A 57671-nucleotide genomic window follows, 5' to 3' on the forward strand; every position below is an offset into this window, starting at 1 on the left:
CTGGCCAATTGGCGATGGCGCAACCGTCGCCTTCGTCGATTTTTTATTCAGTTAATTAGAAAAACCACTTCTGGACAGTTTTCAGAAATGGTTTTTCTACAGTCTGGGGGAACAGATACGGCTCTGTTCCCGTCCTGTTATTTTTGCAATTTTATATTTCATCATTCCTATTGAAAAAAGCGTTGATTCATATGAAAAAATGGTTGGCGGCCCTCGTTTCCCCATGTTGTTTCCCTAGCACACATATGCTCACACCAATAACAGCAGCTGGTATTCAACGATCAAAGTGGTAAGGTTTTAGAGTGAGTTGATATGTTAAGGTTCATATTAGTCTGATCCACACAAGAGTATTCCTACGTAAAAAATAACAGTTGATGGGGAGCAAAATTTTTGGGGTATATAGGCTCTGCTTACAAGAGTTATTCAGGGGGGAAACTTATGTTATTTAAGAAAAAACTTCTAAACAAAAAGGACTTTAACGCACTCGAAGCTATCCTATTTGAGGACTGTGTAAAAGTACTGAGAGAGTTTTCTAATACAGATGATAATAAAAACGTATACGCTTTTGTTCTTGGCGATCCAGATCATGGCTCGTTAAGTAATCGTCTTTACACGTTAGATAGTTTTCAAAGAAGGGTCAAACAGAGTTATAGTGATTATCCAGAAGAAGAGCTTTATGGGATAGCAGGATTAAAGTATAGCGTTGGCGATTTTTGTTTTATGTACACACCTGACCAATCGTCAAAGCAACTTAATGCCATCTTTGATAATATTATGATGTGATGGTAAATCAGTTGGTTTTAGAGGGTGATGAAGAATATAATCAAAACCATGAAATGTTTACTGCTGCTTTAATCAAAGTTTGTAAAAAGTTGAAAAACAATTTTAGCCTCTTACATAAAACAAATGACTTTATAGGATTTGTTACCTCAATGATATAAGCCTTGAAACGTTTATGGCATTATTAAAGCATACTGTTTTGTCCATCATCTTGCTGTCGTCCATTTTTTGTTCAGCTGGTTGATCATTGGGGCCTGCGTCCAGCAAGCCCGTCACGACAAATGCAGACAACATAATCGGTTTCTTCCATTTTTTCATTTTCAATTTTGTTTCCTCCCTCAGTTTTTTGGCGATTCCGATCTTACTCTCTTACACGCAACTTACTTCGGTAACTTTAACCTCTCAAGCAAAAACTTTAGCAACTTATCGCGTAAATCGTCACCCTTTAAAGCGAATGACAAAGTAGCTTTTATATATCCCCATCTATCTCCGATATCATGGCGATCTCCCTCCAAATGACGTGCATGCATTCCCTGCTTGTGACAGAGTACTCTAAGGGCATCCGTAAGCTGGATTTCACCGCCGCGTCCGGGCTCTGTATACTCCAGGATATCAAAGATTTCAGGACTAATGATGTAACGTCCCACAATCGCCAAATTTGACGGCGCGTTGTCTAAATCGGGCTTTTCAACTAAATCCTCTAATTCATAAATATGGTTTCCGATCTTTTTGCCTGCTATCACTCCATATTTGGACACTTCTTCTGGCAATACAGGTTGGACTCCGACGATAGTCTTTCCAAACTCATGGAACTGCTCAATCATCTGTTGAAGAGCCGGTTTAGACGGATTATCGATAATATCATCGCCGAGAAGCACGGCGAAGGGCTCATTTCCAACAAAAGAGCGGGCACATAAAACAGCATGACCAAGTCCGCGCTGCTGTTTTTGTCGGATGAAGTGGACATCCGCCATTTTTGCAATTTCCAAAACTTCCTCATATTGAGGCCATTTCCCTTGCTGTTTAAGAAAATGCTCCAATTCGATATTGTGATCGAAGTGATCTTCAATGGCTCGTTTGTTTCGTCCTGTCACAATGAGGATATCTTCGATTCCGGAAGCAATCGACTCTTCGACGATGTGTTGAATCGTCGGCTTGTTGATCAATGGCAACATTTCTTTAGGTTGAGCTTTGGTAGCAGGTAAAAATCGGGTTCCGAATCCGGCTGCCGGGATAATGGCCTTACGTATTTTTCTCACCACGAAAACTTCCCTTCTATCCTATATTCCTCGAATAGACTTTAGAAAGCACACACCCGTTTGCAATACAGTATTTACCTTTTTCTACTTAATTCAAGATTAGTCATAAATCGCTGAAAAATGACTTATTATTTTTTACCGGTAAATTGATCTGCACCAGACAATTTTCCACCTACAATCGGTTTGCCTGGTGCAGACAGAGATTTAATGAGACACTCTTAAGTTTTTAACTTTCCGAGATAGTCGCGGCGCGATCCTACTGTTACCGTTGTTCCTTCGCTGGGAACCGCCAGACATTACCGCTTGCTCCGCTAAACATGTACCTACATGATCAGAACAACCCGGTGGACCTGCCCGTCGTCGTACAATTCAACACAGGGACCGCCCTCTGTGAGTACAACTTCCTGACCGTCGATGATTAGCGCGGCCCTTCCGCTGGACTTGCCTGCGGGATTTTTGACGGTGATGAGATAACGTGTATTCCTAAAACGATAGTTGACGGAAAACTCCTGCCATTCGCACGGAATGCATGGCCGGATGTACAGCTTCTCCCCGTGTCGGCGCAAGCCAAGAATCCACTCGATGCCCGCCTGATACATCCATCCCGCAGCACCCGTGTACCACGTCCAGCCGGCACGTCCTTTGTGCGGATCTCCCGTGTAAACGTCTGCCGCCATAACATACGGCTCACCAGCATACTGTCGCACTTCACTTAGTGTCTGGGTGTGAGTTAAAGGATTTAACAAATGAAACAACTCAAACGCCCTGTCTCCCTCCCCGAGAAGGCACCAAGCGACGATTCCCCATATGACTCCGTGCGTATACTGGGCTCCGTTCTCTCGAATTCCAGGCGGGTAGCCCTGAATATACCCGGGACTCGGTTCGGTACGGTCAAAAGGTGGAGTCAAGAGACGCGTGACGAACAGATCACGGTCCACGAGTTCACGGTCGAACGCCTGCATCGCCTGCATCGCTTTGTCCTTTGGCGCCGCTGCGGAGATGACTGACCAAGACTGGGTGATGGCATCGATGCGACACTCCTCGTTCTGGATGGAGCCCAGCCATTGTCCATCGTCGGTGAAGGCACGCCGGTACCACTGACCGTCCCAGGCATGTTCGTCAAGAGAGGTGGTGAGTTCTTCCCGCACATTCCGGTAACGGCTGGCCCGCACTACATCGCCTTGCTGCTCGCATATATCCGTAAATCGAGTCAGAATTTCGCACAAAAACCAGCCAAGCCACACGCTCTCTCCGCGACCCTCATCGCCGACACGGTTCATCCCATCATTCCAGTCTCCGATTCCGATCAAAGGCAGCCCGTGTTCTCCAAAGAAGCGCAAGGCCCTGTCGATCGCGCGTAAGCAGTGATCGAAAACGGTCCCGTCCTGTGTAGAGATTTGTGTTGGCTCGTACCGTTCATGCTCCCCTTCCCGCAAAGGTTCACTATGAAGAAACGGTACCACCTCGTCAAGCAAACTGTCGTCGCCCGTGTGTTCAATGTATCGTGACACGGCATACGGCAACCACAGCAAATCATCCGAGAAACGGGTGCGAATGCCGCGCTCTGTCTCTTCATGCCACCAGTGCTGAACATCACCCTCTTCATATTGATGTCCGGCGTGGAGCAAAATTTGTGACCGCGTGAGATCAGGACGGGTATGGAGCAACGCTATTGAATCCTGCAACTGATCGCGAAAGCCGTAGGCCCCTCCCGCCTGGTAAAAAGCGGTGCGTGCCCACATTCGACAGACAAGCGTCTGGTAAATCAACCAGCCGTTCAACAGTACATTCATTTCCGGACAGGGGGTCGAAACCGAGATCTGATCTAAGACGCCGTCCCAGAATTCCCGCACGAGTTCAAATGACTGCTCGCAGACACTCTTTTGCCTGTATTTTTGGGCCAGCTTTACAGCGGCGTCGTGTGAATCCTCACAACCTAACAGGATATAGATGATCCGTTCGCCATTTGGCTCAATCGTAAACTTGGTCTGGACCGCACCGCAAGCATCATACAGAGATCCCGTTTTGCCGGACAAACACTCCCTGCTCATGGCAGCCGGATTTTCCAGTGTGCCATTGCGGCCGAGAAATTCCTCGCGGTCCGCCGTCCAAGACTGATCTTGGTACCATTCTCCGGAAGCAGACGTTGCGTCAGAAGTATTCGGTTGCAGAGACATGCCTAAAAAAACAGTTGCGTCGCGAAACGCCTCCTGATAAGTGTTGCGCGCCAGCAAGATTTCGGCTGATTCCTCCCACTCGGTGACGATGAAAGAGGCGTTTGCTTCGCGCCGCACTCCGAGCACCCATTCCGTGTAATACGTGGCGGACAGGCGCCGTTGCTCGGCAGTCTTGTTTTGCAGCCGCAATTTGATAACCTTAACAGGGTCATCAAACGGCACAAAAACGGTTCCTTCCTGCATGAGACCGTGACTCTCATGGCTAAAACGGGTATACCCCCTACCGTGTGAAACGATGTAAGGCTGATCTCCGCGTGCGGGAGATGCTGTGACGGACCATATTTCGCCGCTTTCTTCGTCCCGCAGATAGCATACTTCGCCGGGGGGATCGAGTACCGGATCGTTAGACCAGGGAGTAAGTTTGCACTCCCGGCTGTTGCGCCACCATGTGTAACCCGTACCGAGTTCGGAGACAAGACAGCCGAAGTAGGGATTGGCGATCACATTGATCCATGGTGCCGGCAAATACTTGGTGTTTTTGAGTACGATTCGGTACTCCCTGCCATCAGGTGAAAACCCTCCCCAACCATTGAAGAATAGCAAATCACGTGTGTCTTCCAGAGTTGGGTTCCCGTACTTGATTAAAGGTGCAGTCGGCGCAAGCGGCTCCGGCAAGACAGTCTCTCGCCCCGGCAATCTGATTTGTGCTTTGAGACTTGGGCCATCTGCACGTAGCACGACACGGGATACAGCGAGTAAGAGTTTCTTATCTTCGTCCGGCAATTGATTGGCTGAAATGACGTAAACACCCCCGGGCTCTGAGCCATGGTGTCCAATGCTATGTTCCACGGCCCGTCGCAGTGCTTCCTGCAAATCCTGCTGGTAGCCGCCCAACGATTCGTTCAGAATGACCAGGTCAATAAGCAATCCTTTGCGCCGCAAATATTCATGCCCTAGCAACAACTTGACGATAAACTGCATATGGACGACATCCGCGATCCGCACAAGTACAATGGGCCGATCACCGGAGACTCCATATGCCCAGAGACCAGACTGCCCTTTTACATTGGCCTCGATACTTTTCTCTCGTTCTCCCCGCAGTGGGATCGTGTATAACGCCTGGCCTGCCAATTTTTGGAAAACCATAGCCTCGGGCGCAGTCAAATGCAAATGACGAAGCTCGATTTGGCTGCGAGTCCAGGCGAGTTGAAACGACCGTTCCACCTGAAGGTTCCCGGCGAACCGGTTAACGATGCTGATGGCCTCATCTTTTGTATCCGCGACACCTGTGATAGCCGACAGTTGCACGCGTTCACCCGGTTCGATGGTCAACCGCCGCCTCATGATAAATGCCGGGTCTGCCACAGCTCCCACTGTTCCGTGAAGGCGGGAGCGGATCCCCTGCGGCCGGGAGAGCGTATGGCCCCGGCCAATAAAACTGGCTCGATCTGTCTCGTATTCCACCGGTCCGAGAGGGTGACCCTCGACCATCAGCGAGTGAACTGCCCACTTCGCTTTTTCTTTTGGTTCGCGGGGCCGTCGACGGGCGAGCAGGCACTCGGCATCCGCGGCATATTCGGTTTCGACGAATAATTTGCTGAAGGCTGGGTGCGCATCGTCGTCGTTGGGAGGAGCCAAAGCTAGCTCAATAAACGTCGTGACTTCGATGATCTTCGCTTCACTCCCTCCGTTGGTGAGCGTCAATCGGCGAACTTCCGCATTCCATTCCGGCGAGACACAGATTTCAAGGCTCGTCTTCACGTCTCCGTCCACGCGCATGAAGCTAGCACGCTCGGGCGAGAATTGCACACGTTGTTCTGGGGAGGGGACACGGCACGGCTGAAACGTCGGGGACCATATCACGTCGTGGGAGACGTCGTGAATGTACATGTAACTCCCCCAATCGTCCGCAACAGGATCTTCGCGCCACCGGGAGACGGCCAGACCTTCCCACCGGCTGAACCCACTGCCGCTGTTCGTCACCATGGTCATGAATGTCCCGTTTGAAAGGAGACATACCTCGGGTGTTGGCGTGTCAGCAGAGGGATATTCGCGCAGCGCGATAGTTTGTACTGGTTTTGTATCTGGCAGATCCACACCAGTCATCATGGGGTGCTTAATAATGACAGGCCGCGCGGGAATTCGTTCTTGCAACAGCAATTCGGCCGCTTTCACGCGCTTGTCGCGATGAAAACGCTCATACATTTTCTGCGGTAACAGCATGTTGCCAAGGGTAAGCAGGCTCATCCCCTGATGATGTGCCATAAAACTGCGGATAACCATACACTTCTTATCTTTCGGCATTCGCTGGGGTGTGAAGTCGATGGCTTCGTAGTAGCCGTATTTTCCATGTGCTCCAATCTCCTCCATTTTACGCAAATCCTCAAGTCCTTGACGCTTCGCAAACGGCAAGGCGAGGATTGTCGCATACGGTGCCACGACCAAATCTTGTTCGAGTCCACGTTTGAATCCGAGACCGGGAACGCCAAACGCCCGATATTGATAGTTCATCTGATAATCAAAGGCGTAATAGGCCGATTCAGAGATACCAAACGGCACTCCCCGTTGATGAGCGTACTCGATCTGCCTCTTTACGATCCCCCGATAGGTACTGTCCCAAACGGTGTTCCTATATGTACGCATAGTGATCCATGGCATCAAATACTCAAACATTGTCCCGGACCAAGAGAGCAGGGTGAACTTCTGCCCAATCTTTGTCATCGTCCGCCCGAGTGCAGACCAGTGTGACACAGGAACATGCCCCAGGGCGATAGCAACGAAGCTCGCCTGCCTCGCCTCGGATGCCAACAAATCATATAAGATCTTATCGCGCTCATCCAGCGCCGCATTGTACCCCAAGGTGAACAATTTCATCTTGGAGTCGTAAAGGGGGCGAAAGTCTGTCTCATTAATTAACTCTTCTATTTGGGCAATCAGTTTTTGCCCGCGTGAGAGCCAATCCTTGACTGGACCTTCCTGCTGTGACAAGTCTGTCTTCAGCCACTCCGCCAATCCCTCTTTGACCACCAGGAGATAGGCCACAAAATTACCGGAATCCACCGTTGACACATAGAGCGGCGGCAGCGGCTCGAGGGTGACCGTGTCATACCAGTTGTAAAGATGGCCTTTCCACTTGTCCAAACGCTCAACCGTATGGATTGTGCGTTCCAGACGATCAATCAACCCGGGCGTATCGATAAACCCGAAATCCCGGGCAGCCAGGGCAGAGGCGATATAAAGTCCGATGTTAGTGGGCGACGTGCGATGCGCGATTCCGTTAAACGGATCGATTTGGACGTTGTCAGGTGGCAGCCAATTGTCTTTTTCAGTGATGAAGTCATCGAAAAATGCCCAAATCTGTTCCGCCAGCACCCGCAGCTTTTCCTTCTCAGCTTCCGAAAGCGGTTCGTCGGGTCGTGCAGCGGGCTGATCCAACCAGCGGACGCCAAGGGGAGCAAGGGCCCATAGAATACTAAGCACCACGCCTGTCCACTGCAATGCAAAGGTATTCCGCGTCACCGCCGCCATCATAAAGAGGAGCACCAGTGCATAGCCTCCGCGCATCCCCATCAGAACAGGATAGCGTCCCCGACGGTTTCGGCGTTCAATTTCCGCAAAGCTAACCCATTCAAGCAAATTACGTTTTGAAATGAATAAGCGGTATAAACTTTTGCCGATGGCATCCAGCAACAAGGCACTTTGAAACGGAAGTGTCAAGATGATTACCAAAACTTGTCCAAATGTAACCAGCAATCCACGGAGACGCCACCCTGGCCGTCGAATCGTCGCGCACCGGCGGATCACTGGCACAAACAAAGTAAGGAACACAATCGCAAGCCAGCGCCAGGGGGAACCGGGAAAAACAGTCAGACCAAGAAGCAGCAGCGCAAACAGTACGGGCAGGAGAAGACTGCGCCGAAGATTATCGATCATCTGCCAGCGAGTGAGGGCAGACAAATCGACCGGCAGCAACGCTCCCCGTCGGTCGCAAACGCGGGGAAACAGCCAGCAGAGTAATTGCCAATCGCCGCGCACCCAGCGATGTAATCTCTTCTGATAGGTGCTGAACGTAGTTGGGTGGTCGTCGATCAATTCAATGTCTGACAGCAGTCCGGCACGCAAAAAGCCGCCTTCCAACAAATCGTGACTAAGGACCCGGTTTTCGGGAATGCGTTCGCACAGTACTTTCGCAAACATATCAACATCGAATATACCCTTGCCCGTAAAAATGCCCTGCCCCAATCCGTCCTGGTATGGATCGGAGACGGAAAAGGCGTACGGATCTATTCCAGTATCCCCTGACCACAAATAAGCGAACCGGGAGCGTACAGCTGCTTCATGGCTCATGCCGATGCGCGGCTGCAACACGCCATACCCCTCTACGACCCTTGTCCGAGTACCGTTTAACCGGGGTCGATTGTAAGGAAGATGCAGGGTACCGATCATCCGCTGGGCACTTCCCATCGGAAGCTTCGTATCCGCATCGAGCGTGATAATGTAACGAATCTGAGAAAGTACTGTCGAGTCCCCGACTATGAAGTCATAAGTCGTGTCTTTGCGTCCTTTAAGCAATTCGACAAATTCCACCAATTTCCCGCGCTTGCGTTCCCAACCCATCCACACTCTCTCGCACGGGTTCCATAACCTGCGGCGCTGAAAAAGATGGAAGGTCGTCCCATCCGGACGGGAATACTTTCTGTTTAACGCCTCAATGCTTTCACGCGCAACGGCGAGAAGATCGACATCCTCTGGTAGACTCTCCGCACGGGCATCGGCAAAATCCCCCAAAAGGGCAAAATGGATATTGGGGTCACGGTTCGCCAAGTAATACAGTTCAAGCCGATCCGTTAATTCTCGAACTTCTTCAGTTGTTGACCAGATTACCGGAATTACGACCATAGTGGCCGCTTCTTCCGGAATTCCACGCGAGAAATCGTATCGCAACAGCGTCTGGGGAGATATTACAGCTTCTATAAGCCAGTGTAGCGCTGTGATGGCCCACTCGCTCGCAGGAAAAACTAGTGCAAGCAAAATCACCACCCACTGGGTAGCCGTGTAACTGACACTCCCACCGATCCATGCGGCGAATGCGAGAAGGGTGAACACAAACAATCCTGCAAGCAGGGTGAAATACACGTGAGTGGAACGTTGTAATATACCTGTTTCAGGCAAAATCCGAGGGCTGCTGCACATTTGCAACGAACGCCTCAACTTCCTGATTCCAGCCGGCTCGAGTAAGTAGTAAGCTGCAAATGTCTGGCGCGGTAGTTCAGCCGGATTTGAAACGGCCGCATCCTCTGCTCCATCCTCCGCAGCACCTGTGTTGGTCTGTCCACTCTCCGCTGATGCTTGTTCGAATTCCTCCGCCGCGAGTTCCACGGCATGTTTCGCAACTAAATTTTCTGGTACATGCAAACGGCGGGCCAATTTCTCCACCCGTTTTCGCAGCGAATCACGACTGGAAAAGTCGAGGAACGGATACACGCCGGTGCTTTCCTGCCGCAAAGTACGCTCAACTAAGCAAATTTGCTCAAATGGATCACGCCAGTCCCAGCGCGAAATTTCCCGCAGACTGCTGATGAGGTTTTCTGCTGCCACTTGATAGACGGCCTGAAGCTGATACTCGTATGAAACGATTCGATCGAGGCTGTCAGGACCATTTTCCAACTTGCACAGCAGCCAATCCCGTACCACTTTGGAATCGTCCGCCCATTCACGCAGGTGACTCACTAAATGGGCGATCAACGGACCCGAGAGCGGAATATCTTGTCCCGCCTCTTCCAGGGCAGACCCAAGTGAATCCGCATTTAACTTCGACGGCTCTATTCGAGCCAGCAACCGTTCGACTAGCGTACACACCTCTCGTCGTTCGCGAACGAGCTCCATCACTTCGGACAGACGCCGGATCAATCCAACGCGCAAGATCAGCGGGATCGACCACGCCTCAGCAATGGTCAAAACAGATACTTCCTGATAAAAATTAATATAAGAAACGAATGAGTCCTCCTTCAGGGTGCCATCCGTATGCTCCAGATAATCGGCACAAAGAGACAGGACGCGTGGCTCGCCGCTCTTGCGCAGACGTGGCAAACGCCGTAGAAACGCATCGGAAAGATGATGTCGGATGACCAACGCCTGTTCTTCGATGAACTCAGCGTGGTCGAGCAGCCATTCTTCCGCAGGCTGGGAACAACTTGCACGACCGTCTCGCAGAGAGTGTACAAAATCCTGTAAACCCTCGATATCCTCATTAAACTGCCGCCATAGGTTCTTCGTCCGTTTCCGTCCAACATACGAATCATGTTTGAGCGCTAGTTCGTGTGCTTTTTGCCGGAGTTGTTCAGTATTGATCATAGGTCCTCCCTGAGAAAAGCCAGAAGTCGAAAAGTGTTCAGGCTGTAATTAATCCTGTCCGCAGTCTAATTATGACCATTTTGGGTGCATGTTATTAAATTCGATTTAGAAGGAAGGACAAAAAGAGAGAGCTAGTATTCCACGGAATACAATGATTAACCAGATCACCATACCTACGGCCAGGATAATCTGCCAGATCCGGCCGAGCTCGATGTATTCATTCCCTGATGTCCAAAAAGGAACCGGCTGTTGCCAAGGTACCCTTTTGCTCCAAGCCATTCTCCAACCAAACTTCCCCCGACAAGGATGACGCGCGCCCAAAACAACAAAATCTACCAGATGCCGTTGTTTTTTTGGTTCGTAACCCCTAACGAGAGGGGCAACAAAAATCCCCATACCGAGCCACGAGGTGGCAATCCAAAAGATCGCCAGTTGCAAATGATATCCCTTAGCAATATTAAAAGGAAGGATGTCAACCATCCACTTTATGCTGAAAAAGCTGTCAGATTCTATATAATAGTGTGCCAGTAATGCCCTCGACTGGACAAAGAAAAGAACTGATACAATCGCAAAATATTTGCCGGTTTTCATCTGTTATTGAGTAAGTGGCTGTCTCATCAAGTCAAAGGAGGGGAACCCTTCTTTTTCATATGCTTCTTCCATTCCGAGACGATTAAAAAAGACCATAAAAAGCGAAAATGTCGCCCATTGGCGTTGGGCGACGGGTACTAAGAACGCTGGAAAGTGGAGCGTTGCTTTGCAAGAATGGACAATTACGTAGATTAATTGTCCATTATGAAACGTTACACTTAACATTATTTTGCTTTCATTGCGTAATACTTATGTGTGTAAAGCGTCTTTTAATCAGTTGATGTTTTTTTATACGGAATAAATGTGTATTTATCGATTTTAAAACAGCTTCTAAACAGGAATCAGATCCAAATGAGTGAATCCGACTATTAAAGCCGTTAAATATTAATGCGGTAACGATCGATGATGTCGGAATTTAGTTCGATCCCCAGACCCGGACGATTTGGCAAAGGTACTCTTCCCTCTTTATCAATCCAGAAGGGTTGCAGGATTAGCTCCTCTCTTAATGGATTCGGATTCGGGTCAAATTCAATCCACCCTCCGTTCGGAATGGATCATCCCCGATGGTTTCACGAACAGTCTCCACTCGTTTAGGATCCGCAGGCAGCGGCAAACCGCCGACTTTCATCTTTACAGCCCGAAAACCGGCTTTTACAGCCGCTCTGGCTTCTTCTGCCAATGCGGCAGTTCCCTTTTCTTCGGAGTAAAAACCTGTGCTGGTTTCGCTTGACCCTAATAAACGATAAAGAGGCAATCCAGCTTTTTGCTGCCATGAATTAAAGAAGCTGGCCAATTGGCGATGGCGCAACCGTCGCCTTCGTCGATTTTTTATTCAGTTAATTAGAAAAACCACTTCTGGACAGTTTTCAGAAATGGTTTTTCTATAGTCTGAAACCGTTTCCTGCCTGAGGAAACAGTTTTTTATATTAGAGGAAATTTATGGTATTCGACGCGTCTTACACGAATAAGGAGCGAAATGTTACAGATGAATCAGGTATCGGAAGTAAACATAAATGTTGGCCAAAATTAAAGACAGGATCGTAATTGGCGCTCCGATTTTTAAAAACTCCATATAACTGAATCCCTTGCCTTCACGGGCGGCAATGCTGGCCACAATCACGTTGGCGGATGCACCAATAATGGTTCCGTTGCCTCCCAGACAGGCCCCCAGTGCCAGAGACCACCACAGGGCATTGATTTGCGCAGAATCGACAGCCAGCCCTAATCCGGCTGCCATATCCTTGATTAAAGGAATCATCGTTGCCACAAAGGGGATATTATCGATAATCCCGGAAGCAATTCCTGACCCCCATAAAATAAGTATGGCAGAATATACGATATCTTGATTGGTTATCTCTAATGCCTGGGTTGCCAATTGTTTGATAATCCCGACTTCCTGCAGTCCTCCGACAAGTGTGAACAGCCCGGCAAAGAAGAAGATCGACTGCCATTCCACAAAATCCAATGCTTCTTCTATTTCACTCTCTTTTAGTGCGATCAACATCAGCAGGGTAGCTCCAGCCATTGCGATCACAGATGCTTCCATGTGAATGACCGAATGCAAGACAAAACCGAGCATGGTCAAACCGAGGACAAATAAAGATTTTTTTACCAAACCAGGCTCTTGGATATATTCTTTCTCATCCATCTCCATTAAATTTTCCACATTATCCGAGCTGAATGTCAATTGCCGGCGGTAAATAAGATAGAGCAGAGCCAGGGTAACAATTAAAATGATGACAGCAATGGGAGCCAGATGAATGAGAAAAGCATTAAATGTTAAATGTGGATTGGCTGATCCAATCATAATATTGGGCGGGTCTCCGATCAGGGTCGCTGTTCCGCCGATATTGGAGGCGATCACCTCAGAGATTAAGTACGGAACAGGATTCACACCAAGAATTCTGGCGATGGAAAAGGTAATCGGAACGATCAAAAGAACCGTGGTTACATTATCAAGCAAAGCTGATAAGATGGCTGTCAGCAAGGAAAGTATGATCAGAATCCGAATCGGATTCCCTCCTGCCGCTTTGGCGGATTTTATCGCGAGATACTGAAACACGCCTGTTTTGTTGGTGATCCCAACCAGAATCATCATTCCGATCAGCAGGGTAATCGTATTCCATTCAATATAATGGGAAAAAGCCTTCTCCACATCCAATACATCGAAGATCACCATGGCTGCCGCACCAGCCAATGCGATCACGGCCCGATTGATTTTTTCTGAAATGATGACTCCGTAGACGATTAGAAATATTACAATAGCTATTGTTGATTGTTCCAATTTGTTTCTCTCCTCTCCTAAAAAAGAATAGGGAAGCCCCTTGGTGACAGGCTCCCCCGGTTAACACAATTATTCATTTATAGTTAATTATACCTAAAAAACATGGATTTGGTATAGATTTTAAATAAATATTTCCCAAGAAAAATATGGGAATGTCCCAATACAGTATTTAGGAAGTTTTTATGTGAGATGAATAAGATATCTAAAGTAAATATATATGTTGGAAATAATTAAAGATACGATCATGATCGGTGCCCCGATTTTCAGGAACTCCATATAGCTGAATCCCTTGCCTTCACGGGCAGCAATGCTGGCAACAATTACATTGGCGGATGCACCGATAATTGTACCATTGCCTCCCAGACAGGCTCCCAGAGCCAGGGACCACCATAAAGTATTGATTTGCGGTGAATCGATCGAAAGGCCCAATCCCTGAGCCATATCATGAATTAACGGAATCATGGTGGCAACGAACGGAATATTGTCGACGATACTTGATGCTATTCCGGAACCCCACAAAATAGAAATGGCGGTTAACGAAATATCTCCGTGTGTAACTTCCAACATCTTGGTTGCCAGCCACTCAATAATCCCGACTTCCTGCAGGCCGCCTACCAGTGTAAACAAACCGGCGAAGAAAAAGATCGACTGCCATTCCACAAAATCTAACGCTTCTTCAACATCATGCCCTTTCAGTCCGATCAGCATCAGCAAAGTGGCTCCGGTCAGTGCAATTACGGAAGCTTCGATATGAATCACAGAATGAAGGATAAAGCCGAGAATGGTTAAACCGAGCACAAATAATGATTTTTTCATTAACCCCGGATCCTGAATATAGTCTTTTTCGTTCATTTCATTTAACTTTTTAATGTTGGCCGCGTTCACCTTTAGTTGTTTCCGGTAAATCAGATACAACATAAACAGAGTCACAGCCAGAATGACGACGATCACGGGGGCAAGATTGACAAGAAAAGCATTAAAGGTCAGGTGTTCATTGGCTGATCCAATCATAATATTGGGTGGATCTCCGATTAAGGTAGCCGTTCCACCGATATTAGAGGCAATCACTTCTGAGATCAAATACGGAACGGGGTTAACCCCCAGGATCCTTGTGATGGAAAAGGTAACCGGTACCACTAATAGAACTGTGGTCACATTATCAAGAAAAGCTGACAATACAGCAGTAAGCAATGAAAGAATGATAAGAATCCGAATTGGATTGCCGCCTGCCGCTTTGGCCGACTTGACAGATATGTACTGAATCACACCTGTTTTATTGGTGATCCCCACCAGGATCATCATTCCGACCAGCAGGGTGATTGTATTCCATTCAATATAATGGGAAAAAGCCTTTTCAATATCTAAAACGCCAAAGACGACCATAAAGACGGCGCCAAGCAGAGCGATCACAGCCCGGTTTACTTTTTCTGTTATGATTGCTGCATAAACGATTAGAAAAATAATGATGGCTATGGTAGATGGATCCACGGCTTCAGCTCCTCTCCAATAATGGACAGAGGGAGCCCCTGGTGACAGGCTCCCCCATTTATCTTTGTATCAAATTGATTTTATTATACTAGATAAATTTGATTCGGTAAAGGAATTTATCATCAGTAAGCAGAAAGTCCGGAAATGACGGAGAGGATTTCTTCTTAACAGGCTATTTGTTTGTTACAATGGTCGCTGAAGCTTCAATCTTTTTGCCTTGATATACAAACGGAGCATGCTGGTTGGAGTTTAGCTCCACACGAATTTCATGGGTTCCGGGAGCCAGTTCCTGCAAATGATACCAGGGGCTGTACAAGCGGGCGGCTTTTTTTCCATTTACATAAAGATGAGCATGTCCTTCCCCCATCCGGGTTGGTTCGTTGAGATGTTCCGGCGCGAAACGGAAATGTTTTGTTTGAATATGAATATTCCAGCCGGATTCTGAATCCTTTTTTACCTGGAGGCTTACCGCAGGCGGCACGGTTCCGTTCGGAATGACGACCGGCTGTACGGCGTGGTGATGCTGATGGGAGTCCGCAGAAGAAGAAGGGTGATTCTTCGCGGCTTGAACATCTTGAGAAGAATGATGATGGTCGGGAGCAATGAATGTACCTGCCCAGGCCAGTAAAAAGTAAGCCAGAACACTGGATAGAAAGGAAATGATACTTTGCCGGTTCCCGGTTTGATTAAGGAGCGGCCATAGTTCTGTGCCAGCGATATAAAGAAGAATGCCTGCAGAAAACAAAAGGGAGATTGGGGATAATTGATCATGCATCCAGGAAGCTTTTACAAGCCATAAAGTGGTTCCGGCACCTAAAACAGTGGAAAATCCCAAAATCAAAGCGGAAGCAATCGCCTTTTTTCGTTCTTTCAGTTCGGCCATCACCAAGGTGGAAATGGCTGCTCCTTCCGGTATTTTGTGCAACAGAATCGCCAATAATACTGTCATACCGAATTCAGGGCCGGCATGGAAACCCGCTCCGATTGCAACACCTTCAAAATAGGCATGAATTCCCATTCCGGTCAGAACGCTCCAAATCGCGCTCATATGGCTGCCCTTTTTGTTCTCCGGTTTAGACGCGCGATGAGCCTGCCATCTCTGAAAGCCGAAAGCAACCAGCATTCCAATTAAGATCCAGAAAGCCATTGTTGGTGACTCAGATAATCCGTGCGGAATCATCCCGCCAACAGCTACAGACAATAACAACCCTGTACTGATGGCCACCAGCACGGATAAACCGCGATGGGACCACTCCTTTTTGAACCATATCAGACTTCCGCCTACCACATAGCCCAAAGCAGCCAGTAAAGTCCATCCCAAAGCGCCTGCCATCCGGACTCCTCCCTATTAAAAAAATAAAGAAACCCTGTCTCATTTACGATTGATCTCCAACGTCTTCACTTTAAATTTAACCAAATTCTCTTATTCTGACTATACCTCTTTGGGGCTATTTTTTAATAATTTGATACTTTTTTGCATAATTTAAACCTTACCTCTTATCAGCTGCACTTCCGGAAAATACCAACCGATAATAATGATATAATTTATATTGTTGTGAAAATAAACAAAGGGGAAAGGGCGGAAACATGAACAAAACCTTTAGATTGAACTGGAACCTGGATTCTATCTTTCAGGGAGGGAGCAACTCGGATGAATTCAGGCGTTATCTGGAAGAGTGGGAAAGTGACATGGTGGAGTTAAACCTTCTGTTGGAGAAGCTGGACCCTTTCCATTTTAATCTTGCCCGCGGGTCATGGACAGAAGCAATCGCTCAGTTGGAGAGCTGTGAAGAAAGAAGGGAGGAGGCGGAATCTTTTACGAGATGCCTTACTTCGCAAAATGTCACGGATGGACAGGCTGCTGATCTACAAGAACAGTTCAATCGTGCCAATGCTACTTTTCAACGGCTGCTAACCAGTTGGGAACAGCTTTTAGCACAGGTTCCGCAAAATCTTTGACGTAACCAATTGGCTATCGTATGGGATTCTGCCTGGGCGGAGTTCGGGGATCTGTTTGCTGATACGCTTAATCATCTGGCAGGGTTTCGCCTTCAACTAAACGCAAGCCGGGGGTGGGACTCTATTTTATATGAGCCGCTGGTCAAAAACCGCATGTCTGAAAGGTCATTAGGATCCTTATTGGAAGGCTGTGAAAAGATTCAGCCCCATCTCGTCCGTTACCTCAAAGCCAGAAAAGCCTGTTTAGGATTGGAGAAACAAATGTTTTTCGATCTCTTTATTCCGCTACAGGTTGATGCAGAGAAGATTGCTTACGATCAGGCGGCTCACTTCATCATCGAGCAGTTTGCCAAATTCCATCCGGGGATGGGGGAGTTCGCCCGTCAGGCGTTTGAGAAAGGATGGATTGAAGGGGAAATCGGGCCGGAGAAACAATTTGTGGGATATTGTACCCATTTCCCGCGGGAAAAAGAGTCACGCATTTTTCTGATGTATGGCGGAGCGTTCCGTCATGTTTTGACTTTGGCTCATGAACTTGGGCATGCCTATCACGGCTATGTATTGAGAAATTTGCGTCCCTGGGAACGAAAATATCCCATGAGCCTGGCTGAGACTGCCTCCAATTTTGCTGAGTTAGTCGTATTGGGAGGCATGCAACAGCAGGCGAAGTCAATCTCAGCCCGGCTGGCTCTTCTTGACGGAAGATTGATGGAAAATGTGATCAATGTGATGGAAATCTTGGCGCGCTATTATTTTGAACTCGACTTTTACCGCGAGCGGGCAAAGGGGTTTGTTTCTGAAGAAAGATTAAATGAATTAATGGTAAATGCTCAGCGAAAAGTTTTTGGTGAGGGTTTAGACAAATACTCACCCTATAACTGGGCATTCACACAACATTTTTATCAAACACAGGAACCCTTTTATAACTTTCCATATACTTTTGGGCGCCTTTTGAGTATCATTTTGTACCAGTGTGCCCAATCAGAGGGAAACAGCTTTGCCGCCAGTTATGATGCTTTGCTGTTGGATACCGGAAGAATGTCAGTTGAAGAACTTCTCTTGCACCATTTGGGTGCCGATGTTACCCGGCCGGACTTCTGGGATGGACTGGAATCAATGATCGCAGCAGAAGTGGACGAGTTTATTAAAGGATCCCAATCTTTGAAGAATTCCCCGGCATGAGAAAATGAATTTCGGAAAGCGCAAACGGAAGAATAACATTATCCTGAAGGAAAAAGGAATTCGTATCATACTCATCAAGAGGCAGCTCCAGTGGGTGCTGACCCCTGGAGCTGCCTCATTTTAAACGTAATACATTGGCCGAATTTTTCTGCTTAAATAAAAATGAATCATATGATCTGTCCATAGCCGGTTTTTGTATAAATCATCCCTGAAATACTATTTTTCCATATACAAATATGATATGGTACAAATAGATTTAAAGAGTTGAATACAATCGTTGGCGAATACTTTTCATATTTATATTAAAATCATTCTTCTTATACATAAAATTGGTATTGACCTCTCTATTAACATATGCTATTTTATATTCTAGTCATTTAAAACTGAACAATGCATGGAATTCTCTTATCCAGAGAGGTGTAGGGACAGGCCCGATGATACCTCGGCAACCATCCGTTCTGTGAACGGAAAGGTGCCAATTCCTGCAGGACATGAGTTCTGGCAGATGAGAGAAGGAGATAATAGATCGAATTTATCCCTTTCTGCATCTGTGGGCAGAAAGGTTTTTTATTTTTTGGAGTGAGGCGGTGAAAAACGGCATGATTCATATAAAAGAAGTCACAAAAATCTATCCTTCACAAAAAAAGCAGCAAGAGGTTGCAGCGTTGAACGGGGTCAGTCTGGAAATCGAACAGGGAGATATCTTTGGGATCGTCGGACACAGCGGAGCCGGGAAAAGCACGCTGTTGCGGCTACTCAACGGTCTTGAAACACCTTCTGCAGGTTCCGTGATGGTGGACGGAAAAGAAATTTCCCGCCTGAAAAATAAAGAGTTGCGCCAGGCCAGGCAAAAAATAGGTATGATCTTCCAGCATTTTCACCTGTTGTGGTCACGGACAGTTCGGGAAAACATTGCTTTTCCTCTGGAAGTGGCCGGAAAACCGAAACGTGAACGGGAAGAAAAAGTAGATCAGTTGCTGGAACGTGTTGGTTTAACAGAGAGAGGAGACGCCTATCCCTCCCAGCTGAGCGGCGGGCAAAAACAACGGGTCGGAATCGCTCGCGCCCTGGCGAATGATCCGGCTGTTCTTTTGTGCGATGAAGCGACGTCAGCGTTGGATCCGGAAACCACTGCATCCATTTTGCGGCTGTTAAAGGAAATTCATCGGGAGACAGGGATTACCCTTGTTCTGATCACTCATGAAATGAGTGTTGTGCGTGCCATCTGTAACAAAATGGCAGTGATGGAAAGCGGGAAAGTAGTAGAAACTGGGGATGTTAATATGATTTTTCGCCACCCTAAACACCCCGTCACTCAGCAGTTTGTGAAAGAGTTGACACTTTCCTCAGGCTCCAATCCGGTAAAAACAGATGGAAATTCATTGAAAATAGGGCTGGACCAGTTGCCGGCCTTGCAGAAAATCGCGCGGTCCTATTCAGTTTCTTTCCATGTGATCGACGGAGAAATTGGTGCTGATTCGGAGAAAAACAAAGTGACTGTCCGGATCACAGGAGAGGAACAGCAGGTGGACAAGGCCATCCGGCATGTGAACGGGGAGGTGATCACCGGTGTTTAATGACATTGACTTTAATGAATTATGGATAGCCACTGGCGATACTCTCCATATGGTCGGAATTTCAATCCTGTTTGCTGCTCTTCTGGGGATTCCTCTCGGTGTGTTGCTGGTTATCACTGACCGCGGCTATTTCCTGGAGCAGGTATGGGTGCAACGAATTCTCGGAGCCATCGTTAATATTTTTCGGGCTGTTCCCTTTATCGTACTCGTGCTGTTTTTATTTCCACTATCGAAGCTTTTGCTTGGAACCACGCTTGGACCGACAGCTGCCACGATTCCTCTGATCGCCGGGACCGCTCCTTTCTTTGCACGGATGGTGGAAACAGCGATTCGGGAGATTGACCGTGGGGTCATTGAGGCTTCACAAGCGATGGGAGCCAGCAAATTTACCATCGTTCGCAAAGTGCTCATTCCTGAGGCTTTGCCCGCAATTGTGTCCGGTTTGACTGTAACCTGCGTTTCTCTGATCGGTTATTCTGCCATGGCCGGGATTGTCGGCAGCGGGGGATTGGGTGACGTTGCATTACGGAAAGGTTTCCAGTCATTTAATGACCAGATGTTATACGCTTGTGGACTGATTCTTATTATCCTGGTACAAATTGTGCAAGGAATTGGCGACTGGATTTCCAGACGTTTAGATAAAAGATAACGAGTTGGAGGAAGGAAATGATGAAGAAAATTGCTGTCTTAGTCATGGCCTTTGCAGTGGCCCTGTTAGGATCTGCATGCGGTGCAAACAATGGAGATGCAGCCACTCTGACCGTGGGAGCATCTGCTGTTCCACATGCTGAGATATTGGAGCATCTGAAACCACAGCTGGAAAAACAGGGTGTGAATCTGGAAATTAAAGTATTCCAGGATTATGTAGTACCAAACAAAGCTGTGGAAGAAGGGGAAATTGACGCCAACTATTTTCAGCACATTCCGTGGATGGAAGCCACCAATAAAGAACGTGGATACCATATTAGCAAAGTGATAGGTGTCCATATTGAACCGATGGGGGCTTATTCCAAAAAAATCAAAGATGTGAGCCAGCTAAAAAATGGAGCCACAATCGCCCTTCCCAATGCGACCAGTGAATTGACACGGGTTCTTCTGTTGCTTGACAGCCAAAAGTTAATTCAACTGGACAACCGTGAAGGGGATAAAACGCTGAAAAGCATAAAAGCAAACCCTAAAAACTTGAAATTTCAACTGTTGGAGCCGGCAATGCTGCCACGTGTCTTAGATCAGGTTGATCTGGCTGTGATCAACACCAACTATGCGTTGCAAGCAAAACTGAATCCGTTGACAGACGCCCTTTTTATTGAAGGAAAAGATTCACCCTATGTAAACGTTCTGGCAACCAAAAAAGGAAACGAGAAAAACGAGGCTCTGCAAAAACTGGCAAAGGCGCTCACTTCACCCGAGACGAAAAAGTTTATTGAAGAAAAATATAAAGGTGCGGTTGTACCTGCATTTTAATGGCAAAGTCAATAGAATATGAAGAAACAACCCCGTAACGCTGTTATGTTGCGGGGTTGTTTCTGTTCACTTCTTTATATTGTCTGTCTCCTAACACTACTCTGGCTTGACCGCTGGTCCAGTTGTTCACCTGGTCTGTCAATTTCTGTTCTTCGCCGATTGGGACCCAGACCGCCCAGCGAACGACATCAGTAAACTGAGGGGAATCTAGCAGATAACCTGAACGGTGCAGTTCATGCTCCATTTTGCCTATAAAGGGGTAGTCGAAAGTAAAGATCATTTCCTGATGCATCACACGTTCTACGATTCCGGCAGCTTCAATCGCCGCTGCCGCCCCCTGGCTGTAGGCGCGGACAAGTCCGCCTGCTCCCAGTTTGATGCCGCCAAAATAGCGGGTGACTACAATCGCTGTATATAAGAGGTTTTTGGCATGAATCACCTCCAGGATCGGTCGGCCGGCGGTTCCTGCCGGCTCTCCGTCATCGGAAGACTTTTGGACCGTATCTGTGATGAGATAGGCATAACAATTATGGGTGGCATCCCAATGCTTCCGGGAAACCTCCTGGATAAACTTGACTGCTTCTTCTTCCCCGGGCACTTGTTTAGCACGGCAAATAAAGCGTGACTTTTGTATGATGATTTCTGTTTCTCCGTCATGGCCTACGGTTTTATAACTTTGCCGGTTCATTTTTTCCCTTCCCTTTCACAACCATTATAAAGGAAAGGGAGCTGTAGAAAAAGGAAGGCATGTTTGGAGGCGGCAAGATGTGAGCGCCAACCGATTATGCTCTTATCTGTCATCTGTGGCCAGGAAAACCATTTGATGTTTGATCAGATTGTGGATTATCTTCTTCGGACTTTAACTCCATATACTGCTTAAACAAGTCTCTGATGCGCTGTTTTTCTTTTTCGGATAAAATCAAATACGAGATGCCCTTTATTTTATCGGGGTAAGTTTCGACTTTAACGGTTTCGATGTTACTTATGGGTATATTTTGGTAAACAGCCGCGATTGACGGGATTTCACCAATATCTATATTAAAGGACAGGTTATCTCCAACTGCCCGGGATATTTTCGGGAAATTCGCAATCCCTTCTGCGCTGATCATCTTGTCGACAATTTGAGATATCACTTCTTGTTGCCGTTCATTTCGTCCCATATCTCCCTCTATATTCTGTTCAGCTTTCCGTTGGCGTACATAGGCAAGCGCTTCCATACCGTTCAGATGGTGTTGACCGGCCGGGATGGTTTTCATTTGGTTAATCGCAGGCCCCCTGAAAGTATAACGATTATTGACATCAACACCTCCCACCGCGTCTACAATATCGACGAACCCCCGAAAATTGACTTTGGCGTAATAATCGATGGGGATATCAAGCAGGTTTTCCACTGTTTCACGAGTGTTGTCAATCGGATTTTTACCTTTCATCTTTCCCCAATAGGCGGAATGGTTAATTTTATCTCTGAATCCGTCTGTATTTGCGATGGTCACTTTCGTATCACGGGGAATACTTAGCAACTTCACTGATTTGGTTTTAGGGTTGACCGCGGCAACCATGATCACATCCGGACGCCATATTTTCTGCTCCGCCTTGGTATCAATTTGGTCTGAGCCTAACAGAAGGACAGCAAATGGTTCTTTTTTCGGTTCTACGGGTTTCTGTCGTCTTTTAGATCTGCTAACTTCGCTGTCATGGCTTTTAGTAAGGGCGGAGATAGCCTGGTAACCCAGGTAAGAGCCAATTCCAATGATTAAAATCAAGATTAGTCCCATCACACGGAAAGCCCACTTCTTGCGTCGTTTCTTTTGTATCCGGACAACCCGGCTCTCATTTCCCTTTCCCATTTTTATCCTCTCTTTGCTTAAGCAGACTTTATAACAATGAACGAACAAATAGATGAGAGTGATTGATTTCTATTCAACTACTAATCTAAATAATATCGGAAATTTCTGATATTTACAAAGGTATTCCTCCCGAAGATGGCTAAGAAAAAATGAGGATTTATGAAAGAGGGGTGCTTTTCGCTGAAAAATGGAGAAAAAGTGAGTATAAGATTTTTATTTTAAACATAAATATAAAAAGAAGGAAAAAAAGGGGTTGGCTTAATTGCCTTCCCCGCTTGAATCATCCTCTTCTGTTTGATCTGTCTCTTGATTTTGGTCCTTGGGTTTCCATTCCATTTGCTTTTGCAATATGTCTCTGATTCGTTGTTTCTCCTCTTCGGACAAAATCTCGTACCAGATGCCGTTTCGTTTGTCGGGATGTGTTTTGACTGTAATGGTTTCCAGATTTCCCTTTGACTTGTTATAAACGGCCTGAAGAGCAGGAATTTCGGTGACCTTAAAGTTGTAGGAAAAGTTTCTGCCCACCGCTTCTGTCAGTTCGCTAAATTTAGTGATTCCTTCAAAGCTTATAATTTTATCCGTCAATTGTTGTACCACTTCTTGCTGCCGTCTATTGCGCCCTTTATCACCCTCGGGGTCTTTTTTGCGCATTCGTACATAAGCGAGGGCCTGCTCCCCGTTTAAGTGCTGCGGGCCTTCTGGAAATCTCATGACTCTGCTGTTAAAGCTGGTTGTTTTGAAATAAAATTTATTATTGACATCCACGCCGCCCAGCGTGTTAACAACGTCCATGAAACCTCTGAAGTTGATTTTGGCATAATAGTCAATCGGGATTCCCAGAAGGTTCTCAACCGTTTCCCTGGTATTTGTGACCGGGTTGATCCCTTTTTCCTTGCCCCAGTATGCTGCGGAATTAATTTTATCTTTATGGCCGTTCGTGTTGGCGATTTTTGTATACGTATCGCGTGGAATACTTACCAGTTTGATAGAGTTGGTTTTGGGATTAATGGCTGCCACCATCAATACATCCGGGCGCCAGGCTTCCTGTTCCTCTTTTACTGTCAACTGGTCGGACCCGATCAAAAGGATGGCAAACGGATCCTTTTTAATTTCTACTTCTTGATCCCTCAGTTTTGATTTCCCCTGGGATTCATCGTGCCCCTTGGCAAGGGCTCCCCAGACTTGCAAGCCAAAATAAGAACCGATACCGATGAATAAAATTAAACACATGGTAAGAATGCGAAATAACCATTTCCGGCGCCGTTTTTTCTTCACGCGGTCAATTCGGCTGTTTTCTACTCTTAGCATTGTATTCCCCACTTTGTTGCCGATAAAAAAATTGTTTTTTTTATACTATCATCTTGTAATGTTAAATATCAAGATAAATAGACAGAATTATAAAAATGATACATCCGATCCTGTTGAATAAAATTATAGCAGGATACCCTTCTTATTTTATCGTAAACTCTGATAGAATGCTATAAAAGAACTTAAAGGCGAAAATGGAGAATGGTATGGTAAAGAAAATAAGGAGAGAACGGATCGCCGGATTCACAACCATCTGTATCCTGGCCCTTTCTCTGTTACTTGTTCCTCTTTGGAACAGCAAACCGGCTCCTTCCCTGATGATAGAATCACCAGAGGGACGGGAGTGGGTGATCAGGTGGAGACAAAAAGTGAATCCCGCTTTTCTGCAAACAGTTGTAGTGATTCACCGTTCCGCGGAGAGGGATGACGGTGAGACAATGCTGGTACAGGTCAAAAAAGGACTGGACCCGGAATTATGGACGAAGCGCTGGGCCAAAGACCCGGGAGTTGAATATTTACATCCCAACCATAAATATAAGCTGGAGGGCAATGAGCATACAACAGGTACGGAAAGTTTTGATGATTTTTATTATCTGGAAAAAATCAGGGCAAACCAAGCCTGGAAAGTGCTTCGCTCCAAACAAAAACAATATACGAAACTGCACCGTCCGGTTGTTGTTGCTGTCATCGATACGGGGGTCGATTTCAGAAATCCGAAATTGGCCCCTCTCCTCATGCCGGGAGTCAACCTGAAAAACAGGTCTCTTCCACCCCAGGATGAGATGGGGCATGGCAGCAAAGTGGCCGGAGTGGTTGCGGCTGTATGGGGAGCATTCTCCAAGGAAGGCCCTGTCGGCAACGGAAAAATTTTGCCGATCAAAGTGATGGAAGACGGAACGGACGGAGATATTTACTTTACGGCTGAAGGAATCAGGGAAGCTGTTCGCCGCCGGGCAGATATTATTGTACTCGCACAGGGGAGCTGGACCTATTCACAGATGATGGCAGATGCTGTCAAAGAGGCGGAACGGGCCGGGATCCTTGTGGTTAGCGCCGCTGGTAACGCCAGCTATGATATAAATGGAAAAGTGGTTTATAACCATCCCCTTTACTACCCGGCCGCATTGCCAAACGTGTTGGGAGTCGGTTCGGTCAGTTTGAACGGAACACATGAGCTTTCGTCCAATACAGGAGAAGGGATCGATGTGGCGGCACCTGGCGAATGGATCAAAACGACCGGGAATGACGGAGATTTTCATTTTGATTCGGGAACGTCATTTGCCGCCCCGCAGGCAGCAGCGGTGGCAGCCATGATCCTGCAGCTACATCGGGAGTATTCGGCGGCTGACCTGCGCCATCTCATCAGCCAGACAGCTCTGAAAGGGCCGGGTGAACCCAGGTGGGATGAACGGATGGGATTTGGACAGCTTGATGCTTATCGTGCTCTAACCACACCTTTATCCCCGGACCTGTCAGAACCCAATAACCGCCCCGAGCTGTCCATGCCCGTCTCTACCGCCCAGGAACTGAAGGCGTCTCTGACGGAGAAAGACGAAGATTGGTATCATATGGATGTCAAGCGTGCTGGAATCCTTTTGCTTCAATTCCATAAAAAGAAAGGAGAATGGGGGGATTCCTGCTTAAAAGTAACCATTGCCGAAAACGGTCATTCATCGCTTTACCGGTTGGACCAGTGGCAGAACATCAGATTAACGGTTCCTGCCGGACGAGTGCATCTGCAGATCATTGGCCCCAAAAAACCGGCAAAAGAAATCGTCTATCGCTGGCAGGCAACCTGGATTCCCCCTGCTGATGAGTATGAAAACAATGATTATCAATGGAATGCTGCCGATATAGACCTGTTTGAAGGCTTAACCGCTTATCAGGGTACCATTCACAAAAAAAGGGATATGGACTGGTACCGTCTGGTTATCCCCAAACAGGGGCAGCTGGAAATCGGTGTGCAAACCTTTACTCCCAGGATGGACCCCGTCCTGTATATTCAAACAAAGCAAGACTGGAAGGGGATGCGTGTTGATGCAGGAGGGGAAGGGGAGCGCGAACAGATGCAGATGAAAGTGGAAGAGGGAAGTTTGTATCTCCGTATTTCCGATTACGGAGGAAATGTGATTGACGACTTCTATCAGCTCACTTTCCATTATCAAGCGGATATTCAGGACCCTACAGAGCCTAACCAGACTTCAAATGAAGCAGCCACTATTTTGATGGGCCAGGAGATGCAGGGACAGTTGACAGAGGTGACTGATATTGATTGGTACAGCTTTTATATGGAGCAGGAGCAACAGACGGAATATGTTTTACTGGCTCTAGATCAGCTGAAAGGAGTGAATTTCACACTTTATGACGCGGAGCGGCGGGTGATTCAAACGTGGTCCGGTGATCAGGAAAGAAATGAGGCAGTCAGTTTGTCGGCATCTGTACCTCCGGGACGTTACCTGCTCCGTGTACGGGCTGAGAACAAAACGGGACTTGGCGCGTATCGGATCCGAATCCAGACTAAATAGATGACAGATGATTTGGCCATCACAGCCCCGTGAATGGCCGTCTTTGTTTTACCTCGAAAGAGAGAAACAGATGATAAAATATGTTTTATTCACATTCCCCATCTCATCCTATGATCATAGTATAGATTCAGGTGAAAAAATGATAAATTTAACTTTAAATTAAATGATGTTGTATTTCCAATTCCTTTAGGTTATTCTATTGATGATGTAGAGCCCGTTACTCTCTGCCCTCTGTTAATATAAGAAGAGTTGGGCGACCGGCATATTGAGAGGTTCGAGGGTTTGTAAAGGGTGAAATAAAGGAGCGCCTTTCCTCGGAGGAAAGGTGTTTTTTCATTGGCCATATTGATTCTGAAGGGGAGAAGATTGATGTCTACAGAAAAAAAACGCAGCCTGTTTTCTTCTGAGTCGGTAACCGTTGGACATCCGGATAAAATTTGCGACCAAATATCCGATTCGATTCTGGATGCGATTTTGGAAAAAGATCCGAATGCTCGCGTTGCCTGTGAAACCACTGTAACCACCGGTCTCGTGCTTGTATCCGGTGAAATTTCCACCAACTGTTATGTGGATATCCCCAAAATTGTCCGTGCAACGATTAATGACATTGGGTACAATCGCGCCAAATTTGGCTTTGATGCCCAGACTTGTGCAGTTCTGACCTCCATCGATGAGCAATCTTCAGATATTGCCCAGGGCGTCAATGAAGCACTGGAAAAAAGGGAAGGCTTGATGACCGAGGAAGAGATTGAAGCGATCGGAGCGGGTGACCAGGGGCTGATGTTCGGCTTTGCCTGCAATGAGACTCCGGAATTAATGCCATTGCCGATTTCCCTGGCGCATAAACTGGCTCGGCGTTTGCATGAAGTGCGTGTTGACGGTACGTTGGAATATCTGCGGCCGGACGGGAAAATCCAGGTAACCGTGGAATATGAAGATGATGTGCCGGTTCGGATTGATACAATTGTCTGCTCTACCCAGCATGCTGAGGATGTCACGCTGGAGCAAATCAAACAAGATATTCAGGAGCATGTGATTCAGCCGATTGTTCCACACGAGATGATGGATCAAAATACCAAATACTTCATTAACCCCACTGGCCGGTTTGTGATTGGCGGCCCGCTCGGGGATGCAGGTTTAACCGGCCGAAAAATCATAGTGGATACGTATGGGGGTTATGCCCGTCACGGAGGAGGGGCTTTTTCCGGTAAAGACCCAACCAAAGTGGACCGTTCTGCGGCTTATGCAGCCCGTTATGTAGCGAAAAATATCGTTGCCGCCGGTTTAGCCGATAAATGTGAAGTTCAGCTTGCCTATGCGATTGGTGTTGCCCGCCCGGTCTCCATCCGTGTTGATACATTCGGGACCGGAAAAGTAAGCGAAGACCTGTTGGTTAAATTGGTGGAAAAGCATTTCGACCTCCGTCCGGCCGGGATTATTCGCGAATTGGATTTGCGCCGTCCGATCTATCGCCAAACGGCTGCTTACGGCCACTTTGGACGTACCGATATTGATCTCCCATGGGAAGCGACCAACAAAGCTGAAGTACTAAAACAAGAAGCAGGACTTTAAGTGATTTTAATGTTAGCGAGTGAATTCCCCCGTTTCATTGGGGTAGATGAAAGCAAGCGTGAGTTGGTTCGATAAAGTGGAAAGCTTGCCCTTTTAATGGCGATGCCGTTCACAGTGACAACGTACAGCCGTCCGAAGCGGGCGGCTTTTTGTATTTCAAATTACAGCTTTACATGGTAAAATTTAAATATGAGCGAATTTTGCGAAGAAAGAGGTGAGTCCCTTGATTGAGAGGCAGCCACAGGCAGGACAAACGGATCGGCCCATCCGTCCCGGGGCGGTTCAAGTGGCGCCAATCCGGGTGTTAATCGCTGACCCGGACTCAACATTTCGTCACGGATTAAAGATGGCTTTAGCAAAAGAAGAAGATATGGTGCTGGTGGGTGAGTGTTCCGAGGGGAATGAGGTTCCGCCCCTGTGTGGGACAACCATGCCGCATGTTGTCATACTGGATCTATATTTACCCCGGATCGACGGGGTGGAAGTAACCTGCCGTCTTAGCCAGATGGCTCCTCGTACGAAGGTTCTCATCCTATCTGATCAAGATGATCCCTATGTCCTGGAGACGATTCGCTCAGGGGCTTCCGGCTATCTATTGAAAAGCATGGGAGCCTCTTCGATCATTGAGGCGATGAGGGTGATCGCTCGTGGCGGCTTTTATATCCATCCGATTATGATGGGAAGGCTGGTGAATGAACTTCGTCGTTTGAGCAGGAAAGAAGGAGTTTTTCAGCATCTTTATACAACTCTCCCTCCAATTTCGTGGCAGGAAGTGTTAACATATAGAGAGATGGAAGTGTTGCGATTAATGTCACAAGGCAAGAATAACCGCGCGATCAGTGAACATTTATATATCAGTGAAAAAACAGTCAAAAACCATGTCAGCAACATTTTATACAAATTAAATGTTCAGGATCGAACCCAGGCGGTTTTGCTTGCCATTAAATACGGATGGGTTCAATTGATCTAGTCGATTCGCCTTAAAGTACACTACTTCCACCTTTCCTGCATATAATAAGGTAAAGGAGGGGCGATACCGATGGAACAGTGGATCCTGTGGAGTGCTGCTCTGTACGTAGTGATGTTTTTTCTTTTGAAAGGTTTATCTGCTTACTTTGGGAAGTATTATCATAATAAGGCCTACCATTTGGTCATGATCACCTGCAACAGTCAACATTCCATCGAATGGATGATCTGGTCCTATCATTTTTGGAACGAAACAAAAGGCAATAAAGGAAACATTACTTGCATAGATACAGGTTCGACAGACGATACACTGGCAATTTTGCACCGGCTCTGGCACCGTTATCCCCGTCTTCAGATCGTTCGGCTGGCACCTTATGTCAATACGGAAGAAGCGATTCATGAGTGGCTGAAATCTCAAAAGCAGAACAAGGAAAAGTTAATTGTATTAGATTTAAGGGAGCCTGAGAAAGCTCAGGACTCGGAAAGGCATTTGGCATAATGAAACATCATGAAAGGTCAGACTCCAGGAACAAGGGTCTGGCCGCTTTTTTCTGAAAAGGGATTGTTTCGTGAATCATGAAAAAATAACTGATAACCCGGAACGAAGGGCACAGCCTTTTGAAATATCGAAAGAAGGGTAAAATGTGGAATTTTATGTTTACCGCAATTCCGCTGATTCAAGTTTACATATGAGCCTTTCTTACTCCGTCGACCAAACTTTTTGGAGCCGGAGAGGGGACCGGACAGAATTGATCGCCGTCACGCGCTCAATGGGAAAAGCGTACGAAATAATCCAACAGGGGACAAACCTGCTGCCGGGAGCCAGAGCTCCTGAGAGGGAGTGGGACCATCAGGAATGGAAAGCTTTGGTGAAACAGGCAAAAGAGGTGGAGGTGATTTTGCAGGGTCGGTCACTGTTATGGCCGGAAGTAGAGGCACTTTTACACAAACGGAAGCTGAAGACAGGAAGAGCGGAACTTGCCCATACGATCCAGCTTCTTTATTTACAGGGAAAGGTTCGTTACAAACCGGGAGTGGAGTTATCCGGACCGGCGGCAAGATGGATTTGCCACCGCTGTTTGGCCGGGGGTTCTCTATTGAAGCTCTCAGCCTGTGCCAGATGCGGTGAACGTTGTGCAGGTTGTGAACAATGCCTGTTGTTGGGCAAGTCGCGGTCATGTATTCCGTTTTTGCTGTTCGGAAACGGAGATAAAAAGAAAGTGTGTGGTGATCATGCCTTTACGATCCCTTTTTCTCTCACATCCGCCCAGCAGGGTGCCGTACAAAAGATTGAGCGGTTTTTGACCTCCACTGAGCATCAGTTGCTTGTATGGGCAGTAACCGGGGCAGGAAAAACCGAGATCATGGTTCCGGGAGTAGGATATGTGTTAGAGCAGGGCGGGAAAGTGTTATGGACCACCCCGCGGAAAGATGTGGTACATGAACTGGCTCCGAGATTGAAAAAGCTTTTACCAAAAACGAAGGTATGTGCTTTGTACGGAGGAAGCCCGGACCTTTGGCTGGACGGAGCTGTCGTGGTTGCAACGGCACACCAGACATGGCGCTTTTATCAGTATTTCGATTTGGCGATTATTGATGAAGTGGATGCCTTCCCGCTTTACGGTAATAAAGCACTGGAACAGGGGATCGTGCGGGCGTTGCGGCAGTCGGCAAAACAGATCTTGCTCACCGCTACTCCGCCTCCTGAGTGGAAAAGCATGGTTCGCAGCGGGAGGTTAGGTGCGGTCACACTCCCTGTTCGTTATCATGGATACCCTTTACCCGTGCCCGAACTCATACGGGAGTGGGGATTGTGGAAAAAGCTGAGGGATTGCCGCCCCATCTCTCCCCTTTCCGCTTTTCTAAAGAGGATGAAGCAAACAGAGGGGCAGGCGCTTCTGTTTGTACCCCGTGTTCAGGATGTGAAAACTGTATTATTGTGGCTAAAGGAAAGGGAACCGGAGACAGGTTGTCAGGCAGCCGGAGTGTTTGGGCAAGACCGGCAGAGGGAAAAAACAATGCAATTGTTTCGAGAGCGGAAACTTCAGGTGGTCGTGACCACGACTATTTTGGAAAGAGGAGTTACCGTTCCCCGTTGCCACGTTCTGGTGATTGGAGCAGATCACCCTGTTTTTGATCGCCCTTCCCTTATCCAGATAGCAGGTAGAGTGGGGAGGTCCGGAGAATACCAACAAGGAGAAGTCCGGTTCCTGGCGAATGAAAAAACAGAGGCACAAAATCAGGCCAAAAAAGAAATCGAATGGCTTAACCAGCTGGCCAAAAGGTTGTGATCCGACAGAAGGAGGTGAGATCTGCCGCGGGAAATGTCCAAACAATAAGTGCTGCTAGACAAACAATACCGTTTTTGATATTCTATATGCGAACTTGTGTTCGGGAAAGATCTTCTACTGTTAAAATGAATGAAGAATCGTATAAATAAAGAAGGATTTCTAAAATAAGGAGCGTATTACATTTAGTGGACTGGTGGTCAATTTTCTTCTCTCCGCCGAACACATGTTGGTTCTGTTCGACTCCTGTACGGTCTTCCCGGTTTGCAGCAGTCTGGAAACAAGTGTGCACCGTTTGCCAGGATCAGATCGAGCCAATCACTGAGCGGTTTTGCCACAGTTGTGGTCGTCTGATGGCGGATGAGAGGCCGGCCATTTGCTTAGACTGTACTAAAATCAGTGAGGGGGAGAGAGTCTGCAATAGGAGTGCTGTTACCTATTCTGATTGGGTCAAACAGATTATTCAAATCTATAAGTATCGCGGCAAAGAAAGTCTCGCCACACCGTTGGGATTGTGGATGGCAGAAGTGGCCGCCCGCCATTTCCGCTTGCGAAGGTTTGCTTTTATCACCTTTGTTCCGCTATATCCGGACCGGCTTCATGAACGCGGTTTTAATCAGGCCGAACTCCTGGCCGGAGTGATGGGGAAGCGTTTAGGGCTGCCTGTTGTCCCTTTGTTGGAGAGGTGCAAGTCAACCTCATCCCAGAGCCAAAGAAGCCGGCAAGAGAGACTCCTGGCCCTGAAAAATGTTTTTCGACTGGGAAAAGAGGTAAATAGGAAGCAAATCGCGAATAAAACAATTCTAATCGTAGATGATGTTTATACTACCGGCACCACTTTAAGAGAGTGTGCAAAACCGTTACGGCAAGCAGGTGTGAATGATGTTTGCTCTGTAACGTTTGCTAGATAGATTTTAAAAAGATAGGTATAGAATTGGAAAAAGTGGTCAACACCAATGATAGTCATATTCTTTTACCTATCAAAAGATAAGGAGAGATTATCTGATGAACAAAACAGAATTAGTAGAGCGTGTAGCTGAAAGCACAGGAAAAACGAAAAAAGAGGCCAGCCTTGTAGTGGAAACCGTATTGCAAACCATTTCCGAAGCACTGCAAAATGGTGAAAAGGTAACCTTGATTGGCTTTGGAAACTTTGAAGTGCGTGAGCGTGCCGCCCGCACAGGCCGTAACCCGCAAACGGGTGAGGAAATCCAAATTGAGGCCAGCAAAGTTCCCGCGTTTAAGCCTGGTAAACAGCTGAAAGAGCTTGTAAACCAATAAATAAAGCCATTATAAAAGTAACGGTAAACACCCTTCCCTGACTCATTGCTGTGAGTGGGGCAGGGTGTTTTTATGTCAGCGAGCATGGAAACCTTATCCCTGAAAAAGGGAAAAAAGAGATATTTGTCGAATGTGTTTATACGCACATATGTGCTGTACGTTGAAAACGGAATCGGATCAGGTTGTGGTGAGGGAGGAACAGCCCATGCGAGAAAAAACACAAGTTGTGTTGCAGGGACTGCGGGGGAGGGGGTTACGCTTGCGGAGAGGATGGCTTCGGATGAAACGAGAAACCCTGTTGCTTTAGGTGAGCATCTTTACGACTGAATAGCGAGTTGTTCATTTTCCATTTGCTTCAATTAGTTAAATGAAATATAATTAATCAGAAGTTTATTACTTTTCCATCCCCTGTTCTTTATTACATAATGAAGGAGGAGATGATCTTGCGCAGGCTGACAGTACTTATCATATCTATTTTGATGGTTTTTGCTCTCTTATTAGCCGGATGTAACACAAAAAGTTCCGATGCCGGGAAAGGTACATCCGAAAAAAGTAACGTGGTGAAAGTGGGAACAGACGCTGCCTACCCGCCTTTTGAAAAGCAAGAGGGGAATGGGGAGATTACTGGTTTTGATGTGGATATTTTAAACGCCATTGCCAAAGCCGGCGGTTTTACAGTGCAACTTCAGCATACGGGATGGGACCCGCTGTTTGAAGGAATCAATAGTGGGAATATAGATGCCGGTATTTCGGCTATCACCATTACCGAAGACCGGAAGAAAAAATATGATTTTTCTGATCCCTACTTTGATGCCAAACAATTGATTCTTGTTCCCGCCAGCTCGAACATCAAGTCTTTGCAAGAGCTAAAGGGAAAGAAGATCGGAGTCCAATCGGCTACCACGGGAGAGACGGTCGTCCAGGAGGCATTTGGAAAAACTTATCCCAATCTCAAAGGCTACGATGACACACCTGCTGCGATTGAAGACTTAAAGCTGGGACGGTTGGATGCTGTCGTGGCAGATAACGGGGTTGTTATGGAATATGTGAAAAAACTGGGGAAAGACAAATTTAAAATTGTTGAGGACCCCTCTTTTAAGCCCGAACAGTACGGAATGATAGTGAAAAAAGGCAATGCTGAATTGCTTGAGAAGATTAATGCCGGCTTGAAAAAGATCCGCGAAGATGGGACCTATGACAACATCTATCAAAAATATTTTGGGAAATAATCGGGAAAAAGACATCATTTTCTATTTCATATATGTATAAATCTTATGCAACCATGATTCTTGATGAATAAGCACAATGAGAATAGCCTTACATCCTTCCCGGGGATCGAAGGCTATTTTTTCTTGACCCAATATTTCCCTATTAGTTGTGTGCATTATTTTAATTGAATATATATTCAAGATCAATTATACTGTAAAAGTAATTTTTTAATTCATACAAGTTAATTTCTTTTCTGTTTTTATTTAATACTATGCTCTTTCTTGAAATAAATCTAGCTGTGCTGGTCTCACCCCGCTCAGTGAAAGATATCATGCGTCTTTACAGCAACGGTGCAAGGATAAGGAAGTTTTCATTTCTATCCATTCAATGTGTTAAAAATCTATACTCCTGTAGGTCTTTTAGCCGGGACATCTCCGGGACCTGTGGATAACTTTGCGGAAAGTTACTTGTGGGGAAAACTGGATTCTATCTTTAGCGGGGATTCCAACTATCTTGTCGGTGGGTTCCTTATATTTTCTTGAGGATTCCTTGTGGATAAACTGTGGAATCATTGTTCTGTGGATATTGTGGATAATGTGGATAAGTGTGTGAATAACTTGCCTCTCAAATCTGCCCTGTGAAGGAGAATTGTGGATAACTATGGATTGGTCTGCAATAAACGAATTTTTTATCAATCATTTCACTATGGACTGGTCAGTCATCGGTGAATATAAGAACTACTTTATTCGTGGATTTATTACAACTTTTGAGCTGACCCTGGTAGGAATTTCAGTAGGTTTGTTTATCGGTCTCATTTTAGGATTTATGCAGCTTTCAGGGAAAAAGTGGCTGATAAAACCTGCGAAACTTTATGTCGATTTGTTCAGGGGGACTCCTCTGCTTCTGCAAATATTAGCGATTCATTATGCTGTGCTGCCTACACTGTTTATGGATATTCTCGGATTTGAACAAAGCCCTGAAGCCCTTATATCGAGCTTTGTTGCTCTCGCTTTAAACGCGGGTGCCTATATCGCCGAAATCTTCCGGGGAGGAATTATGTCAATTGAGAAAGGGCAGATGGAAGCGGCCCGCTCCCTGGGAATGACTTACTGGCAAGCCATGCGCTTCGTTATTCTGCCACAGGCATTTAAGCGGATGTTACCTCCCCTGGGAAATGAATTTATCGCCCTTCTTAAAGATTCTTCTCTGGTAACTGTGATTGCTGTAAATGACATCACCTACGCCGCCTTTACCACCGCGAAAAACACCTTTGAACGTTGGACTCCCTATATTACAGCAGGAATCATGTATCTCGTTTTAACCTTGATCCTCTCCCGGATCGTCTTTTATCTGGAAAAACGCTTTAGCACCGGCCGTGCAAAGGGGTGAGCCAAGTGATTCAAGTTGAACACTTATATAAAAGCTATGGAGACCACGAAGTGCTGAAAGATATCTCTACCCGGATCAAAGAAAAGGAAGTCGTTTGTGTCATCGGGCCCAGCGGTTCCGGAAAAAGCACTTTTTTGCGCTGCCTGAACTTGCTGGAGCCAATCACGTCGGGAAAAGTAATTGTAAATAAATATGATCTCACTGATGAGAAAGCGGACATTAATCGGGTGCGGACGGATGTAGGGATGGTATTTCAGCAATTTGAGCTTTTCCCGCATAAAAAAGTGATTGACAACATCACGCTTGCTCCCATTCAAGTGCGGAAGCTGACTCGTGAGCAGGCGGAAAAAAAAGCACTGGAACTCCTGGAGAAGGTGGGTTTGCGGGAGAAATCACATGCGTATCCGGCAGAACTTTCCGGCGGACAAAAACAGCGGGTAGCCATTGCCCGTGCCCTGGCGATGGAACCGAAGATTATGCTTTTTGATGAACCGACATCGGCCCTTGACCCGGAAATGGTGGGAGAGGTTCTTGCAGTGATGAAACAGTTGGCTCGTGAAGGGATGACGATGGTTGTCGTCACGCACGAGATGGGTTTTGCCCGTGAGGTGGGCGACCGGGTTCTCTTTATGGATGAAGGGGTTATTATTGAAGAAGGGAAACCGGACCAGATATTTAATCAGCCCGCTCATGAGCGGACCCGTTTATTCTTAAGCAAGGTTTTATGAATTGGAAAGCGGGATGTTACGTTTGCGGAGTAAGCTGTTTGAGGATTGACAACGCCGTTTATTAAAAATCTGAATGCGTTGTGTGAACGTCAGCTGTCGATGAAAGGTTTCCAGCTGAATCGGGTAACTGTCCAAAAGCTATGAAACGCAAGGGATATGCTTGACAGTCGTTTACCCCGGTGGTATATTTGATTCGCGTAAGATGTATGTCTTGTGCAACATATCTGAATTCAAGAAGGGAATGTTTTGCATGCAAGGCAAAGTCAAGTGGTTCAACGCGGAAAAAGGCTATGGCTTTATTGAACGTGAAGGTGGCGAAGATGTATTCGTACACTACTCTGCGATTCAAATGGAAGGTTTCAAAACGCTTGAAGAAGGACAAACGGTTGAGTTTGAAATCGTAGAAGGTTCCCGTGGACCACAGGCTGCGAACGTTGTGAAAATGAACTAATCATTCCTGAAAATGAAACGAACTCCCCTGGGGATTCCTCCGGGGGGTTTTCTATTTTTGCTGGAAATATATTTGAAGATTGTTAAAATATCTTGTTATTTTCCTTAATTTTTCTTTCATTTTTTTTAAAAAAGGGGGAGGAATTTTTCCTGAGCAAGGGAATAGATAGAGTACAAACGGAAGGAGGATTTCTTTTATGAAATATGTCATCCGTGGAAACAACATAGAAGTGACAGATGCTCTTCGCGATTTTGTCGAAAAAAAATTAAGCCGTCTGGAAAAGTATTTTGAAACTCCACCAGCAGCGGAAGCACATGTAGCACTCAGCGTTTTAAAAGATGAGCACAAAGTGGAAGTAACGATCCCGTTTCCGGGTCTGTTGGTTCGGGCGGAAGAATCCAGCGAAGATATGTACGCATCTGTTGATCTGGTTGTCCAAAAGCTGGAACGGCAGATTCGCAAGTATAAAACAAAGATGAATCGGAAGTTCCGGCAGGATGCAACCCTCCGTATCCCATGGAAAGAACATTCTCCCAACCTGCAATCGACATCCGTTGTTGCAGAGGAAGAAGAGGAGATTAAAATTGTTCGGACCAAACGATTTAATTTAAAACCGATGGATGCCGAAGAAGCGGTCCTCCAGATGGATATGCTCGGGCATAATTTCTTTGTTTTCTCCAATGCAGTCACTGACCAGATAAATGTGGTATACAAGCGGAAAGACGGGAAGTACGGCCTGATTGAGCCGGAATGATTTCCTCTTATTGAAATAAGACAGCTTTAGAGATCCATTCCACGCGGGATGGATCTTTTCTGTGAACGTGTCCAACTATTTTTCTTTGGTGACAGGTGCGAACGATTATTGAAGTTCATTCATGCTGTGGTATGATAGACCTCGTATAAGAGAAAATGGCTTCTCCCAACCTTTATGAACTCATTTCTACGGGGGGTTTTGCAGTGAAAGTCTTAACCGTGGTCGGAGCGAGACCGCAGTTTATTAAAGCGGCACCTGTGTCACGCGCCATCCGGCAGCAGTCACAGGAGATTTTGGTACATACAGGCCAACATTATGATAAAGCGATGTCCGAGGTATTTTTTGAGGAATTAAACATACCTGTCCCTGATTACAACTTGCATGTCGGCTCTAAATCCCATGGTGCCCAGACCGGGGAGATGCTGAGCAAAGTGGAGGAAGTGATCATCAAAGAGAAGCCGGATTGTGTCCTGGTTTACGGGGATACAAACTCAACATTGGCGGGGGCACTGGCGGCTTCCAAACTTCACATTCCCGTGGCTCACATAGAAGCGGGTCTCCGGAGTTTTAACCGCCGCATGCCGGAGGAAGTAAACCGCGTACTGACAGATCATGTTTCTGAGTGGTTATTTTGCCCGACCCGGACGGCAGTTCGCCACCTGGCCAATGAGGGAATCAACAAAGGGGTTTATCTCTGTGGGGATGTGATGCTGGATGCGGTTAATTATAATCGGAAGCTGGCTGATGAGAAATCAACAGTTTTAAATGACCTTGACCTTAAACCTGGCTCCTATATCCTCATTACCCTCCATCGTGCCGAAAATACAGATGATCCGGCCCGGCTCAGGCAGATTACAGGTGCTATCAACGAGCTGCCGTTGCCCGCAGTTCTGCCTTTGCATCCAAGGACAAAAGGAAAATTGGAACAATACGGACTCCGGATCACAAACCCGAATGTAAGGCTGATTGAACCGGTTGGATATTTGGATATGCTGCAGTTGGAAGTGAATGCAAACAAAATCCTGACTGATTCAGGCGGAGTACAAAAAGAGGCATTTTTTGCCGGAATCCCCTGTATCACCATGCGGGACGAAACGGAGTGGACCGAAACGGTTTCTCTGGGTACCAATATTCTCGTCGGAGCGGATCAGTCCAGGATTCTTGAGGCCGTTCATCAATTTAATGTAGATTTTTCATCAGTAGAACCGGTATTTGGAGACGGTGATGCCGCCCGTCAAATCGTAGAGCGACTTTCCAACGATTTGCGCTGACAAGATAAACACAGGATGGAAATTCTTTCCCCGAAAATAGTGATAGCAGGCTTTCTCATCCCATAGACTGTAGGGAGGGAAAGCTTGTATTTGTTTAGAAGCTTGTGCTGCCCGGAGAGTGTAAGTGTTTCACACAGGCTGTTTGTTTAAAATTTTGAATTTTTATCGAACAGGATACTCAAAACATTTCAGTTATGTTACAGTAGGAATAGATTTTTTAATATGCATGTAATATAATGTCTTTAATATTACAAAGACTGAAATGGTGTTCCTGTCACCTGTTGGGGCAGATTTGACCTGAATGGACTAAGCTAAAGAAGACAGTCATCAACGCTACTTCTGTATGAGTGTTTACCGTAGCTTTGGTTTTCTGTCTTTTTTTCTGAGAACGTTGATTTGATGCGAGCAGCAAACCATAATTGGAGTTGTCATATTCTGCGCTCCAATGAATGTGTAGAGAATAAGGAAGTGAATGTATTGCGAATTTGGCTAGCGAACCATTATGCCGTACCGCCCAATATTGCCGGGATTACCAGGCATTACGAACTGGCTAAAGAGTGGGCTGTGGAAGAAGAGGCGGAGGTAACTCTGTTTCTGTCCAAGTTTGTCCATCCTCGCCGTACCTTTATTACGGAAGAGGAGAAGAACAGCTTGGAAAACATCAAAGGGCTCAAGCTGGAATGGCTCTGGTCTTTTCCCCATAAGACCAATGATGTTCGCCGCATGGTTAATATGGCCAGTTTTGCGGTCGTATTTTTTCTGGCAGGTTTATTAAAGAAGAGGCCTGACGTGCTGATCGCTTCTTCCCCTCATTTGTTCACCGCATTTGCCGGCTGGATGCTTTCCAGAATCAAGCGTTGCCCGTTTGTGTTTGAAGTGCGTGACCTTTGGCCGGACTCCCTGATCAAAATGGGTGGTCTGAAAAATAAGTACATCGCCCGCGTTTTAACCTGGATGGAATCCTTTTTGTATCAAAATGCAGATCAGATTATTGTATTGACAGAACATCAGCGTAAATTTATCGCCGATAAAGGGATCGATCCGTCTAAGATCCATCTGATCCCCAACGGAATCGTAGTCGGGTCCTGGAAGCCCGATCCCGTGAAAAGAGCGGAGTTTAAACGGAAAATGGGTGTCCCTGAAGATCAGTTTGTGGCCATTTATACCGGGGCACACGGTCCAGCGAACGCATTGCAGTATGTTGTACAAGCGGGTCGTTATCTTAAGCCGGGCATCTCTATCGTGCTGATCGGCGATGGGCCGGAAAAAGAAAAATTGCTTAAGATCAAACAAGAGGAAAGCCTTGACAATGTTCATTTGCTGGACCCGGTACCGAAATCGGAGATCTTTGATTATACCCAGGCGGCGGATTGCGGAATCATCTCTCTAGCGGATAATGAGGTGTTCCGGGGGGCCCGTCCAAATAAGTTATTTGACTATACTTTTGTAGGGATTCCCATTGTCACCACAGTCGATGGGGAAGTACGGGAAATTGTTGAAAGCAATCAAGTGGGTGTATTTGCCGGAGCGGAAAATCCCCAGGGGTTGGCAGAGGCGATTGACCGTGTACGTTCCTATACACCCGAACAATTAGAGCAAATCAAGCGAAATGGAAGGGAATATATCGACCGGGAAGGCGACCGCAAGAAACTGGCTCACCGTTTCTACGGACTCTTGCAATCACTGGCCAATCTTCGTAAATAAATCAACCAAATGGGCGGATCGTCAAAAAAGCGAGTTTCCATGATGGAAGACTCGCTTTTTGTCGTAGCCCCTGTACGCACTAGGGCCGGGAGTGATAAATACTTGTTAACAACGGCCCGGGCAAGACAGGCAGATGAATCAACAAAGCAAATCTGATCCCATATCTTAGTTGAGACAACATTCAAATCTGTACACGCTATGATAACCGTATCTACGGTCTCAGCTAATTCGGAACAAACCTTATCCCACATTTGAATGGAAGCATCTATTTGACCTGTTTTGATTTTTGATATGATTTGATTGACATCCGCTTGCCAACTCTCTTTGTGAATATAATCAATACCGGATTGCAAAAAGGCCTCTTGATATATTCCAGATTGAACGGTGGCACTGGTAGCTAAAAGAGCTGCTCTCCCCGAGGATCTGGGTATTTCCTTTATCGTTTCATCGACCATGTTTAGCAGAGGGACGGAAACGGAACTCTTTAACTGATTAAAGTAAAGGTGTGCCGTATTACATGGGATGGCAATAAAGTCAACACCGGTATTTTCAAGTTTTTGGGCCCCTTTGATAATAGCCCTTTCCATAGCTGCATGATCAATAGGGCGATCCATGTAGAAAGGCGTTGGGCATGAGTAAATCATCATATGAGGGAAGTCAATGTCATGTTTGGCACCGTAGATTTTTTGGCACTGTTCTACCACCTGGTCAATAAATGGTCCAGTCGATTTCGGACCCATCCCCGCTAATATTCCAATCATTTCTCATTCCCTCCTGAACTCTTTCGCTATCCGCCTGAGGAATAAGCTAAACCATAGCTGTATGTTCAGATCTTAATTAAGTTACCAAAGCGTCCTTGACAGTATATCATTTTATATGAATTTGCTCTTCCGCAAACCCTTTTTCATTGTCTGTTAACATTGGGGTGACTGAATTCTGCCTTCCCCCTGTGACACAGAGCACTGCCACAGAAAAAAGAACGCATATCATCAAGGAAAAAAGTGAAAAAGAGAGCCTAATTTGATAAACTATTGTTTAGTACTATTATTTTTTATGTACTTTTATGGAGACAAATCCTGAACCATTTTCGTTTAGATAAACCCATCCCAGAGTAGGAGGATGATGAAGGTGTTTAAAACCCTTCGTAAACTATTGGATACCAATGAGCGGCAGTTAAAGAAATTTTTTGCCATCGCTGATCAAATCGAGGCGATGGGACCTGATATCGCTGCTTTAACTGACACAGAATTGCGCGCCAAAACGGATGAATTTAAACAAAGATACCAGGATGGTACCTCATTAGATGATCTTCTCCCTGAAGCATTTGCCGTAGTCAGAGAAGCGGCAACCCGGGTGCTGGATATGCGCCATTTCCGGGTTCAGCTGGTAGGGGGAATGGTTCTTCATCACGGAGATATCGCGGAGATGAAAACCGGAGAAGGGAAAACCCTGGTTTCCACCCTCCCCGCTTACTTGAATGCCCTCCCCGGCAAGGGTGTCCATATTGTTACGGTGAACGACTATCTGGCCCAAAGGGACCGCGAATGGATGGGGCAAATCTTTGAATTTCTCGGATTGACGGTTGGCTTAAACCTTCCCCACATGAGCCCGGAAGAAAAGCGGGCCGCTTACCATGCAGATATCACCTTTGGTACCAACAACGAGTTTGGGTTTGACTATTTGCGTGACAATATGGTTCTCTATCCGGAACAATTGACGCAACGGGAGCTTAACTATGCCATCATCGACGAGGTGGACAGCATCCTCATCGACGAAGCGAGGACCCCTCTTATTATCAGTGGACAGGCAAACAAAGCGACAGATTTATATTATTCGGCTGACCAGGTGGTTCGCCGCTTAAAAGCGGAAGATGATTATACGATCGACATTAAAACCAAACAAGTTGCATTGACGGAAGACGGTGTGAAAAAAGTAGAATCATTCCTCGGTGTGGATAATCTCTACGATATGAAAAATATCACATTAAACCATCATATCCAGCAGGCTTTGAAAGCGCATGTCCTCATGAAACGAGACCAGGATTATGTAGTAAATGAAGAGGGCGTTGTCATCGTTGACGAATTTACGGGGCGACTGATGCAAGGGCGCCGTTACAGTGACGGTTTGCACCAGGCGATTGAAGCGAAAGAAGGCTTACAGGTACAGCGCGAAAGCATGACACTGGCGACAATCACTCTGCAAAACTACTTCCGCCTGTACGACAAACTGTCAGGGATGACGGGGACAGCGAAAACGGAAGAAGAAGAGTTTCGCAAAATCTACAATATGGATGTCTACCAAATTCCGACCAACCGCCCGATGATCCGCGAGGATCATTCTGACGTGCTTTACCGGACGGAAGAAGCCAAGTTCCGGGCAGTGGTGGAAGAGATTGAGGAGCGCCATGAAAAAGGACAACCCGTACTGGTGGGGACCGTATCCATCGAGAATTCGGAAAAATTGTCCCGCATGCTAAAGCGCCGGGGGATTCCGCACCAGGTATTGAATGCGAAACACCATGCGCGTGAAGCAGAAATTATTTCACAAGCGGGTCAACGGGGAGCTGTCACCATTGCCACCAATATGGCCGGACGGGGAACTGATATCAAACTGGGCGATGGTGTAGCAGAACTGGGCGGCCTGCATATTATCGGTACCGAGCGCCATGAAAGCCGCCGTATTGACAACCAGTTGCGCGGTCGTGCCGGCCGTCAGGGAGATCCGGGTTCATCCCAGTTTTACCTCTCTTTTTCCGACGATCTGATGCGACGCTTTGGCTCTGAGAACATGGAGAGCATGATGGAGCGCCTCGGTCTGGATGAAGATCAGCCGATTGAGGGTAAAATGTTTACCAAAGCTGTAGCCAATGCCCAGAAAAAAGTGGAAGGAAACAACTTTGATGCCCGGCGCTGGGTACTGCAATACGATGATGTTCTCAACCAGCAACGGGAGCTTATCTACAAACAGCGCCGCGAAGTTCTGACCAGCGATAACTTGAAAGACGTGGTGCTGGAGATGGCCAAAGCCACAATCCAACGGGTGGTTGAGGCTCATACTTCAAAAGAAGAGCTGGAAGAAGAATGGGATCTGGATGCCATCATCGACTTTGCAGAAGCGAACCTGTTGCCTGAAGGCCGGATCGATGAGGATGATCTGGAAAACAAAGAACCAGAAGAAATGGTTGAGTTTATCTATGAAGAAGTGGTCCGGTATTATGAAGAACGGCAGCAGGAACTCGGCGATGAACGCTTGCAGGAATTCTCCAAAGTGGTAACGCTGCGTACCGTCGACCGGAAATGGATGGATCACATTGACGCGATGGAGCAACTGCGCCAGGGAATCCACCTGAGAGCTTACGGGCAGGATAATCCTCTCAGAGCTTACCAGTTTGAAGGATTTGCCATGTTTGAAGAGATGGTGCAGGAGATCCAGGAGGAAATTGTCAAATATGTGATGAAATCAGTGATCACAGAAGATGAAGAACTTGAACGGGAAGAAGTGGCGGTCAATGCGGTTGCCAGCTCAGGCGGTACAGAGTCACAAAAGGAACCCGCAAAAAAACAGCCGGTTCGCCGCAGTGAAAAGGTGGGCCGCAATGAACCTTGCCCTTGCGGAAGCGGCAAAAAGTACAAAAATTGTTGTCAGAAGTCGGATCGGACAGTAAAAGCGGGTATGTAAGGTAGGGGTCACGTCCCCTGCCTTTTCCATGGTGTCGCAAAAATGATCAGTGAGAGTTATAATGGGAACAGATTTTAGATGAGGTGACGGAAATGGAATTAAGTGAAATCAAACATGAACTGAATACTACAGCCAAACGCCTGGCGGACATCAGGGGGTCTCTTTGACCTCGATAACAAAAAGGCAAAGTTGCATGAGTTAGAGGAAAAGATGGCTTCCCCCACATTCTGGAACGACCAGGCGGAGGCCCAAAAAGTAATTGATGAGATGAAGCACCTGAAAGAACAAATTGAAGCCATCACCACTCTGGATGAAAAATACGAGGAACAGCGGCTCATGTTTGAGTTGATCGTGGAAGAAGGGGAAGACCCTTCTCTCACCGAGGAATTGAAAAAGGAATTGCGCTCCCTTTTCGCTGATTTAGATGCATTTGAATTAAGTCTGATGTTAAGTGAACCCTATGACAGAAATTCCGCCATTCTTGAACTTCACCCGGGGGCAGGGGGGACAGAGTCCCAGGACTGGGCGGAAATGCTTCTTCGCATGTATACCCGCTGGGCTGAACGCAGTGGGTACAAAGTGGAGACACTTGATTATCTGCCCGGTGAAGAAGCAGGAGTCAAAAGTGTCACCCTGTTGATCAAAGGTGTGAATGCGTACGGGTACCTGAAGGCAGAAAAAGGGGTACACCGCCTGGTGCGCATTTCTCCTTTTGATGCTTCCGGCAGGCGGCATACTTCATTTGTCTCCGCCAACGTGATGCCGGAAGTTGATAATGATGTGGATGTGGAGATCCGCCCCGATGAACTCAAGATCGATACCTATCGTTCCAGCGGAGCAGGCGGACAGCATGTTAATACCACCGATTCGGCTGTGCGGATTACCCATCTGCCAACCAATATTGTGGTTACCTGCCAATCGGAGCGCTCCCAGATTAAAAACCGCGAAAAAGCGATGAAAATCTTAAAAGCGCGTCTGTATGAACGGAAGCTGGAAGAGCAACAAAAAGAATTGAGTGCCCTCAAAGGGGAACAGACGGAAATCGGCTGGGGAAACCAAATTCGCTCCTATGTTTTCCATCCTTACAGTATGGTGAAAGATCACCGCACACAGGTGGAGACAGGAAATGTTCAAGCGGTGATGGATGGGGAAATCAATCCCTTTATTGAAGCTTATCTTCGCAAACAGATGAACAATAAATCATGAACAAGAAGGAAAAAAGAAGACCCGTGCCGAAAAGAAAAGCAGTATTTTTATGACAGGATTGCGGGAAATATCCTTTCGGTTTAATCAGAAACCTTTAAATATGGGGTGACTGGAAAGCATGTCCAATTGGAAACACATCAGATCAGATCAAGGTGAAGGCTGGGTACTGCTCACACTTTCCCGTCCAAAGGTTTTAAATGCACTCAATCGTGAGTTATTGGAAGAATTAAATGAAGCTGTAGATTGGATCGAAAAAACGGATTCTGTCCGAGTTGTGATCATCACGGGTTCAGGAGAAAAAGCATTCGTTGCCGGTGCTGATATATCGGAGTTTAATGAGATTAAGGCCGCCTCACAAGCTGAACAAATGGCACTGCGGGGGCAATCCCTTTTCAGGAGAATTGAAAACCTTCATAAGCCGGTGATTATGGCCGTTAATGGCTATGCTCTGGGTGGAGGGTGTGAACTGGCGATGTGTGGGGATATTATCCTGGCAGCGGAGAACGCCCGTTTTGGACAACCGGAAGTAAATCTTGGCATCATACCCGGCTATGGCGGAACCCAGAGGCTCGCAAGAGCGGTTGGCAAGAATATGGCCAAATATCTGTGCATGACCGGGGAGATGATCACCGCCGCTGAAGCACAGCGACTTGGACTGGTGCAAAAAATCGTTCCTGCGCCTGAGCTGATTAAAGAGGCGAAACAGTTGGCCGGGCAGTTGGCTCAAAAGGCTCCGCTCGCAATCCAGTTGATAAAAAAATCCATTCATAATGGGCTTGATGTTGACCTGGGAACCGGATTGCAGCTAGAAGCTTCCTACTTTGGCCTCTCTTTTAACACAGAAGACCGGACAGAGGGCGTCAACGCTTTTTTGGAGAAAAGAGCACCCCGATTTAAAGGAAAATAAACGATGAATTACGGGCCGGCAGTCCAGCCGGCTCTCCTCATTCCAGCATCTTTATTAAGAAAATCATCAAACTTTGCTATAAACTAGCGGACGAAAAGCTTTATAATGTTTTGGGGAGGCAATCCCCCTGACCCGCTTTTGCAGAAAGCTCAAGTCAAACATTCCTGCAAATGAACCGACCAGACATGACTTAGATACAGTTAACAAAACCTATAAAATAGAAATCAATTGATCATTAAATATAAGGACCGTAAAGTTAGGAAGAGAATCTAAGGGGGTACATGATGAATGGAATCAATTTTGAGTAATCCGCTTGTTTGGGGCGGGGGAGGTATTCTGGTCATTGCACTGATTATCTTGATCAGTGTGGCGATCAGTAAGCGCAGAGCCCGTGAAGTGGAAGAACTGGAGAAAATGTTTCCAGTAAGGAATCCCGATCAGGATGGAACAGAAAAAATCCCTGTGGAAAAAGTTCGGAGAACCACACTGGAAAGAGAAAAAAGGAAAAAATCGGGACAATATCCCACAGAGCCAAAAATGCCGCCCAAAAAGGGAGAAAAAGCATTTCCTGGTGAAGATAAGGAAATTATCATAACCGGAGGGGACGCTTCGGAACCCGAACCGTCACAAAAACAGCCGGTGGATCAAGAAGAAAAGAGACGCTCTCCAAGCTTCTTTAAGACCCGTTCCAAGAGAAAAACTTCCTCGCGGAATTCCGATGAGCTTGAAGACCTGACGGGGATGATGGAAGAAGTTGAAGACCAGGAGGAGTCTTTTGCGATCAAAAGGACAACCAAAAAAGCCACGGTGGAAAACAATTCCAAGGAGTCGACAGAAGAGAAGGCGGATGAGAAAAAGGTGGACGCTGCTACCAGCCGCCGCCTGTATAAAAGGAGCTTGCTCAACCCTGGGAGCGTGTTGGACGAAGATTCTGAAGAGACGGTTCCCGAAAGTGAAGATTTATCTGCAAGTACCCGAATGGGAGGAGATGCTTTAACACATCGCACCGTAAAAAAAGACAAAAATGACGAAGAGTATTCTGATGAGAACCAAGGGAAAATATCTGAAGAGGCCCCATCCGGTTATTTCGGCAAAAGACAAGGATTTCCGACTCGTTCTGTGCAGAAAAAACAACCCGGCCCATTGCCGGAAGCTCAAGACGGACACGAAGAAGTAAATGAGTTGCCCAGTCGTTCAAAGCGCCGTCCCAAGAAAAAATTTTTTAAGCGGTGAGAAGACTGGTACAAAAAGCAGTAAGAAGGGAGAAACCAACTGAGATGAGAAAGCTTGCCATTGGATTTGCCGGCTTGCTGTCATTTGTTTTGCTCGCCGGCTGTAATCCGCAGCAGCAGACAAACAGAGCCCCGGCCAACGATACAGCAATGGAGCCAAAAGATATTTACACAAATAATTGCGCTTCATGCCATGGGGGCAATTTACAAGGAAGCATAGGCCCCAGCCTGGAAAAGATCGGCGGCAAATTGAGCAAAGAAGAGATCGCCAATATCATTGCAAACGGCACAGGGAGCATGCCGGGCCAGACCCAGATCTCGGCTCAACAGAGGGAGAAATTAGCTGCCTGGCTGGCGGAACAAAAATAGACGGATCATCCAGTTGTGAAAAAGCAAGAGACGACCAATCGGAAGTTTCTTGCTTTTTAATTTGGCTTAAAATAATTATCAGAATAATAAAAAGATATATCCTGGGAACAAAGCCTTATTCCCCCTTCAGGTTGAAAATGAATGCAAATTTTTTCAATAAAAAATGATAAAAAGAGAAAAAAGGGTTGAATAAATATTAGTATATATGTATAATAATACATAATCTATTTGTGCATGCGTTTAAGAAAAAAGGAGTGTTTCCATTGAAAGCGGCAATTGTAGGTTCTACTGGTTACGGCGGAGTGGAGTTGGTCCGGCTCCTGCAAAACCACCCTTATTTGGAATTGGGGACGCTCATTTCGTCATCGCAATCAGGAGAGCCTCTCAGCCAAGCTTATCCTCATCTCTCACATCTTCCCTTTTCTTTTGACACGTTGGAAATTGAGCATTTATGCAAAAACGCTGAGGTGATCTTTTTCGCCACTCCTCCCGGAGTTAGCAGTAAATGGGTTCCTCAGCTTTTGGAACAAGGGAAAGCTGTTATTGACCTGTCCGGCGATTTTCGTCTCAACTCTCCGGAAGTTTATGAAGAATGGTATCAAATCCCGTCAGCTCCGGCTGAATGGCTGAACCAGGCTGTCTATGGACTGAGTGAATGGTTCCGTGAGGAGATTCAAACTGCTCAGCTGATCTCCAACCCCGGGTGCTACCCCACAGCAACTTTACTGGCCCTTGCACCCTTGCTGCAAGCAGGAATCATTTCAGCTTCTTCCATTATCATCGACGCCAAGTCAGGAGTAACCGGGGCCGGGCGCAGTGTGAAACAAAGCATGCTTTACAGTGAAGTGAACGAAAATCTCCGCCCCTATAAAGTGGACGGACATCAACATATTCCGGAAATCGAACGATTTGCCAGCCAGTTGGCGCAGGAAAAGATTACTGTCAGTTTTGTTCCCCATCTCGTACCGATGAACCGCGGGATTCTGGTTACAATTTATGCTCAGGTATTGAATAATTATACAAGCAGCGATGTGCAAGAAGTTTACCGTCAGGCGTATCAAGAGGCACCCTTTATTCGGTTGAAGCAGAATGAGTGGCCACAGACCAAATTTGTTCAGGGAAGCAACTACTGCGATATCGGCTTCCATGTAGATGAGCGGACGGGCCGCCTGGTTGTTTTGTCGGCTATTGATAACTTGATGAAGGGAGCCGCCGGTCAGGCTGTGCAAAACGCTAACATCCGTATGGGATGGCCTGAGGACACAGGTCTTCATTATGTACCTCTTTACCCTTGATTTCTTTATACTAACCGCCAAATTGTTACGTTCATCAAATGATAAGAGGGAGGCAATTCCCCATGAGTATCCAATTAACTGCCAAGTCATTATTTGAAGTGGTTCAGGATGCTAAAATCACTTCCCCACGCGGATTTACAGCAGCAGGTGTTCACTCTGGCGTTAAAAGAAAATCTCTGGATCTCGGAGCAATCATCTGTGCAGTTCCTGCCACTGCAGCCGCGGTTTACACCACCAATGCTTTTCAAGCTCCCCCGCTGAAAGTGACACAGGAAAGTATTGGCGTAGAAGGAAAACTGAAGGCATTTGTGGTAAACAGCGGTATCGCCAATGCTTGTACAGGGGAGCGTGGTTTACAGGACGCTTATCAGATGAGACAAAAAACGGCTGAACTCCTCGGAATTCCCCCTCACCAGGTTGGCGTGGTTTCGACGGGTGTGATCGGAGAGTATTTGCCGATGGAAAAAGTTTTAAACGGTTTAGAACGGGTTGTAAACGAAGCGGAAACAGAAGGTGGTGAACTCTTTGCAAAGTCGATCCTGACTACTGATACTTGTACGAAGAAAGTAGAAGTATCGGCGGAGATCGACGGAAAAGAAGTGAAGATTGCCGGTGTGGCGAAAGGATCGGGAATGATTCATCCCAATATGGCCACGATGCTCGGTTTTGTGACAACAGATGCTGTCATTGACCCCAATCATTTGCAGAGCTTACTGTGGCAAACAACGGATGAAACTTTCAATATGATCACCGTCGATGGTGATTGCAGTACCAATGATATGGTAGTTGCCATGGCCAGCGGTCTGGCCGGAAATCATCCCCTTCACCCGCAACACCCGGATTGGAAAAAATTTCAATCAGCTTTTTCTTATGTGTGCCAAGAACTGGCGAAAAAAATTGCCCGAGACGGTGAAGGGGCAACACGGTTGATCGAAGTGAAAGTGGATGGAGCCTCTTCAGTGGAGATGGCCCGAAAAATAGCCAAATCCATTGTCGGGTCCAGCCTGGTGAAATCGGCGGTGTTCGGTGCTGATGCCAACTGGGGCCGGATCTTATGTGCGGCGGGATATGGTGATCCCATCATCTCCCCGGACTCTGTGGATGTTTGTCTCGGCCCTGTTTCGGTCGTCAAAGGAGGCCTGCCGGCAGAATATGATGAGGCTGCTGCTTCAGAAGTGTTAAAACAGGAAAAAGTTGAGATTTATGTGTCATTAAACATGGGAGAGCAAAAAGCAACAGCGTGGGGATGTGACCTCACATATGATTACGTCAAAATTAACGCGAGTTACAGAACGTAGATCAAAGGAGGGGGAACCTTGACACAGACAATTGTGGTTAAGTTAGGCGGGAGTATCCTGCGCCGGTTGCATCCCACTTTTTATTCCCGGTGTGCGGAACTGCAGCGTAAAGGTGTCACTCCGATCATCGTTCATGGCGGGGGACCGATGATTTCCGAATGGATGAAAGCAACCGGCAAGGCCCCCAAATTTGTAGACGGGCTTCGGGTGACAGATGAGGAAACGCTGGCGATTGTGGAGATGGTATTGGCCGGATCTGTAAATAAACAAATCGTAACCTGTTTCCTGTCTGAGGGAGCGGACGCGGTCGGTTTAAGCGGTATTGATCTTCAGCTTTTGCAAACGGAACAGAGGAACCCCGTGCTCGGTTATGTCGGGGAAGTGATATCTGTAAACGATAAAGCGATTCGCCAACTTCTCGATCAAGGATGGATTCCTGTAATCTCCTCACTGGGGATTGATGACAGAGGACAACATTTAAATATTAATGCCGATGAGGCAGCTTCGGCGATTGCCCGGGCGGTAGGGGCGAAACAACTGGTAATGGTGAGTGACGTAGACGGAATCAGCATTGGCGAAGGGGATGACAAACACATATTGTCCCAGGCGACTCCAGAGTTGATTGAGCAGTATATTCATTCGGGAGAAATCACCGGAGGCATGATTCCCAAAGTGCGCTCAGGGATTCGCTGCCTGGAAGGAAGTGTAGAAGAAGTATGGATTGTGAACGGAGAAAAACCGGATTCTTTGATGCTGGATTCCGCAAACCGGGATTGCGGAACGTGTCTGGTCAAAAAGGAGGCCGAAAAAGATGTCGCTCTTTCCCACATATCTTCGTCATGACGTGGAATTTGTGGAGGGACGGGGAGCCGAATTAATCGATGAAAACGGCAAACGCTATCTTGATTTTGGTTCGGGAATCGGGGTAACCAATCTGGGACATTGCCATCCTCGTGTTACACAGGCAGTCATTGAACAGGCACAAAAACTGTGGCATACCTCCAACCTCTTTTCCATTCCCCTGCAGGAAGAGGTATCCCAACTCTTATGTGAACAGAGCGGTATGGGTGCGGTTTTTTTCTGTAACAGCGGCGCTGAAGCCAACGAAGCGGCGATCAAGCTGGCGCGAAAGTGGGCCAAAGAGAGCAAAATTATCCTGGAGCCTGAAATCCTTACCTTTGAAAAATCTTTTCACGGACGTACACTGGCTACCCTGACCGCGACAGGACAGAATAAAGTAAAAAAAGGGTTTGATCCGTTGCCCGGAGGATTCCGCATTCTCCCCTGTCAAGATATCGGGGTTGTAAAAAAGGCGACCGGTTCAACCACAGCCGCTGTTCTGTTGGAGCTGGTACAGGGGGAAGGAGGGGTTAAACCCGCCGATATTGAGTTTGTTCAGCAGCTGGCGGCCTGGTGCAAACAAAAAAATATACTGCTGATCATCGACGAGGTACAGACAGGAATCGGGCGAACCGGAGATTGGTTTGCTTTTCAAGCTTACAAGATCCGCCCTGATGTAGTCACTCTGGCTAAAGGACTGGGAAACGGGTTTCCGGTGGGAGCGATGATGGCCAGAGAAAAGTTGAAACCCATCCTCGGACCGGGGAGCCACGGAACCACCTTTGGCGGCAATCCTCTGGCCATGGCCGCTGCCAAAGCCGTTCTCCAAGAGTTGAAAGAGACCACTGTCCTGGGCGAAGCTAAAGAAAAAGGAGAATACTTATTTCAACTGCTTTCCGACGAATTGGCGGATATTCCGGAAATCAAAGAGATTCGCTGCCTGGGGCTGATGGCGGGAATACAGCTTCACGTACCCGTCGCTCCCGTCATTGGGAAACTGCTCAAACAGGGGATGATTGCCTTACCCGCCGGAGAAAATGTTCTTCGCCTCTTGCCCCCTCTGGTTGTTACCAAAGAACAGATCAAGCAGGCGGTATCCATGATCAAGCAGGTTTTTTCCGCAACTGAAGCAGCAGGCAATGGCCTGGAATTGCTTCAAGCCGTTGAACGGTAACCAGTTTAACCTGAATCCCCGAAAAAGGGATCTATTGCCGGAATAGAATCAAATAAAAAGATATAAACAGTGTTTTTTGATTGGATACACCCCTGTTTAAGAGGTGTATTTTTTTGCGCCTCAAGGGAAGGTTCAGGATCGTATCATCATCCATAAATACCGAAAAAAGATAGGAAATAAATGGTCGAAATAATATTCGTATAAGTGTATTTTTTTGATAAATTAATACTCTTTATAGAAGGTAATGATATAAATATATAGAAAATAATAATTATATTTCAATAAATATATACTTCGTTTTTGTCCGGATCGAAATAAAGGAACGAACAAGAAGATGAAGGGTGGATAAGAAAAAAAGTCTAACAAAGGGGAGAAAATATGAAAAAGTATTTTTTGGTACTTCTCTTGTTGATTTTGGCATTTTCAATTGTGAATCCACTTTCTGAAAGTGCAACAACCCGCCATGCTTTTGCTGCCTCTCCGGAACTGCGTGCCTTTTGGGTCGATATGTTTCATAATGGAGCCAAGACCCCGGCCCAGGTGGATCAGTTGTTGCAGGACGTAAAAAGGTCAAACGCCAATGCGATCTTTGTCCAGGTTCGCCGTCGTGGTGATGCCTACTACAACAATAGTCTGGAGCCAAGAACCGAGGACCCGGCTTTGCCCGCAGGATATGACCCGCTGCAGGATCTTATTCAGAAAGCTCATGCATCCAGTCCGCGCATTGAAGTACATGCCTGGTTTGCCATGATGCCGATCTGGAACAGCTCCACACCTCCAAAGGCACCGAACCATGTTTTTAACCAGCATGGATTCAGTCGAACCGGGAGGGATATGTGGTTAAGCAAAAACTACTCAGGCAGCTATGTCAGTGGGTCGGACTATGTGATTGATCCAGGGAATCCCGATGCAGCAGACTATACCATTAATGTGGTCAAGCATGTAGCCGCCAATTACAATATCGACGGTGTTCATATGGACCTCATCCGCTATATGGGCTCCGATTGGGGATATAATCCGACCAGTGTACAACGGTTTAACCAGCGCTATGGCAGGACAGGGACTCCCAGTCCCGGAGATGAAACCTGGAAAGCCTGGCGCCGGGAGCAGGTAAACCTGCTGGTGCAAAAAATGTATGTGAATCTGTTGGCGATCAAGCCAAACCTTGTTGTTTCGGCAGCTACCATCGCCTGGGGCAACGGGCCGAAAACCATTGAGGAATATAATGCTTCTGCCACGATGAACAGTGCCCTGCAAGATTGGAATCACTGGCTGCAAAATGGATGGATTGATTTAGCCGTTCCGATGAATTACTTCAGAGAACATGATTCTTCTCAGCGAACCTGGTACGAAAATTGGCTGGCATGGGAGAAAGACCACCAGTACGGGCGTAAAATTTCGTCCGGAACAGGGGTCTACCTGAACTCCATTTCAAACGGCCTGACACAGATTCGTAAAGCCCAGCAGCCTTCCGCTGCAGGGAATCGTCTGGCCGGAGTTCATATCTACAGCTATGCGGTCACCAATAAGGACGGAGTGGCGAATAGCGAATTTTATAATGCCCTTTCCCAGCCGAGTCAGTATGATAGCCAGACACCCGTTTTCGCTGAACAAGTGGCCCCGCCGTCCTATTCCTGGAAAACCAATCCAACCAAAGGCCATTTAGCGGGAAGCGTCCTTCATACTGATGGGACAATCAGCGATCATGAAGCGGTTGTTATCAGGGGACCGCAGACAAAAACTGTGTATACCGACGGGAGCGGAGATTTTCAAGCGATCGACTTATCTCCGGGTACTTATACGGTTACCTCCGGTTCTGCCTCGAAAGTAGTCACTATTACCGCAGGAAAAGTATCTTCGGCCACCTTAACGAACTAAAGAGGGATCAAAAGAGTAAAACGATTGGAAATAGGGAAAAGCCATTTATGTATAAAAAGCTGTTGCTCTATTACGGGCAACAGCTTTCTTCACTGGTGACCGTTGTCTTTGCTGCGAGGAAAAGTATGGTCTTATTTCTCCATTGTTTCACAGACGGGATCATGAGTCTATTTTATTTTTGCTTTGGCCGTGTTGAAAGAATATGTTCAGTTCCTGGTAACCGGTAAAAGAAAAAAGAACCTTCTCTTGCTAACGGAACCCTTTCTGTGTTTTGCAGGCTGGATCGAAGAATCCGATGGTTTTCTGTGGTATTGACAAAAAATATAAATTAGAATAGATTTTAGATAAATTTTTGTAATCGATTACATTAAGGAGTACAAAGATGGCGAAGATGATTGATGTGGCGAAGCTGGCAGGTGTATCAGTAGCGACGGTTTCCAGAGTGTTGGCGGGAAGCGGGAAGGTCAGTAAAAACACAAAGGAGAAAGTAGAGCGGGCGATGAAGGAGCTGAACTACAAGCCCAACAAGTTGGCGCGAAATTTGCGAAAGTTGGAATCTAAAACAATCGTTGTCGTGATTCCGGATATTTCAAATCCGTTTTTCACCGATGTGATTCGCGGAATCCAGCAGGTGGCTCAACAGCATGACTACTATGTTCTGCTGGGGGATACGGGAAATGATGTGAAAGCGGAATTGGATTTTATTGATCTGATTAAAGAAAGGGCCGCGGACGGAGTAATCCTTGTGACGGCAAGAACTTCACCGGAGAAAATTTTGGAGATCGCTCAGGAAGTTCCTTTGGTGGTGGCGTGTGAGTATATCAAAGGAGCACATTTGTCGATGGTCACGATTGATAATGTCAGCAGTTCGCAAAAAGTGGTGGACCATCTTGTTTCTCTGGGACACCGGAGAATTGGGTTTATCAGCGGGCCGCTTAACGTTATTATCAGCCGTGACCGCTTAAAAGGATATGTGTCGGGGCTGAAGAAGCACGGACTGGAACAGGATTCTTCATTAATCCAAGAAGGTGATTTTACCATTTCCTCCGGCTTTGAATCGGCGAACAGACTGTTGGATTTAGCCGAACCACCTACGGCTGTTTTCGCTTCCAATGATGAGATGGCAATCGGGACGATCAAGGCGATTAAAAACAGGGGCTTTCAAGTGCCAGGAGACATCGCCGTCGTCGGCTTTGATGATATACAAATAGCAACAGTGATTGAACCGGCTTTAACCACAGTTTCCCAACCGAAGTTTGAGATTGGCAGATGTACGATGGAAATTTTGTTGGAATTGATTCAAAATCCATCCACCCGGCAGGAACATGTCGTGTTACCTGAGCATCTGGTGATACGGGAATCGTGTGGTTACCCGCTGGTAAGGTGACCGGAGTGATGTGGAAAGATCATGTATAAGATAAGCGGAGCCTATTTAACTTTCCTGCTTTACAGGTTCCCGGGGACAGAGGATAGCAGTTTTTAAGCCATGTAACAAGATCATGACAGTTGTATGTCCCTGACTAAATAATATATTCAGAGATGATAAAATCATTCAATAAATGTTTTGCTGAAAAAAGTATTGACGATTTACGTTTTTCTTTCTTATCATAGAGATGTGAATTGAATACGTTCTTTCCGGCAAAGGGGAGTAGCTGCACAACAAAGTCGTCATTACGGGTTAAAACCCCGGCTTTGTTGGCAACATTTAATGTTGTTAGCAAGACCTTTACTTTTATTAAGTAAGGGTCTTTTTGTATTTTTTTAGGACAATTAAACAAACTTTAGATGGAGGTGTGTGGAAAGTGGATTTTTTTTCAGCCGAGTTTTTCACAGGATTGATTTCTATTATCATTATTGATCTGGTACTGGCGGGAGATAATGCCATTGTGATCGGCCTGGCGGCCAGAAATTTGCCTAAGGAAAAGCAAAAGCAGGTGATCTGGCTGGGGACTGCGGGAGCCATTCTCATGCGTTTGCTGGCGACACTGGCCGTGGTCTGGTTATTAAAGATCCCGGGACTTCTACTCATTGGCGGTATTCTTTTAATCTGGATTGCTTACAAGTTGTTGACTGAGGAGAAAGATCATGATGTAAAAGCAGGAGAAAATATGTGGGCCGCCATTCGCACGATTGTGATTGCCGATACTGTGATGGGGCTTGACAATGTATTGGCTGTCGCCGGGGCTGCACACAATAATTACCTGCTGGTGATTATCGGCCTGCTTATTACAGTACCGATCGTGGTGTGGGGGAGCACTCTGTTTCTCAGGCTGATGGAGAAGTTTCCGGCCCTTATTACCATTGGATCAGCGGTATTGGCTTTTACAGCCGCTAAGATGATTGTGGACGAGAAGTTTTTGCAACCGTTTTTTAAGGAAAGCATTTTGTACGAATACGGCTTTATCGTCCTTGTAATTCTCGGTGTGGTTTTGGTTGGCAAGTGGGTTAAAAGTAAAAAAAAGACGGTAGCTAACCCGGGATAAAAGTAACAGATTGGTTCAAGAGATGTTGCCAGAGACAACTGTTTCCGGCAACATCCTGGCTTTTGATGGAATTGGAATAAAGTTTGGAAAAGAAGGTTTTCCGGTATCTTTTTAACCGTTACAATTATTATATAAAATAATTTATTCAACTCTGTGATGAAAGTTTGGATTATGCCGGGGAGACAGAATTCTGCCCTCCCCCTGTGATACACAACACTTTCACAGAAAAATATCTTATTTGAGTTGAAAGGGACAATAATGGCCAGGTTAGAGTATCGCTTACTTGATGAAGCAAATGGTTTTCCACTCCTTTATACCTATGAAAATATCAGCAAAGAAGAAATCGCCCTTCGTTTTGCCTGCGATTATTTTGTGAAGGATCACAAGGTGTTTGAAAAAACTTCTTGTGCCGTAGAATCTCTTACTCATATTATCTATGTAGTCCGGAATTATGAGGAAAAAGTGACAGAGCCCGGAATACGATTCGCCCCCCAATGGAAGGGGATCCGGATGGAGGTCCGCCACCTGCAGGAGGAAACAAACCAGTATCCCATTATCCATACCTATCATTTTCATCAGTATCAGGATGCATTGCTTTACCTGATGAGCCATTTTTTATATTTTGACGGCAAGGAGTGGGAAAAAACATCAACAGAAGTTGATGAGAACCGCAAAGTCTACGTCTGCTATGCACAACCAGCATCAACGTAAGGAGGAGAGCCATGAAAGAGAAAAGTAAAAATAAGAGCAAAACGAAGCGTTTGGTTGGTTTGTTTGCTGCTTCAGCAGTAGTCCTTTCGTTTGCCGGCTGTGATGATGATCTGGAACTCTGTTACGATGATGACCGTGACAATTATTGCGATGATGATAACAGCAGATATGATCCTGATGATTATGTGGTCA

44 protein-coding genes, 2 pseudogenes and 2 riboswitches (1 of these 48 running past the window's edge) are annotated in these 57671 nt (G+C 46.6%); of the genes and pseudogenes, 34 read left to right on the plus strand and 12 right to left on the minus strand.

Annotated elements, in window-relative coordinates:
- The first annotated feature begins 438 nt into the window (after window positions 1–438).
- A complete protein-coding gene (locus I8U27_RS13750) occupies window positions 439–783 on the plus strand; it encodes a DUF4303 domain-containing protein (protein WP_181752769.1) in 345 nt (114 codons plus the stop codon).
- Window positions 784–924: 141 nt separating this feature from the next.
- Here the strand turns inward: I8U27_RS13750 and I8U27_RS13755 are convergent, their stop codons facing one another.
- The 8 genes and pseudogenes from I8U27_RS13755 to I8U27_RS13790 all read right to left on the minus strand — a co-directional run bounded on the left by I8U27_RS13755 (window position 925) and on the right by I8U27_RS13790 (window position 16266).
- Complete coding sequence (locus tag I8U27_RS13755) at window positions 925–1104, minus strand: hypothetical protein (protein ID WP_181752767.1); 180 nt, start codon at window positions 1102–1104, stop codon at window positions 925–927.
- A gap of 56 nt (window positions 1105–1160) precedes the next feature.
- Window positions 1161–2039: a UTP--glucose-1-phosphate uridylyltransferase GalU gene (gene galU, locus I8U27_RS13760; protein ID WP_181752765.1), complete on the minus strand. Its 879-nt coding sequence runs from the start codon at window positions 2037–2039 to the stop codon at window positions 1161–1163.
- A gap of 323 nt (window positions 2040–2362) precedes the next feature.
- The gene (locus I8U27_RS13765) at window positions 2363–10570 is read right to left on the minus strand and encodes a GH36-type glycosyl hydrolase domain-containing protein (RefSeq protein ID WP_181752763.1); all 8208 of its coding nucleotides are present in this window, start codon (window positions 10568–10570) and stop codon (window positions 2363–2365) included.
- Window positions 10571–10705: 135 nt separating this feature from the next.
- Window positions 10706–11239: pseudogene (locus tag I8U27_RS13770) on the minus strand (cbb3-type cytochrome c oxidase subunit I); the annotation flags it as partial.
- Between the two features lie 424 nt (window positions 11240–11663).
- Complete coding sequence (locus tag I8U27_RS13775; RefSeq protein WP_181752760.1) at window positions 11664–11969, minus strand: enolase C-terminal domain-like protein; 306 nt, start codon at window positions 11967–11969, stop codon at window positions 11664–11666.
- 171 nt (window positions 11970–12140) lie between these two features.
- A complete protein-coding gene (locus I8U27_RS13780; protein ID WP_181752758.1) occupies window positions 12141–13445 on the minus strand; it encodes an ArsB/NhaD family transporter in 1305 nt (434 codons plus the stop codon).
- Window positions 13446–13625: 180 nt separating this feature from the next.
- On the minus strand, window positions 13626–14933 hold the full coding sequence (locus I8U27_RS13785) for an ArsB/NhaD family transporter (RefSeq protein ID WP_181752756.1): 1308 nt from the start codon (window positions 14931–14933) through the stop codon (window positions 13626–13628).
- A gap of 172 nt (window positions 14934–15105) precedes the next feature.
- Entirely contained in the window at window positions 15106–16266 is a 1161-nt protein-coding gene (locus I8U27_RS13790; RefSeq protein ID WP_181752754.1) for a ZIP family metal transporter, read from the minus strand.
- Between the two features lie 254 nt (window positions 16267–16520).
- On the opposite strand from I8U27_RS13790, the gene I8U27_RS13795 reads away from it, so the two are divergent.
- From I8U27_RS13795 to I8U27_RS13815, 5 genes are all read left to right on the plus strand, one after another.
- Window positions 16521–16892 carry a hypothetical protein gene (locus tag I8U27_RS13795; RefSeq protein WP_181752752.1) on the plus strand — a complete coding sequence of 124 codons (372 nt, stop codon included), beginning with the start codon at window positions 16521–16523 and terminating at the stop codon, window positions 16890–16892.
- A gap of 9 nt (window positions 16893–16901) precedes the next feature.
- Window positions 16902–18074, plus strand: coding sequence for a M3 family metallopeptidase (locus I8U27_RS13800; RefSeq protein ID WP_181752750.1), 1173 nt, complete (start codon window positions 16902–16904; stop codon window positions 18072–18074).
- Window positions 18075–18476: 402 nt separating this feature from the next.
- Window positions 18477–18586, plus strand: a riboswitch (SAM riboswitch).
- 87 nt (window positions 18587–18673) lie between these two features.
- Window positions 18674–19651, plus strand: a complete 978-nt coding sequence (locus tag I8U27_RS13805; protein WP_181752786.1) for a methionine ABC transporter ATP-binding protein — start codon at window positions 18674–18676, stop codon at window positions 19649–19651.
- A 49-nt stretch (window positions 19652–19700) separates the two neighbouring features.
- Window positions 19701–20300, plus strand: coding sequence for a methionine ABC transporter permease (locus I8U27_RS13810; protein WP_181752784.1), 600 nt, complete (start codon window positions 19701–19703; stop codon window positions 20298–20300).
- 20 nt (window positions 20301–20320) lie between these two features.
- Window positions 20321–21115 carry a MetQ/NlpA family ABC transporter substrate-binding protein gene (locus I8U27_RS13815; protein ID WP_181752748.1) on the plus strand — a complete coding sequence of 265 codons (795 nt, stop codon included), beginning with the start codon at window positions 20321–20323 and terminating at the stop codon, window positions 21113–21115.
- A gap of 43 nt (window positions 21116–21158) precedes the next feature.
- Here the strand turns inward: I8U27_RS13815 and I8U27_RS13820 are convergent, their stop codons facing one another.
- The 3 genes from I8U27_RS13820 to I8U27_RS13830 form a co-directional block, all read right to left on the minus strand.
- Window positions 21159–21803 carry a YigZ family protein gene (locus I8U27_RS13820; RefSeq protein ID WP_181752746.1) on the minus strand — a complete coding sequence of 215 codons (645 nt, stop codon included), beginning with the start codon at window positions 21801–21803 and terminating at the stop codon, window positions 21159–21161.
- A 109-nt stretch (window positions 21804–21912) separates the two neighbouring features.
- A complete protein-coding gene (locus tag I8U27_RS13825) occupies window positions 21913–22962 on the minus strand; it encodes an LCP family protein (RefSeq protein WP_181752744.1) in 1050 nt (349 codons plus the stop codon).
- Window positions 22963–23220: 258 nt separating this feature from the next.
- A complete protein-coding gene (locus tag I8U27_RS13830; protein ID WP_181752742.1) occupies window positions 23221–24270 on the minus strand; it encodes an LCP family protein in 1050 nt (349 codons plus the stop codon).
- Window positions 24271–24476: 206 nt separating this feature from the next.
- Here I8U27_RS13830 and I8U27_RS13835 point away from each other — a divergent pair, with 206 nt between their 5' ends.
- From I8U27_RS13835 to I8U27_RS13900, 14 genes are all read left to right on the plus strand, one after another.
- Window positions 24477–26795, plus strand: coding sequence for a S8 family peptidase (locus I8U27_RS13835; protein WP_181752739.1), 2319 nt, complete (start codon window positions 24477–24479; stop codon window positions 26793–26795).
- Window positions 26796–27164: 369 nt separating this feature from the next.
- On the plus strand, window positions 27165–28367 hold the full coding sequence (gene metK, locus I8U27_RS13840) for a methionine adenosyltransferase (protein ID WP_181752737.1): 1203 nt from the start codon (window positions 27165–27167) through the stop codon (window positions 28365–28367).
- A 223-nt stretch (window positions 28368–28590) separates the two neighbouring features.
- Window positions 28591–29337, plus strand: coding sequence for a response regulator transcription factor (locus tag I8U27_RS13845; RefSeq protein WP_232345509.1), 747 nt, complete (start codon window positions 28591–28593; stop codon window positions 29335–29337).
- Window positions 29338–29406: 69 nt separating this feature from the next.
- Complete coding sequence (locus tag I8U27_RS13850; protein ID WP_181752736.1) at window positions 29407–29832, plus strand: hypothetical protein; 426 nt, start codon at window positions 29407–29409, stop codon at window positions 29830–29832.
- Between the two features lie 145 nt (window positions 29833–29977).
- Window positions 29978–31624, plus strand: coding sequence for a DEAD/DEAH box helicase (locus tag I8U27_RS13855; protein ID WP_181752734.1), 1647 nt, complete (start codon window positions 29978–29980; stop codon window positions 31622–31624).
- A gap of 185 nt (window positions 31625–31809) precedes the next feature.
- Complete coding sequence (locus I8U27_RS21155; RefSeq protein ID WP_181752732.1) at window positions 31810–32532, plus strand: ComF family protein; 723 nt, start codon at window positions 31810–31812, stop codon at window positions 32530–32532.
- Between the two features lie 94 nt (window positions 32533–32626).
- Window positions 32627–32902, plus strand: a complete 276-nt coding sequence (locus tag I8U27_RS13865; RefSeq protein ID WP_181752730.1) for an HU family DNA-binding protein — start codon at window positions 32627–32629, stop codon at window positions 32900–32902.
- Window positions 32903–33345: 443 nt separating this feature from the next.
- The gene (locus I8U27_RS13870) at window positions 33346–34131 is read left to right on the plus strand and encodes a basic amino acid ABC transporter substrate-binding protein (RefSeq protein WP_232345511.1); all 786 of its coding nucleotides are present in this window, start codon (window positions 33346–33348) and stop codon (window positions 34129–34131) included.
- A 685-nt stretch (window positions 34132–34816) separates the two neighbouring features.
- On the plus strand, window positions 34817–35500 hold the full coding sequence (locus tag I8U27_RS13875) for an amino acid ABC transporter permease (protein WP_181752780.1): 684 nt from the start codon (window positions 34817–34819) through the stop codon (window positions 35498–35500).
- A 5-nt stretch (window positions 35501–35505) separates the two neighbouring features.
- Window positions 35506–36228: an amino acid ABC transporter ATP-binding protein gene (locus I8U27_RS13880; RefSeq protein ID WP_181752726.1), complete on the plus strand. Its 723-nt coding sequence runs from the start codon at window positions 35506–35508 to the stop codon at window positions 36226–36228.
- A 250-nt stretch (window positions 36229–36478) separates the two neighbouring features.
- A complete protein-coding gene (locus I8U27_RS13885) occupies window positions 36479–36679 on the plus strand; it encodes a cold shock domain-containing protein (protein WP_181752725.1) in 201 nt (66 codons plus the stop codon).
- Between the two features lie 196 nt (window positions 36680–36875).
- Window positions 36876–37433, plus strand: coding sequence for a ribosome hibernation-promoting factor, HPF/YfiA family (gene hpf / locus I8U27_RS13890; RefSeq protein WP_181752723.1), 558 nt, complete (start codon window positions 36876–36878; stop codon window positions 37431–37433).
- 203 nt (window positions 37434–37636) lie between these two features.
- On the plus strand, window positions 37637–38704 hold the full coding sequence (gene wecB / locus I8U27_RS13895; protein WP_309506155.1) for a non-hydrolyzing UDP-N-acetylglucosamine 2-epimerase: 1068 nt from the start codon (window positions 37637–37639) through the stop codon (window positions 38702–38704).
- Window positions 38705–39181: 477 nt separating this feature from the next.
- Complete coding sequence (locus tag I8U27_RS13900) at window positions 39182–40408, plus strand: glycosyltransferase family 4 protein (RefSeq protein WP_181752718.1); 1227 nt, start codon at window positions 39182–39184, stop codon at window positions 40406–40408.
- An 89-nt stretch (window positions 40409–40497) separates the two neighbouring features.
- Here the strand turns inward: I8U27_RS13900 and I8U27_RS13905 are convergent.
- Window positions 40498–41169: pseudogene (locus I8U27_RS13905) on the minus strand (aspartate/glutamate racemase family protein); the annotation flags it as partial.
- 367 nt (window positions 41170–41536) lie between these two features.
- Here I8U27_RS13905 and secA point away from each other — a divergent pair.
- The 14 genes from secA to I8U27_RS13975 all read left to right on the plus strand — a co-directional run.
- Window positions 41537–44086 (plus strand): preprotein translocase subunit SecA, encoded by a 2550-nt coding sequence (gene secA, locus I8U27_RS13910; RefSeq protein WP_181752714.1) that lies wholly within the window; start codon window positions 41537–41539, stop codon window positions 44084–44086.
- Window positions 44087–44178: 92 nt separating this feature from the next.
- Window positions 44179–45292 (plus strand): peptide chain release factor 2 gene (gene prfB, locus I8U27_RS13915; RefSeq protein WP_181752711.1). Its coding sequence is split into 2 segments (ribosomal slippage): window positions 44179–44250 and window positions 44252–45292, totalling 1113 coding nucleotides; the frame shifts between segments, so codons are not numbered across the junction.
- A 118-nt stretch (window positions 45293–45410) separates the two neighbouring features.
- Window positions 45411–46199: an enoyl-CoA hydratase/isomerase family protein gene (locus tag I8U27_RS13920; RefSeq protein ID WP_181752710.1), complete on the plus strand. Its 789-nt coding sequence runs from the start codon at window positions 45411–45413 to the stop codon at window positions 46197–46199.
- A 288-nt stretch (window positions 46200–46487) separates the two neighbouring features.
- On the plus strand, window positions 46488–47432 hold the full coding sequence (locus I8U27_RS13925) for a hypothetical protein (protein WP_181752708.1): 945 nt from the start codon (window positions 46488–46490) through the stop codon (window positions 47430–47432).
- Window positions 47433–47476: 44 nt separating this feature from the next.
- On the plus strand, window positions 47477–47800 hold the full coding sequence (locus I8U27_RS13930) for a c-type cytochrome (protein ID WP_181752706.1): 324 nt from the start codon (window positions 47477–47479) through the stop codon (window positions 47798–47800).
- Window positions 47801–48054: 254 nt separating this feature from the next.
- On the plus strand, window positions 48055–49095 hold the full coding sequence (gene argC / locus I8U27_RS13935) for an N-acetyl-gamma-glutamyl-phosphate reductase (protein WP_309506154.1): 1041 nt from the start codon (window positions 48055–48057) through the stop codon (window positions 49093–49095).
- A gap of 62 nt (window positions 49096–49157) precedes the next feature.
- Window positions 49158–50393 carry a bifunctional glutamate N-acetyltransferase/amino-acid acetyltransferase ArgJ gene (gene argJ, locus I8U27_RS13940; protein ID WP_181752702.1) on the plus strand — a complete coding sequence of 412 codons (1236 nt, stop codon included), beginning with the start codon at window positions 49158–49160 and terminating at the stop codon, window positions 50391–50393.
- 18 nt (window positions 50394–50411) lie between these two features.
- Window positions 50412–51236, plus strand: a complete 825-nt coding sequence (gene argB, locus I8U27_RS13945; RefSeq protein WP_181752700.1) for an acetylglutamate kinase — start codon at window positions 50412–50414, stop codon at window positions 51234–51236.
- Window positions 51205–52407, plus strand: a complete 1203-nt coding sequence (locus I8U27_RS13950) for an acetylornithine transaminase (RefSeq protein ID WP_181752699.1) — start codon at window positions 51205–51207, stop codon at window positions 52405–52407. The genes argB and I8U27_RS13950 overlap by 32 nt, the downstream gene beginning before the upstream one ends.
- A gap of 378 nt (window positions 52408–52785) precedes the next feature.
- Entirely contained in the window at window positions 52786–54285 is a 1500-nt protein-coding gene (locus tag I8U27_RS13955; RefSeq protein ID WP_181752696.1) for a family 10 glycosylhydrolase, read from the plus strand.
- A 382-nt stretch (window positions 54286–54667) separates the two neighbouring features.
- Window positions 54668–55672: a LacI family DNA-binding transcriptional regulator gene (locus tag I8U27_RS13960; protein ID WP_181752695.1), complete on the plus strand. Its 1005-nt coding sequence runs from the start codon at window positions 54668–54670 to the stop codon at window positions 55670–55672.
- Between the two features lie 244 nt (window positions 55673–55916).
- Window positions 55917–56001, plus strand: a riboswitch (yybP-ykoY riboswitch).
- An 86-nt stretch (window positions 56002–56087) separates the two neighbouring features.
- Window positions 56088–56768: a TerC family protein gene (locus I8U27_RS13965; protein WP_181752693.1), complete on the plus strand. Its 681-nt coding sequence runs from the start codon at window positions 56088–56090 to the stop codon at window positions 56766–56768.
- A gap of 258 nt (window positions 56769–57026) precedes the next feature.
- Window positions 57027–57479 (plus strand): hypothetical protein, encoded by a 453-nt coding sequence (locus I8U27_RS13970; protein ID WP_181752690.1) that lies wholly within the window; start codon window positions 57027–57029, stop codon window positions 57477–57479.
- 11 nt (window positions 57480–57490) lie between these two features.
- Window positions 57491–57671 carry the 5' portion of a hypothetical protein gene (locus I8U27_RS13975; RefSeq protein ID WP_181752688.1) on the plus strand. 119 nt of this gene lie beyond the right edge of the window, so the window shows 181 of its 300 coding nt (coding positions 1–181); its start codon is at window positions 57491–57493; its stop codon lies off the right edge, out of view.

Source organism: Paenactinomyces guangxiensis (assembly GCF_016055185.1).
Lineage (GTDB): Bacteria > Bacillota > Bacilli > Thermoactinomycetales > Thermoactinomycetaceae > Paenactinomyces > Paenactinomyces guangxiensis.

Coding starts and splice junctions, on each gene's coding strand:
- I8U27_RS13970 (WP_181752690.1), top strand. CDS start 57,027: ATGGCCAGGTTAGAGTATCGCTTACTTGATGAAGCAAATGGTTTTCCA.
- I8U27_RS13815 (WP_181752748.1), top strand. CDS start 20,321: ATGAAGAAAATTGCTGTCTTAGTCATGGCCTTTGCAGTGGCCCTGTTA.
- I8U27_RS13960 (WP_181752695.1), top strand. CDS start 54,668: ATGGCGAAGATGATTGATGTGGCGAAGCTGGCAGGTGTATCAGTAGCG.
- argJ (WP_181752702.1), top strand. CDS start 49,158: ATGAGTATCCAATTAACTGCCAAGTCATTATTTGAAGTGGTTCAGGAT.
- I8U27_RS13830 (WP_181752742.1), bottom strand. CDS start 24,270: ATGCTAAGAGTAGAAAACAGCCGAATTGACCGCGTGAAGAAAAAACGG.
- I8U27_RS13825 (WP_181752744.1), bottom strand. CDS start 22,962: ATGGGAAAGGGAAATGAGAGCCGGGTTGTCCGGATACAAAAGAAACGA.
- I8U27_RS13810 (WP_181752784.1), top strand. CDS start 19,701: ATGGTCGGAATTTCAATCCTGTTTGCTGCTCTTCTGGGGATTCCTCTC.
- I8U27_RS13835 (WP_181752739.1), top strand. CDS start 24,477: ATGGTAAAGAAAATAAGGAGAGAACGGATCGCCGGATTCACAACCATC.
- I8U27_RS13750 (WP_181752769.1), top strand. CDS start 439: ATGTTATTTAAGAAAAAACTTCTAAACAAAAAGGACTTTAACGCACTC.
- I8U27_RS13955 (WP_181752696.1), top strand. CDS start 52,786: ATGAAAAAGTATTTTTTGGTACTTCTCTTGTTGATTTTGGCATTTTCA.
- I8U27_RS13950 (WP_181752699.1), top strand. CDS start 51,205: ATGTCGCTCTTTCCCACATATCTTCGTCATGACGTGGAATTTGTGGAG.
- I8U27_RS13795 (WP_181752752.1), top strand. CDS start 16,521: ATGAACAAAACCTTTAGATTGAACTGGAACCTGGATTCTATCTTTCAG.
- I8U27_RS13765 (WP_181752763.1), bottom strand. CDS start 10,570: ATGATCAATACTGAACAACTCCGGCAAAAAGCACACGAACTAGCGCTC.
- I8U27_RS13865 (WP_181752730.1), top strand. CDS start 32,627: ATGAACAAAACAGAATTAGTAGAGCGTGTAGCTGAAAGCACAGGAAAA.
- I8U27_RS13875 (WP_181752780.1), top strand. CDS start 34,817: ATGGACTGGTCAGTCATCGGTGAATATAAGAACTACTTTATTCGTGGA.
- I8U27_RS13790 (WP_181752754.1), bottom strand. CDS start 16,266: ATGGCAGGCGCTTTGGGATGGACTTTACTGGCTGCTTTGGGCTATGTG.
- metK (WP_181752737.1), top strand. CDS start 27,165: ATGTCTACAGAAAAAAAACGCAGCCTGTTTTCTTCTGAGTCGGTAACC.
- I8U27_RS13920 (WP_181752710.1), top strand. CDS start 45,411: ATGTCCAATTGGAAACACATCAGATCAGATCAAGGTGAAGGCTGGGTA.
- I8U27_RS13885 (WP_181752725.1), top strand. CDS start 36,479: ATGCAAGGCAAAGTCAAGTGGTTCAACGCGGAAAAAGGCTATGGCTTT.
- hpf (WP_181752723.1), top strand. CDS start 36,876: ATGAAATATGTCATCCGTGGAAACAACATAGAAGTGACAGATGCTCTT.
- I8U27_RS13805 (WP_181752786.1), top strand. CDS start 18,674: ATGATTCATATAAAAGAAGTCACAAAAATCTATCCTTCACAAAAAAAG.
- I8U27_RS13850 (WP_181752736.1), top strand. CDS start 29,407: ATGGAACAGTGGATCCTGTGGAGTGCTGCTCTGTACGTAGTGATGTTT.
- I8U27_RS13925 (WP_181752708.1), top strand. CDS start 46,488: ATGGAATCAATTTTGAGTAATCCGCTTGTTTGGGGCGGGGGAGGTATT.
- I8U27_RS13820 (WP_181752746.1), bottom strand. CDS start 21,803: ATGAACCGGCAAAGTTATAAAACCGTAGGCCATGACGGAGAAACAGAA.
- I8U27_RS13930 (WP_181752706.1), top strand. CDS start 47,477: ATGAGAAAGCTTGCCATTGGATTTGCCGGCTTGCTGTCATTTGTTTTG.